This is a genomic window from Serratia sp. JSRIV006 (genome assembly GCF_019968685.1).
Lineage (GTDB): Bacteria > Pseudomonadota > Gammaproteobacteria > Enterobacterales > Enterobacteriaceae > Chania > Chania fonticola_B.
In genome coordinates this window covers 4078433-4136103 of the sequence record NZ_CP074137.1, presented here as the reverse complement: position 1 = coordinate 4136103, position 57671 = coordinate 4078433, and the positions used below count along the sequence as shown (strand labels likewise).

53 protein-coding genes (1 of these 53 cut by a window edge) are annotated in these 57671 nt (G+C 54.5%); 36 read left to right on the top strand and 17 right to left on the bottom strand.

Going from position 1 to position 57671, the window contains the following annotated elements:
- The 3 genes in view from KGP16_RS19200 to KGP16_RS19190 are tightly spaced (at most 51 nt apart) and all read left to right on the top strand, a layout consistent with a single transcriptional unit that may run on beyond the window.
- Window positions 1-463, top strand: partial view of an amidase gene (locus KGP16_RS19200; protein WP_094982747.1) — the end only. Its footprint begins 887 nt before the window's first position; only the last 463 of its 1350 coding nucleotides appear in the window; its start codon lies off the left edge, out of view; it ends in the stop codon at window positions 461-463.
- Between the two features lie 51 nt (window positions 464-514).
- On the top strand, window positions 515-1168 hold the full coding sequence (locus KGP16_RS19195) for a DUF4286 family protein (RefSeq protein WP_094982746.1): 654 nt from the start codon (window positions 515-517) through the stop codon (window positions 1166-1168).
- Entirely contained in the window at window positions 1165-2490 is a 1326-nt protein-coding gene (locus tag KGP16_RS19190; RefSeq protein WP_094982745.1) for an MFS transporter, read from the top strand. The genes KGP16_RS19195 and KGP16_RS19190 overlap by 4 nt, the downstream gene beginning before the upstream one ends.
- A gap of 44 nt (window positions 2491-2534) precedes the next feature.
- On the opposite strand, the gene arsC is transcribed toward KGP16_RS19190, so the two are convergent.
- Both arsC and KGP16_RS19180 read right to left on the bottom strand, forming a co-directional pair.
- Window positions 2535-2888 carry an arsenate reductase (glutaredoxin) gene (gene arsC, locus KGP16_RS19185; protein ID WP_223500202.1) on the bottom strand — a complete coding sequence of 118 codons (354 nt, stop codon included), beginning with the start codon at window positions 2886-2888 and terminating at the stop codon, window positions 2535-2537.
- A 21-nt stretch (window positions 2889-2909) separates the two neighbouring features.
- A complete protein-coding gene (locus KGP16_RS19180) occupies window positions 2910-4379 on the bottom strand; it encodes a M48 family metallopeptidase (protein ID WP_021178754.1) in 1470 nt (489 codons plus the stop codon).
- A gap of 303 nt (window positions 4380-4682) precedes the next feature.
- On the opposite strand from KGP16_RS19180, the gene KGP16_RS19175 reads away from it, so the two are divergent.
- On the top strand, window positions 4683-5759 hold the full coding sequence (locus KGP16_RS19175; RefSeq protein WP_021807113.1) for an AI-2E family transporter: 1077 nt from the start codon (window positions 4683-4685) through the stop codon (window positions 5757-5759).
- 42 nt (window positions 5760-5801) lie between these two features.
- Here KGP16_RS19175 and bcp read toward each other — a convergent pair whose 3' ends face one another.
- Complete coding sequence (gene bcp / locus KGP16_RS19170) at window positions 5802-6266, bottom strand: thioredoxin-dependent thiol peroxidase (RefSeq protein WP_021178751.1); 465 nt, start codon at window positions 6264-6266, stop codon at window positions 5802-5804.
- Between the two features lie 2 nt (window positions 6267-6268).
- Window positions 6269-6883: a glycine cleavage system transcriptional repressor gene (locus KGP16_RS19165; protein WP_021807112.1), complete on the bottom strand. Its 615-nt coding sequence runs from the start codon at window positions 6881-6883 to the stop codon at window positions 6269-6271.
- 99 nt (window positions 6884-6982) lie between these two features.
- On the opposite strand from KGP16_RS19165, the gene dapA reads away from it, so the two are divergent.
- From dapA to ypfH, 6 genes are all read left to right on the top strand, one after another.
- The gene (dapA, locus tag KGP16_RS19160) at window positions 6983-7864 is read left to right on the top strand and encodes a 4-hydroxy-tetrahydrodipicolinate synthase (RefSeq protein ID WP_021807111.1); all 882 of its coding nucleotides are present in this window, start codon (window positions 6983-6985) and stop codon (window positions 7862-7864) included.
- 16 nt (window positions 7865-7880) lie between these two features.
- The gene (gene bamC / locus KGP16_RS19155; protein WP_021178748.1) at window positions 7881-8933 is read left to right on the top strand and encodes an outer membrane protein assembly factor BamC; all 1053 of its coding nucleotides are present in this window, start codon (window positions 7881-7883) and stop codon (window positions 8931-8933) included.
- A gap of 166 nt (window positions 8934-9099) precedes the next feature.
- Window positions 9100-9813, top strand: coding sequence for a phosphoribosylaminoimidazolesuccinocarboxamide synthase (gene purC, locus KGP16_RS19150; RefSeq protein WP_021178747.1), 714 nt, complete (start codon window positions 9100-9102; stop codon window positions 9811-9813).
- Between the two features lie 199 nt (window positions 9814-10012).
- Complete coding sequence (locus tag KGP16_RS19145; RefSeq protein WP_021807109.1) at window positions 10013-10882, top strand: neutral zinc metallopeptidase; 870 nt, start codon at window positions 10013-10015, stop codon at window positions 10880-10882.
- A 56-nt stretch (window positions 10883-10938) separates the two neighbouring features.
- The gene (locus KGP16_RS19140; protein ID WP_223500201.1) at window positions 10939-12948 is read left to right on the top strand and encodes a tRNA(Met) cytidine acetyltransferase TmcA; all 2010 of its coding nucleotides are present in this window, start codon (window positions 10939-10941) and stop codon (window positions 12946-12948) included.
- A 107-nt stretch (window positions 12949-13055) separates the two neighbouring features.
- Window positions 13056-13745 carry an esterase gene (gene ypfH / locus KGP16_RS19135; protein ID WP_094982742.1) on the top strand — a complete coding sequence of 230 codons (690 nt, stop codon included), beginning with the start codon at window positions 13056-13058 and terminating at the stop codon, window positions 13743-13745.
- A gap of 28 nt (window positions 13746-13773) precedes the next feature.
- Here ypfH and KGP16_RS19130 read toward each other — a convergent pair whose 3' ends face one another.
- From KGP16_RS19130 to KGP16_RS19105, 6 genes are all read right to left on the bottom strand, one after another.
- Window positions 13774-13959, bottom strand: coding sequence for a YpfN family protein (locus KGP16_RS19130; protein ID WP_021178743.1), 186 nt, complete (start codon window positions 13957-13959; stop codon window positions 13774-13776).
- A 2-nt stretch (window positions 13960-13961) separates the two neighbouring features.
- Complete coding sequence (locus tag KGP16_RS19125; protein WP_223500200.1) at window positions 13962-14636, bottom strand: M15 family metallopeptidase; 675 nt, start codon at window positions 14634-14636, stop codon at window positions 13962-13964.
- Complete coding sequence (gene dapE, locus KGP16_RS19120; RefSeq protein WP_179247676.1) at window positions 14633-15760, bottom strand: succinyl-diaminopimelate desuccinylase; 1128 nt, start codon at window positions 15758-15760, stop codon at window positions 14633-14635. Before dapE ends, KGP16_RS19125 begins: the two co-directional genes overlap by 4 nt.
- On the bottom strand, window positions 15757-16143 hold the full coding sequence (locus KGP16_RS19115; protein ID WP_121607502.1) for an ArsC family reductase: 387 nt from the start codon (window positions 16141-16143) through the stop codon (window positions 15757-15759). Before KGP16_RS19115 ends, dapE begins: the two co-directional genes overlap by 4 nt.
- Window positions 16144-17098: 955 nt before the next feature.
- Window positions 17099-17530, bottom strand: coding sequence for a GNAT family N-acetyltransferase (locus tag KGP16_RS19110; protein ID WP_094982798.1), 432 nt, complete (start codon window positions 17528-17530; stop codon window positions 17099-17101).
- A gap of 10 nt (window positions 17531-17540) precedes the next feature.
- On the bottom strand, window positions 17541-18020 hold the full coding sequence (locus KGP16_RS19105; RefSeq protein WP_115159520.1) for a tetratricopeptide repeat protein: 480 nt from the start codon (window positions 18018-18020) through the stop codon (window positions 17541-17543).
- 221 nt (window positions 18021-18241) lie between these two features.
- On the opposite strand from KGP16_RS19105, the gene KGP16_RS19100 reads away from it, so the two are divergent.
- The 3 genes from KGP16_RS19100 to ypfM all read left to right on the top strand — a co-directional run bounded on the left by KGP16_RS19100 (window position 18242) and on the right by ypfM (window position 21172).
- The gene (locus KGP16_RS19100; protein WP_223500199.1) at window positions 18242-19507 is read left to right on the top strand and encodes an MASE1 domain-containing protein; all 1266 of its coding nucleotides are present in this window, start codon (window positions 18242-18244) and stop codon (window positions 19505-19507) included.
- Window positions 19508-19545: 38 nt separating this feature from the next.
- Complete coding sequence (locus tag KGP16_RS19095; RefSeq protein ID WP_094982735.1) at window positions 19546-20865, top strand: HdeD family acid-resistance protein; 1320 nt, start codon at window positions 19546-19548, stop codon at window positions 20863-20865.
- Window positions 20866-21112: 247 nt separating this feature from the next.
- A complete protein-coding gene (gene ypfM, locus KGP16_RS27710) occupies window positions 21113-21172 on the top strand; it encodes a protein YpfM (RefSeq protein ID WP_138106377.1) in 60 nt (19 codons plus the stop codon).
- Between the two features lie 126 nt (window positions 21173-21298).
- On the opposite strand, the gene acrD is transcribed toward ypfM, so the two are convergent.
- Window positions 21299-24427: a multidrug efflux RND transporter permease AcrD gene (acrD, locus tag KGP16_RS19085; protein WP_223500198.1), complete on the bottom strand. Its 3129-nt coding sequence runs from the start codon at window positions 24425-24427 to the stop codon at window positions 21299-21301.
- Window positions 24428-24714: 287 nt separating this feature from the next.
- Between acrD and KGP16_RS19080 the strand changes: the two genes are divergently transcribed.
- Window positions 24715-24993: a helix-turn-helix domain-containing protein gene (locus KGP16_RS19080; RefSeq protein WP_021807096.1), complete on the top strand. Its 279-nt coding sequence runs from the start codon at window positions 24715-24717 to the stop codon at window positions 24991-24993.
- A 26-nt stretch (window positions 24994-25019) separates the two neighbouring features.
- Here the strand turns inward: KGP16_RS19080 and narP are convergent, their stop codons facing one another.
- On the bottom strand, window positions 25020-25652 hold the full coding sequence (gene narP / locus KGP16_RS19075) for a nitrate/nitrite response regulator protein NarP (protein WP_059201467.1): 633 nt from the start codon (window positions 25650-25652) through the stop codon (window positions 25020-25022).
- A gap of 125 nt (window positions 25653-25777) precedes the next feature.
- The gene (narQ, locus tag KGP16_RS19070) at window positions 25778-27460 is read right to left on the bottom strand and encodes a nitrate/nitrite two-component system sensor histidine kinase NarQ (RefSeq protein WP_021807094.1); all 1683 of its coding nucleotides are present in this window, start codon (window positions 27458-27460) and stop codon (window positions 25778-25780) included.
- Between the two features lie 362 nt (window positions 27461-27822).
- On the opposite strand from narQ, the gene napF reads away from it, so the two are divergent.
- The 10 genes from napF (at window position 27823) to KGP16_RS19020 (ending at window position 36629) form a co-directional block, all read left to right on the top strand.
- Window positions 27823-28320: a ferredoxin-type protein NapF gene (gene napF / locus KGP16_RS19065; protein WP_021807093.1), complete on the top strand. Its 498-nt coding sequence runs from the start codon at window positions 27823-27825 to the stop codon at window positions 28318-28320.
- On the top strand, window positions 28307-28573 hold the full coding sequence (napD, locus tag KGP16_RS19060) for a chaperone NapD (protein ID WP_166735081.1): 267 nt from the start codon (window positions 28307-28309) through the stop codon (window positions 28571-28573). The genes napF and napD overlap by 14 nt, the downstream gene beginning before the upstream one ends.
- Window positions 28570-31056 (top strand): nitrate reductase catalytic subunit NapA, encoded by a 2487-nt coding sequence (napA, locus tag KGP16_RS19055; protein WP_024527084.1) that lies wholly within the window; start codon window positions 28570-28572, stop codon window positions 31054-31056. The genes napD and napA overlap by 4 nt, the downstream gene beginning before the upstream one ends.
- Window positions 31057-31066: 10 nt before the next feature.
- On the top strand, window positions 31067-31819 hold the full coding sequence (gene napG, locus KGP16_RS19050; protein ID WP_021807091.1) for a ferredoxin-type protein NapG: 753 nt from the start codon (window positions 31067-31069) through the stop codon (window positions 31817-31819).
- Entirely contained in the window at window positions 31819-32730 is a 912-nt protein-coding gene (napH, locus tag KGP16_RS19045) for a quinol dehydrogenase ferredoxin subunit NapH (RefSeq protein WP_094982733.1), read from the top strand. Before napG ends, napH begins: the two co-directional genes overlap by 1 nt.
- A complete protein-coding gene (gene napB / locus KGP16_RS19040) occupies window positions 32727-33176 on the top strand; it encodes a nitrate reductase cytochrome c-type subunit (RefSeq protein ID WP_021178725.1) in 450 nt (149 codons plus the stop codon). The genes napH and napB overlap by 4 nt, the downstream gene beginning before the upstream one ends.
- A gap of 11 nt (window positions 33177-33187) precedes the next feature.
- Window positions 33188-33805, top strand: coding sequence for a cytochrome c-type protein NapC (gene napC / locus KGP16_RS19035; RefSeq protein WP_021178724.1), 618 nt, complete (start codon window positions 33188-33190; stop codon window positions 33803-33805).
- A 237-nt stretch (window positions 33806-34042) separates the two neighbouring features.
- Complete coding sequence (locus tag KGP16_RS19030) at window positions 34043-34540, top strand: hypothetical protein (protein WP_059201465.1); 498 nt, start codon at window positions 34043-34045, stop codon at window positions 34538-34540.
- Window positions 34541-34797: 257 nt separating this feature from the next.
- A complete protein-coding gene (gene nudK, locus KGP16_RS19025; protein ID WP_037376378.1) occupies window positions 34798-35373 on the top strand; it encodes a GDP-mannose pyrophosphatase NudK in 576 nt (191 codons plus the stop codon).
- A gap of 101 nt (window positions 35374-35474) precedes the next feature.
- On the top strand, window positions 35475-36629 hold the full coding sequence (locus KGP16_RS19020; RefSeq protein ID WP_371822128.1) for an IS481 family transposase: 1155 nt from the start codon (window positions 35475-35477) through the stop codon (window positions 36627-36629).
- A gap of 533 nt (window positions 36630-37162) precedes the next feature.
- On the opposite strand, the gene tal is transcribed toward KGP16_RS19020, so the two are convergent.
- Window positions 37163-38113 carry a transaldolase gene (tal, locus tag KGP16_RS19015; RefSeq protein WP_024484505.1) on the bottom strand — a complete coding sequence of 317 codons (951 nt, stop codon included), beginning with the start codon at window positions 38111-38113 and terminating at the stop codon, window positions 37163-37165.
- Window positions 38114-38294: 181 nt separating this feature from the next.
- Window positions 38295-38753 carry a ribose 5-phosphate isomerase B gene (rpiB, locus tag KGP16_RS19010; protein WP_021178721.1) on the bottom strand — a complete coding sequence of 153 codons (459 nt, stop codon included), beginning with the start codon at window positions 38751-38753 and terminating at the stop codon, window positions 38295-38297.
- 320 nt (window positions 38754-39073) lie between these two features.
- Between rpiB and KGP16_RS19005 the strand changes: the two genes are divergently transcribed.
- The 7 genes from KGP16_RS19005 (at window position 39074) to maeB (ending at window position 47600) form a co-directional block, all read left to right on the top strand.
- Complete coding sequence (locus KGP16_RS19005) at window positions 39074-40186, top strand: alcohol dehydrogenase catalytic domain-containing protein (protein WP_021807087.1); 1113 nt, start codon at window positions 39074-39076, stop codon at window positions 40184-40186.
- Window positions 40187-40252: 66 nt separating this feature from the next.
- Window positions 40253-41512 (top strand): MFS transporter, encoded by a 1260-nt coding sequence (locus KGP16_RS19000; RefSeq protein ID WP_021178719.1) that lies wholly within the window; start codon window positions 40253-40255, stop codon window positions 41510-41512.
- Window positions 41513-41535: 23 nt separating this feature from the next.
- Window positions 41536-42294: an SDR family oxidoreductase gene (locus KGP16_RS18995; protein WP_094982050.1), complete on the top strand. Its 759-nt coding sequence runs from the start codon at window positions 41536-41538 to the stop codon at window positions 42292-42294.
- A 29-nt stretch (window positions 42295-42323) separates the two neighbouring features.
- A complete protein-coding gene (locus tag KGP16_RS18990) occupies window positions 42324-43325 on the top strand; it encodes a dihydroxyacetone kinase subunit DhaK (protein ID WP_094982062.1) in 1002 nt (333 codons plus the stop codon).
- A gap of 3 nt (window positions 43326-43328) precedes the next feature.
- Entirely contained in the window at window positions 43329-43985 is a 657-nt protein-coding gene (gene dhaL, locus KGP16_RS18985; RefSeq protein ID WP_059201461.1) for a dihydroxyacetone kinase subunit DhaL, read from the top strand.
- Window positions 43986-44084: 99 nt separating this feature from the next.
- A complete protein-coding gene (locus KGP16_RS18980) occupies window positions 44085-45047 on the top strand; it encodes a sugar-binding transcriptional regulator (RefSeq protein ID WP_021178715.1) in 963 nt (320 codons plus the stop codon).
- A gap of 273 nt (window positions 45048-45320) precedes the next feature.
- Window positions 45321-47600 carry an NADP-dependent oxaloacetate-decarboxylating malate dehydrogenase gene (maeB, locus tag KGP16_RS18975; RefSeq protein WP_021807083.1) on the top strand — a complete coding sequence of 760 codons (2280 nt, stop codon included), beginning with the start codon at window positions 45321-45323 and terminating at the stop codon, window positions 47598-47600.
- A 45-nt stretch (window positions 47601-47645) separates the two neighbouring features.
- Here maeB and mmuM read toward each other — a convergent pair whose 3' ends face one another.
- Together mmuM and mmuP are read right to left on the bottom strand one after the other, a co-directional pair.
- Window positions 47646-48584: a homocysteine S-methyltransferase gene (mmuM, locus tag KGP16_RS18970; RefSeq protein WP_223498177.1), complete on the bottom strand. Its 939-nt coding sequence runs from the start codon at window positions 48582-48584 to the stop codon at window positions 47646-47648.
- The gene (gene mmuP / locus KGP16_RS18965; protein WP_021807081.1) at window positions 48574-49983 is read right to left on the bottom strand and encodes an S-methylmethionine permease; all 1410 of its coding nucleotides are present in this window, start codon (window positions 49981-49983) and stop codon (window positions 48574-48576) included. Before mmuP ends, mmuM begins: the two co-directional genes overlap by 11 nt.
- Window positions 49984-50166: 183 nt before the next feature.
- Here mmuP and KGP16_RS18960 point away from each other — a divergent pair, with 183 nt between their 5' ends.
- The 5 genes from KGP16_RS18960 (at window position 50167) to KGP16_RS18940 (ending at window position 57671) form a co-directional block, all read left to right on the top strand.
- Window positions 50167-51006, top strand: a complete 840-nt coding sequence (locus KGP16_RS18960; RefSeq protein ID WP_059201459.1) for a ChaN family lipoprotein — start codon at window positions 50167-50169, stop codon at window positions 51004-51006.
- 102 nt (window positions 51007-51108) lie between these two features.
- On the top strand, window positions 51109-51909 hold the full coding sequence (locus KGP16_RS18955) for an energy transducer TonB (RefSeq protein WP_223500197.1): 801 nt from the start codon (window positions 51109-51111) through the stop codon (window positions 51907-51909).
- A gap of 154 nt (window positions 51910-52063) precedes the next feature.
- Window positions 52064-54136 (top strand): S9 family peptidase, encoded by a 2073-nt coding sequence (locus KGP16_RS18950; protein ID WP_223501550.1) that lies wholly within the window; start codon window positions 52064-52066, stop codon window positions 54134-54136.
- Window positions 54137-54265: 129 nt separating this feature from the next.
- A complete protein-coding gene (locus KGP16_RS18945; RefSeq protein ID WP_223500195.1) occupies window positions 54266-56506 on the top strand; it encodes a TonB-dependent receptor domain-containing protein in 2241 nt (746 codons plus the stop codon).
- A 268-nt stretch (window positions 56507-56774) separates the two neighbouring features.
- On the top strand, window positions 56775-57671 hold the full coding sequence (locus tag KGP16_RS18940) for an Rpn family recombination-promoting nuclease/putative transposase (RefSeq protein WP_021807076.1): 897 nt from the start codon (window positions 56775-56777) through the stop codon (window positions 57669-57671).

Genomic DNA, 57671 nt, shown 5'->3' with positions numbered 1-57671 from the left:
CAATGGTGCCGGTGGCTTTACGGCACTGGAGTCTTGGCATTGGCACCAGCCGTTGATTGCCGAATATGCCGAGGGTTATGACCCCCGGGTGCTGTCACGCATTCGCCGTGGCCAGCCGTTGGGCGAGAGCGATCTTCAGCAGCTACGGCAGCTGCGTGCCAGTTGGCAACAACGGGTGACAGCCAAGGTGCAGGGTTTTGACGCCTTGTTGATGCCAACCGCGCCGTTGATAGCACCAACCCTTGCCGAACTGGCAGAGGACGACGAAGCCTACTTCCGTGCCAACGGTGCCGCACTGCGTAATCCTTCCGTCATCAACTTCCTCGACGGCTGTGCGTTATCACTACCCTGCCAACGGCCAGGTGAGGCCCCCGTCGGCCTGATGGTGGCCGGGTTACCCATGAATGACCAGGCGCTGCTGGGCTGGGCGCTGACGATCGAACGTTGCCTTGCCGGCGCGTAATTTTTCGGCAGGGTGCCACCTTGCCTTACTGACTCTACCAGGAGAATACCCATGACCGGTTCCCCGAACGGAATGCTGTTTGTTGCAACGGATGTCGCCGTGCAGGATGAGGCGGATTTCAATCAGTGGTACGACCGTGAACATGTAGAGGAGCGGGTGCGTGTTCCCGGTTTTCTCTCCGGTACGCGCTATCAGGCGCTACAGGGTGGGCGTAAATACCTCGGGCTGTATAAAACCGCCTCTCTGGCCAGTTTTACCTCCCAGGCCTATCGCAACGCCTTTACCCAACAGACGCCGTGGTCGGTTGCCTGCCTTGGCAAGATGCGCGATCCCATGCGCCGGGTTTGCACGGTTGAAGCCGTCACCGGCCAGGGCAGCGGTAGCCATCTGAGCATCATCACTCTGGCACTGAGTGAGCAGGACGCTCTGAAAGATGATGTTGAGCGCCTGGGTTCCGTGCTGGCTGAACAGCCGGGTTTTGTGCGCAGCAGCCTGCTGTTGCCAAACGCCGAGCTCAGTTCACCGCTTCCGCAAGAGTCGCGGGAAAATCGTCAGCTGTTACCTATGGTGTTGATCGAAAGCAGTAGCGCAGAGGCGGGGCAGCGCTTGAGTGAGCTGGCTTACCACACGTTGAAAATCCCTGCTGGCGAGGCGGTGCATTACGCACTTGGCTGGCAGTTGACCTCACAGGAGCTGGCATCATGAATACGTCCACCACTGAAACGCCGATTGTGGACTTATCGGTGAAAGATCACGCCGTCGATCCTCCTAAAACCGGCAGGCTGGCGGCAGCCAGTTCGATAGGCACCGCGCTGGAGTGGTATGACTTCACCGTTTACAACATCATGGCTGCCTTGATTTTCAACCATGTTTTCTTCCCGTCATTCGATCCGCTGGTCGGCACCATTCTGGCGTTTTCTACTTATGCGGTCGGCTATGTTTCACGGCCCATCGGCGGCATCGTCTTCGGGCATCTTGGTGACGTGCTGGGACGACGCTTTGTGCTGGTCGCCACGCTGGTGATCATGGGCGTGACCACTACGCTGATGGGGTTACTGCCCGGCTATGCGAGTTGGGGGATTTGGAGCCCGATATTGCTGGTGGCACTGCGCTTTATCCAAGGAATTGCGCTGGGTGGGGAATGGGCTGGAGCCGTGCTGCTTTCGATGGAACACGGTAAGCCACATCAGCGTGGGCGTAACGCCTCATTTGCGCAGGTCGGTCCCTCCTGTGGTTCGCTGATTGGCACCGGGCTGATCGCGTTGGTGACCATGGCGATGTCGGCAGACGATTTCCAACAGTGGGGATGGCGCATTCCGTTCCTGTTGAGCCTGGTGTTGGTGATCTTTGGCCTGTGGCTGCGCCGTGGGGTGGGGGAAACACCGGCATTCCTGAAGTTGGAAGCGTCGAGGGATGTTACCCATTCGCCGATCCGCGAGGTTTTCACCCAACATCCACGCTCGCTGCTGATCGCCGGTGGTTCGCGCATTGGCTCCGACGTGTTGTACGCCTTGGTGGTGGTGTTTACCCTGACTTACGTGACCACGGTGCTGAACCTGCCACGGCCACTGGCGCTGACTGCCACCATGCTGGGGGCGATCGGCAACGCGATTACCGTACCGATGTTTGGCGCCTTATCCGATCGCTTAGGCCGCCGACCAGTGTATATCGGCGGGGCACTGGCGGGGATAGTCTGGGCTTTTGCCTTCTTCGTGTTGCTCGATAGCAGTCAGCCGGTGTTGATTTGTACCGCAGTAGTGATTGGCTTGCTGATCCATGCGGCGATGTTCGGCCCGCAGGCGGCCTTCATCACCGAACAGTTCCCGACCAGGGTGCGCTATGCTGGTTCTTCGCTGGCTTATACTCTGGCGGGGATCGTGGGAGGTGGCTTTGCGCCGTTGATCATTGCTTCGTTATTCACTTCTTTTGACAGCACGCTGGCGATTTCGGCTTACGTTGTGCTGGCACTGCTAATTACCTTGTGGGCCTTGCTCGCCGCCCGGGAAACAGCGCATAAACCGTTGTAAATACAGCAGCCGGGCGGATTAACGCCCGGTTTGCCGTCACGGGATCACAAGATCTCCAGTACCTGCTCTGGTGGCCTGCCAATACGGGCTTTGCCTCCTTTCACCACGATTGGGCGTTCGATCAGTTTCGGATTGCTCACCATCGCTTGCAGCAGTTGTTCTTCACTCAGGGTTTCATCCGCCAGCCCCAGCTCCTTGTAGAGATCTTCTTTCTTACGCATCAGTTCACGTGCTGAAGCGAAACCGAGCTCTTGCAACAGCTTTTTCAGCTCGGCGACGGAAGGCGGCGTATCCAGATACAGCACCACCTGCGGTTCGACGCCATGCTGTGCCAGTAGTGCCAGCGTTTCCCGGCTTTTCGAGCAGCGTGGGTTGTGATAAATAGTGACGTTTTTCATCTTTCTCTTTCCTTGTTCAAATCAAGTGCGTTGGAACTTGCTGAAGGTTCTTTGCAACTGACGCAGTTGGTCAATCCGCGCATCATAGCGAGCCTGTTTCAGGCTGCCCAGCTTTTGCAATGAGCTGGCGTTACTGAGCAAACCTATTGCCTGATCCAGACGGCCTGCCAGTGCCAGGCTTTCTGCCCGGGCGGAGAGTTCTTCATCGCGTAACCCTTGAGCAGCACTGGCCTGAGCCAACAGATCCCAGCCGTTCGGATCGTCCGGATGGGCAAAGGTATAACGGTTGAGGATTTTTGACGCTTGAGCGGGTTGATTGCCCTCAACGTAGGCGTTCGCCAGGTTGAGCAGCAACACCGGGTTATTGCTTTGCGCCGCATTGACCGCCTCAAGGCGAGCAATAGCCTGAGCGGCTTTATTCTGACCCAGATCGATGTCGGTCAGCAGATCCAGCATCCAGACGTTTTTCGGATCTTTTGCCAGTAGGGGCTGAATAAGATTGCGCGCTTCGTCGTATTTCTTGGCTTCATAGAACAGGATCGCCCGGCCATATTTGGCGGCTATTTGCTCGCGAATGTTGCCTTTGCTGTAAGTGTTCAGCAGGTCTTCGCTCAGACCATAGCCTTCCGAGCTGTACATGCCCAGCGTACGTACCCTTGCTAGCAGATAGTCTTGGCTGGATTGCACCAGATGGCGCGGCATTTGGTTGGCGCGGTTGCGGGCGTCCGAAAGCCGGCTGTCTGGCAATGGGTGCGTCAGCAGCATTTCCGGTGGTTTTGAGGCATAGCGGGACTGATCGGCCAGCCTTTGCAAGAAATCTGGCATCGCTTCGGGATCGAACCCGGCGCGCTGCAATACCTGAATACCGATACGGTCGGCCTCTTGTTCATTTGCCTGGGTGAAGCTGATCATCCCCTGCTGCGTTCCCGCCAGCGTACCGCTCAGCGCCGCCATGCCCATGGTTGGGTTGGCCATCGCCAGCAGGATAGAGCCCAGTGCGCCCACCCAGGTCAGTGGTGCGTTGCGTTGCTGGTCTTCCATTGCGCGGGCCAGATGGCGCTGGGTCACGTGTGAGATTTCGTGCGCCAGGACCGAGGCCAGTTGGCTCTCGTTGTCGGTTTCACGGAACAGGGCCGAGTGCAGCACCACGTTGCCGCCGAAGAAGGCAAAGGCGTTGATCTCGTCGTTACGGACTAGAAAGAAGTGGAACGGGGTGCGCACCGAATAGGCGCTGGCGACCAGCCGGTTACCCAACTGGTTGATATATTGGGTCAATAGCGGATCGTTGATCAACGGGGCGCTTGCGCGTAGCTGCCGCACGTAAAAATCGCCCATGGTCAGTTCCTGGCCGATGCTCAACGTCCCCCCCGCGGAAGTCCCCATATCCGGCAGTTGGTCTTGCGTTTGGGCGTTAACCGGCGCCAACGCAGAGGTGCAAAGTGAGCCGAGCAGCAGGACTGTTAACGCTGTTTTAGTCAACCGGATGGTCATAGTCAGGTCATTCCCTCAATAAAGTCATCAAGTAAGACGTCAGTATCAGATAAGAGTTCTTCTTCCGTGCCAGACTCTCCAGTACAATCAGCGCGAAAGTGCGTTGGCTCACAAAAATGCATTTTCAGGGGATCGTGCGCCTGAGCGGCAAACGTTATCACATCATAGCCAGCCACAACCCACATTGAAACGTCTGCACGGTGATAACCGGGCTAAAATTATCTAAAAATCATGTCATATCTGCTCGGCCGCATAGGGACTGGCGAGCCTCACCCCCATTGATGGAATAAGGAGCAATCTCTGATGTTGGAGTTGTTATTACAGTGGTACCGACGTCGTTTCACCGATCCACAAGCTATTGCGTTGCTGGTGATCCTGGTTGCCGGGTTCTGCATCCTTTATTTTTTTCACGGTATCTTGACCCCCTTGCTGGTGGCGCTAGTGCTTGCTTACCTGCTGGAGTGGCCTACCGCTCGCCTTCAGCGTCTGGGATGTTCGCGCACCTGGGCGGCAAGTATCATGCTGATCGTGTTTGGCGGTATTGCCATGCTGTTGGTCTTCGTGGTCGCGCCAACCGCCTGGCAGCAGGGCATCAACCTGATGACCGATTTACCGGGCATGCTCAATCAGTTCTACAACTATGCGGCGACCTTGCCGACACGCTACCCGGCGCTGGTGGATGCAGGTATCATTGATATGATGGCGCAGAACCTGCGTGAGCGTCTGTCGGGCATGGGTGAGTCGGTGGTGAAATTCTCGCTGGCCTCACTGGTTGGGCTGCTGACGCTGGCCATCTATCTGATCCTGGTCCCGTTGATGGCGTTCTTCCTGCTGAAGGACAAAGAGCAGATGATCAATGCGGTGCGCCGCGTGCTGCCGCGCAACCGTGGGTTGGCAGGGCAGGTATGGGTCGAGATGAACCAACAGATCACCAACTATATTCGCGGCAAGGTGCTGGAGATGGTGATCGTCGGGGTGGCGACCTATCTGGTGTTCTTCATCCTGGATATGCGTTATTCCCTGTTATTGGCGGTGTTGGTCGGCCTTTCGGTGCTGATCCCTTACATCGGCGCGGTGCTGGTGACGATCCCGGTGGTGGTGGTGGCGATGTTCCAGTGGGGCATTGGTGCCGACTTCTGGACGCTGATTATCGCTTATCTGGTGGTGCAAGGGTTGGATGGCAACCTGCTGGTGCCGATCTTGTTCTCCGAGGCGGTCAACCTGCATCCGCTGGTGATCATACTCTCGGTGATTATCTTCGGCGGCCTGTGGGGGTTCTGGGGCGTATTCTTCGCCATCCCGTTAGCGACGCTGGTGAAAGCCGTGATCCACGCCTGGCCGGATGACATGCTGGTGGATGTGGGGGATGAGGTGAAGTGAGAAAAATAAAGCGCAGCAACTCATGTTGCTGCGCTTTACCCTTTACTGCTGCAGGTAGTTCAGAACGATTTCGTGGTGATTGGTGGTCTTGAAATCATCGAACACTTTTTCAACCTTGCCGTCGGTGCCGATCAGGAAACTGATACGGTGAATGCCGTCATAGGTTTTGCCCATGAAGGTTTTCTCGCCCCAAACGCCAAACTGCTGAGCTACCTGATGATCTTCGTCGGATAGCAGCGTGAAATTGAGCAGTTCTTTCTCAACAAAACGCGAGAGCTTTTCGGGTTTATCGGTGCTGATACCCAGCACTTCGACGCCCGCTTTTTTCAATTCATCCATGTTGTCCCGTAACCCACAGGCTTGCACGGTGCAACCTGGCGTCATGGCTTTGGGATAAAAATAAACCAGTACTCGTTGTCCCTGGAAGTCGGCCAAATTAATTTCCTCGCCATCCTGGTCGAGTAAACTAAATTTCGGCGCTGTATCACCGGCTTTCAATGGGCTCATAACTACTCTCCATCTCTCTCATCATGCTGTGGATAGTTCACCACGCTAATACTGCCTTGCGCATTCAATTCTGTACATAGGCGATAAAAGGCTTGTTCAATATTTGTTGCATCCTGGCCACCTGAACTGTGGGCGGTGATCTGGATATAGAGCTGGGAGGGCTGATCCCCCTGTGCTGGCTGAGTCCGTGACACCAGCTCGGCAATGTTCATCTGGCTCGAATCAAACAGGCCGGTAAACCGCTCGATGATATGCGGGGAGTCTTTTACCTCAACCTGTACCCACACTGTAGCTGGCATTGGCGGTCTTTCTTGCGAGTTTGTGCGTTTCATCACGATCAGTAAATCCAGCTCGGCGCCTTTTTGCGGCAAAGTGGATTCGATCAGGGTAATCGCGTTCCAGCTACCTGAAAGCAGCATGATGAAGGTGAACTCTTCACCCAGCATGGCCAGACGGCTATCTTCGATATTGCACCCGCAGCTACTGACGTGGCGGGTGATGGCGTTGACGATACCGGGGCGATCGGCGCCCAGTGCGGTGATCACCAGATAGTGTTCATCAGGCTTAGGCAAAATGCAGCTTCCTGTCGTGCTGAATGGGGTTACCAAGGTAAACATAAAAAAAACCGCCTGCCAAGCGCTTAGACACGTTGTTTGCTTGCTTTTGGATAGGTGACAAAAGTACCATGGGTGACTTGTTTGTGAAGGGGACGGCCAATGTTTACGGGAAGTATTGTTGCACTGGTTACGCCGATGGACACCAAAGGTGCTGTCGATCGTGCGAGCCTAAAAAAACTGATTGATTATCATGTAGCCAGTGGGACTGCGGCGATCGTTTCCGTAGGAACTACCGGCGAGTCCGCCACGCTGCCCCATGACGAACATGTGGATGTGGTCTTGCAGACGCTGGAACTGGCCGCAGGCCGTATTCCGGTGATCGCCGGTACCGGTGCCAACGCCACCAGCGAGGCTATCTCACTGACGCAGCGTTTCAGCAATACCGGTGTCGTGGGCTGCCTGTCGGTCACGCCTTACTACAACAGACCGACCCAGGAAGGCCTGTACCAGCATTTCAAAGCCATTGCCGAAAGCACCGATCTGCCGCAGATCCTCTATAACGTGCCTTCACGTACCGGTTGTGACATGCTGCCGCCAACCATCGCTCGTTTGGCCAAAATTAAGAATATTGTTGCCGTTAAAGAGGCAACAGGGAACTTAAGTCGTGTTAGTCAGATCCAAGTGCTGGTTGATGATGAAGACTTCATTTTGCTGAGCGGCGACGACGCCAGCGGTCTGGACTTCATGCAACTGGGTGGCAAAGGGGTGATTTCCGTGACGGCCAACGTGGCTGCGCGTGAAATGGTCGAACTTTGCCGCCTGGCGGCGCAAGGCAATTTTGCCGAAGCCCGCCGTTTGAATCAGCGCTTGATGCCTTTGCATCAGGATTTGTTCGTAGAAGCAAACCCAATTCCGGTGAAATGGGCCTGTAAGGCATTGGGATTGATGGCAACCGATACGATGCGTCTGCCTATGACGCCGTTGACCGACGCTGCCCGTCCTGTCGTGGAGCGTGCGTTGAAAAGCGCCGGTTTGCTGTAACTCTTAGGGAGATTTGATGGCTTATTCATTGCAAAAGTCGACGCTAGCAACGGTCGTGGGATTAGCGCTGGTGATGACGCTGGCGGCATGTTCTACCGATCAGCGCTACAAACGCCAGGTTAGCGGCGATGAGGCCTATCTTGACGCCGCACCGCTCAAACCGCTGAGCGCGCCGTCCGGCCTGATCCTGCCGGTACAAACTGGTAATTATGAAGTTCCGGCAAACGCGCAGAAAGGCGCTGTTGGCAAGCAACTGGATATCCGGCCACCGGTACAGCCGCTGGCACTGCTGAGCGGTTCCCGCGGTCAATATGCCGGTGACAGCGGCACGCTGCTGCTGGAAAGCAGCCCGCAGAACGATAACCTGTGGTCCCGCGTAGCCAGCCTGTTGCAGAGCAAAAACATTCCGATCGCCTCACGTACGGATGCCAGCCAAACGCTGACTACCGACTGGGTGAAGTGGAACCGTCTGGATGAAGACAACCAGTACGAAGGCCGCTACCAGATCACGGTACAGAAACAGGGCTACCAACAAGCGTTGGTGGTGAAAACCCTCGAACTGCGTCAGCAGGGGCAAACCGACAAGGTTACCGACCCTTCTGAAGTTCAGCGCTACAACGGTATGATGATGAACACCATCGTTGAGGGCCTGGACAAGCAGGACAACCTGTCGAGCAGCCAGTCCGCCAACCGTGTTGGTGTGTTGGACGTGCAGAGCGGTGCGGATGACACCGGCCTGCCAACGCTGATCGTGCGTGCGCCGTACACGGTAGTGTGGGATCGTTTGCCACCGGCACTGGAAAAACTGGGGATGAAAGTGGGTGACCGCAGCCGTCCGCAGGGTAGCGTCGCCGTAACCTACAAATCCCTGAGCAGCAGTGATTGGGATGCGTTGGGCGCCAAAGATCCTGAACTGAAAGAAGGTGATTACAAACTGCAGGTCGGTGATTTGAATAACCGTACCAGTTTGCAATTTATCGATTCCAAAGGTAAGCCGTTGACCCAGTCGCAGAACGATGCGCTGGTAGCGGTGCTCCAGACGGCTTTCAGTAAAACCAGCGTGAAATAACTACATCTAGGGGCTGCGGCCCCTTTTTGTTTTGCTGATACGGTATCGTTTGCGTCGCAGATTTGGCACAATAGTTATCAGCAAACCAAAGAACTTATCAGGTCAATTTTGTGCCCAGTAGGCTGCCAGGCAGCCGGAAGGTACCATCTCATTGGAGTAAGTTAAGATGCAAAAGCTAGCTGAACTGTATCGCGGCAAGGCAAAAACCGTCTACACCACCGAAAACCCGGATCTGCTGGTGTTGGAATTCCGTAACGATACGTCAGCACTGGATGGTCAGCGCATTGAGCAGTTCGATCGTAAAGGGATGGTGAACAACAAGTTCAACCATTTCATTATGAGCAAGCTGGAAGAGGCCGGAATCCCAACGCAGATGGAACGCCTGCTGTCAGACAACGAAGTGCTGGTGAAAAAGCTGGAGATGGTACCGGTTGAGTGCGTGATCCGTAACCGTGCCGCAGGCTCTTTGGTCAAGCGCTTGGGGATCGAAGAAGGTTTGCCGCTGAACCCGCCGCTGTTTGATCTGTTCCTGAAGAACGACGCGATGCACGACCCAATGGTGAACGAATCCTATTGCGAAACCTTCGGCTGGGTGAGCAAAGAGCATCTGGCGCGCATGCGCGAGCTGAGCTACATGGCTAACGACGTGCTGAGCAAGCTGTTTGACGATGCGGGTCTGATCCTGGTCGATTTCAAACTGGAGTTCGGCCTGTTCAACGGCGAAGTGGTGCTGGGCGATGAGTTCTCCCCGGACGGTAGCCGCCTGTGGGACAAGAATACCCTGGCCAAGATGGACAAGGATCGCTTCCGCCAGAGCCTGGGTGGCCTGATTGAAGCCTACGAAGAAGTCGCTCGCCGTATCGGCGTGAAGTTGGACTAATCGTTAAATCATGCCCCTCACTTTAGCACTCTCTTACAGGGGAAGGGCTAGAGTGAGGGGCAAAGCATCGAACTGAGCCTCCCACCCCTCATTCACCACTTTCCAGAAAATTACTGCATTCGCTGCGCCACGAACGCCTTATAATAGTAACCAGGGCTAGTTTCCTACGATTATTAAAAATCATCTCTGGAGTTTATTTATGCGTTGGCAAGGGCGTCGAGAAAGTGACAATGTCGAGGATCGCCGTGGGCAGTCTTCAGGTCTGGGCGGCGGCGGTGGCGGCCCCCGGATACCTATCGGCGGCAAAGGTGGCCTGATCATTCTGGTCGTGGTGCTGGTTGCCGGTTACTACGGGGTAGACCTGACTCCTCTGCTGAATGGCGGAGATGTCTCCCCGCAGTCTCAGCAGCAAAGCGCCAGCATCAGCCCGCAAGACGATCAATTAGCCAAGTTTACCTCGGTGGTGCTGGCCTCTACCGAAGATAACTGGCAGGGCATCTTCAAGCAGATGGGGAAAAACTATCAGGATCCGAAACTGGTAATGTACCGGGGCGCGACGCGTACCGGCTGCGGCACCGGTCAATCGGTGATGGGGCCGTTCTATTGCCCTGCGGACGATACGGTCTATATCGATCTCTCGTTCTACCAGGATATGAAAACCAAGCTGGGTGCTGGCGGTGATTTTGCCCAAGCTTATGTGGTTGCGCATGAAGTGGGCCACCACGTGCAGAATCTCTTGGGGATTGAGCGCAAGGTTCGCCAGATGCAGCAAGGGGCTAGCCAGGCAGAGGTTAACCGCCTGTCGGTGAAAATGGAGCTTCAGGCCGACTGCTTTGCTGGCGTTTGGGGCCATTACGCCGAGAAACAGCAGATGCTGGAAGCAGGCGATCTGCAATCCGCATTGAATGCCGCGCAGGCGATTGGTGACGACCGTTTGCAGCAGCAAAGCCAAGGGAGAGTGGTGCCAGACAGCTTTACGCATGGCACTTCGCAGCAGCGTTATACCTGGTTCAAGCAAGGGTTCGATAGCGGCGACCCTAATACCTGCAACACCTTCGCCTCCCGTTGATATTACTCAGTGCCAGTGCCTAGAGCCCGGCACTCTGCTTTCAGGTCTCAATATTCATGTTTCAGGTAATGCAACAACGCATGCAGCAGCAGGGTATTCGGCGGTTGTTGGTGATCAGCGGCGAATCGCAATGGTGCCGAGATCAGGCGCAGCAACTGGCGGCACAGGTGCCGGGTGACTGGCCTTGGGTCGGTAATGACGTGCCCGCAGGAATCGATGCGTTGGCGAGTCACGCGGTCAAAACCTTGTTGGGGCAAGAGCGGTTGCATGCGGTATTTGATGCGTTAGCGGGGCTGGACGTTGAAGCGCTGGCCCAGCTCTGCGGGACATTACAAGCCGGTAGCTGGTTACTGTTGCTGGTTCCACCTTGGCAAAGTTGGCCGCAGCAGCCAGATAGCGACAGCCTGCGCTGGAGCGATTGCCCACAGCCGATCGCCACGCCCCATTTTATCCACCATCTGCAACAACGGTTGCTGGCCGATAGCGAAGTGTCTATCTGGCGGCAAGGTGAACCGTTGTGCCTGGCTCCCTTACCATTACGGCCAGCTTGGCAGGCTCCCCAGGGTAATCCGAGTGAGGAACAGCAGGCCATTTTGGCCCGCTTGTTGGCGGCCGAGTCTGGGATCTGGGTATTAACCGCTGCGCGTGGCCGGGGGAAATCAACGGTGGCGGGGATGTTGATGGCCAGCAGCCCATTAACCTGTTGGATCACCGGCCCGAGCCGCGCCGCTACCGACGTTGCCAGCGAGTGGGCCGCAGGACGGGCCAAGTTTTGGGCACCGGATGCTTTGCTACAGCATTGTTCTGAACAGGGGGCAGAGGGTGTTGGCTGGCTGCTGGTGGATGAGGCTGCAGCGATCCCTGGACCTTTACTGCAACAGTTAATGGACTATTTCCCGCGCGTATTGCTGACAACTACGGTGCAGGGATATGAAGGAACGGGGCGCGGATTTTTACTGAAGTTCTGCGCCTCCTTACCGCAGTGGCAGCCGTTAAGCTTGCAGCAACCGATGCGTTGGGCGCTGGGCGATGCCCTGGAGCGGATTATCGATCACGCCTTGCTGTTCAACGAGGAACCGGTATGGGCAGTGGCCGGGCAGTCACCCACTTTGGGTGCTATTGAACAGGCTGAACTGTGCGCCGATCCGCAACGGTTACGGCGTTTCTATGCGTTGCTCTGTAGCGCACACTATAAAACCTCACCGCTGGATTTACGCCGTCTGATGGATGCGCCCGGGATGCACTTCAGTGCGGCGTTGTTGGGGGATGAGGTGGTCGGGGCGCTATGGTTGGTAGATGAGGGCGGCTTATCGGTTGAACTGGCCCACGAGGTGTGGGCGGGCCGCAGAAGGCCGCGTGGCAATCTGGTCGTTCAATCTTTGGCGGCACATAGCGGCCAATGGTGGGCACCTACGTTGCGTTCCCGTCGCATTACCCGTATCGCCGTGTTGCCGGAGTTACGCCAGCAAGGGATCGCCAGCCGGTTGGTGAAACAGCAAAAACGTGACTCTCAGGGGGTGGATTTTCTTTCCGTTAGCTTCGGCTATACCGAGCCGCTGTGGCGGTTTTGGCAATCTTGTGGCTTCACTCTGGTGCGGATTGGCAACAAACGGGAGGCCAGCAGTGGCTGTTACACCGCCATGGCGGTGCTGGCCATTAGCGAGCAAGGGGAGGAGCTGTGCCATGCGGCGCATAAGCACTTGGCTCGGGATTGGCGCTGGTTGCGGCAACATAGCGACCTGTTGCTGGAGCTCGACGATGATACCGATCCGCTATTAAATGAAGAAGACTGGCGCGAGCTGGCCGGTTTTGCCTTTGCCCATCGCCCCTTGGAGGCTAGCCTGGGGGCACTACAACGTCTGTTGTTGAACAGCTCATTGCCCTGTGCGGCATTACGTGCGCATTTGCAGCAACAACAAACCGTGGCCCAGTGCGCTGCCCAATATGGCCTGAGTGGCCAAAAAGCCTTGCTGCGGCTTTGGCGGCAAGAGGCAGGGCAGGCGTTGCAACAGCTTAATGCGCAACATTGCCGCTACTGGCAGGAGTGGGCGCAGTCGTTGCAATAAATGGAAAGAGTTGTTCAATAAAACCCGATTTTCCTGATTTCTCCGCGGCGTATAGTAAGGGCAGTTGCCGGGTCTGTCCCGGATGTCTCTAACCTGAGGAGTCCCCTATGAAACACTCGCATTTCGTTGTCCAAAGCCCCGCAACACCGGCAGAGCAACTGATACTGTTGTTTCATGGCGTGGGGGATAACCCGGTGGCGATGGGGGAGATCGGCAGTTACTTCGCCAAAGATTTCCCACAGGCCTTGGTGGTGAGTATTGGTGGCCCATTCGCTTTTGGCAACGGTGAGGGTCGCCAATGGTTCTCGGTTCAGGGGATCACCGAACACAACCGCACGCAACGCATTGCCGAAGTGATGCCAACCTTTGTTGAAACCGTGCGCTACTGGCAGCAACACAGCGGCGTGGGCTACGCGGGCACCGCGCTGGTTGGTTTTTCGCAGGGTTCGATCATGGCGCTGGAAGGGCTAAAAGCCGAAGCCAAACTGGCCGGGCGGGTAGTGGCCTTCAGCGGCCGTTTTGCCCAGTTACCGCAAGCCGATTTTGGTGACAGCGTGGTACACCTGATCCATGGTGAGACGGACGGCGTTATTGCTGCGGAACATGCGCAAGCGGCTGAGGCTCAGTTGCAGGCCGTTGGCGCAGATGTGACGTTGGATATTGAACCAGGCGTCGGGCACGCAATCAGTTCGGGCATGATGAATGCTGCTCTGGAGCGTTTGCATTACTATGTGCCGCAGCGCTATTGGGAAGAGGCGATGTTTGGTAAACGGGGCGATCTGATCGCCTTTAAATAAACAGCAGGGCGCTATGTGCGCCCTGAGGTTATGGCTTTTTCGGCCAGTCGTCTTCGTCGTCCCACTTGGCGTTGTTATCGCGGTGGGGCGGCAATTCAGGCTTGTTGGCCAGGAATTTTCGATGATCCAGGCGGCGTAATTCCTTGATCCCGCTAATGATAATACCTGCCAATATCACCAGGATTATCCACCAGTAGTCAGCTAACCAATGCATGTTTACACCTTTCCTTCAGGGCGAATAAAACGCGAGAATATCGCGGGCAGATGGCTTGCGAGCCAAGCTGCACCAGCAACGTCCTTATCTCGCCAGGCCGCCAGCAGCAGCTCGGGCGTCAGTAAATGCTCGGCCTCTTGCGCCAGCGGGCGATAACTTAAATGCCAGGGTTCCACCGCCACCCCACCTTGATCGGCGGTAAACGGGCGATAGAAGCCAAACTCGGCCATATGTGCAGTCAGCCAAAGATTTAGCGGATGGAAATAACCACCGGCTTCATATTCCCACGGCTCTAACTGCAACTTTTGCCCAACGGGCAGCAGCGACGGATCGTAAACATCCAGATCGCTGCCCCAGTGGTGACGGCTGGCACCCGGTAGGGCCGACCAACGCAAAATGGCTTCACAACGCTCGGCGGCAGATAGTGGCTGGATATCCATCGGTTGGCTATTGTGATCCAATACTGGCCGCTCTCCGCAGAACTTACCATTCCAGATCGCCAGCTGCCGGTCAAAATCGCGAAAGGTGCTGGCCGGTTGCAGATCAAAGCCTGCCGTTTTAGCCGCCTGTTGCATGGCCTGACAGGCCACCACCGCAGCGGGTTGCAGCCGGTGATTGCCGCTCAGTACGGTAAGGTGCTCCGTTGAGCGCCCGGTGAGCATTTCTGCGCTGATCATGCGACCAGTTGCTCCATGATACGCTGATACATGCGGCTCAGTAACTGCAGATCGGCCGCATGTACGCATTCATTCACTTTATGGATGGTGGCGTTGACCGGCCCCAGCTCAACCACCTGTGCTCCCATCTGAGCGATAAAGCGGCCATCAGAAGTACCGCCGGTAGTCAGTAGTTGCGGGGTGAGCTCGGCATAGTGTTCTACCGCATTCACCACGGCATCGACCAAATCGCCTCGAGCGGTCAGGAAAGGCTGGCCAGACAGCCACCAGTCGATGCTGTAGTTCAAGTTATGGCGATCCAACAGTTCCTGCACCCGCTGCTTGATCAGGGTGTCGGTAAGCTCGGTGCTGAAGCGGAAGTTGAACTGCACGAACATTTCACCGGGGATCACGTTGTTGCTGCCGGTCCCGGCCTGCACATTGGCAATTTGCATGCTGGTTGGCGGGAAGAATTCGTTGCCCTGATCCCACTCAATGGCGACTAGTTCGTTTAACGCAGGCATAGCCCGGTGAACCGGATTATCGGCCAGATGTGGATAGGCGACGTGCCCCTGAACGCCATGTATACGCAGATTGGCGGTGATCGAGCCACGGCGGCCATTTTTCACCACGTCTCCGACCCGTTCGGTGCTTGAAGGTTCGCCGACCAGGCAATAATCAAGGCGCTCGTTGCGAGCCATCAAGGCTTCCACTACCTTCACGGTACCATGAGTGGCGCTGGCCTCTTCGTCTGAGGTGATCAGAAACGCCAAGCGGCCCTGATGGTTGGGGTTGGCGGCAACGAAGCGTTCTGCGGCTACCACCATGGCGGCCAGGGAGCCTTTCATATCGGCGGCTCCGCGCCCATAAAGCATGCCGTCGCGGATGACGGGCTCAAACGGTGGGTTATCCCAATTTTTCTCGTCGCCGGTTGGCACCACATCGGTGTGGCCAGCAAACGCCAGCGTGCTGCCCTGACCGCGCCAGGCCCAGAAGTTTTGCGTATCGCCAAAGTTCATTGGTTCGACGGTAAAACCGATCGCTTTCAGGCGGGCGATCATCAACTCCTGACAACCTTCGTCATGTGGGCTGAGGGAAGGGCGCTTGATAAGCTGTTGCGCCAGTTCGATAACAGGGCAGATCATGAGTTAACCTCGGTAATAAATTGCTGATAGCTTTCGCTGCTGAAGCCTAGCAGGGCATGTCCTTTACCATCATCCAGCAAAGGGCGTTTGATCATGGCCGGTTGCTCCAGCATAAGGGCGATGGCGGCATCGGCATTGTCGCAGGCATTGCGCTGGGCTTCATCCAGTTTACGCCACGTAGTGCCACGAGTATTCAACAATGGTTCCCAACCCAGACGCGCGACAAAATCACGCAACAACTGCTCGTCGAGCCCGTCTGCGCGATAGTCGTGGAATTGATAAGCCACACCCTGTTCTTCCAGCCAGCGGCGGGCTTTTTTGATGGTGTCACAATTTTTGATGCCGAACATGGTCAGCGAGGCGTGCTGCGGTTTGTCTGTCATGGCGTAAAAGCTACCTTTTAATCGTCAAAATCTGTACTGAGTGGCAGACTGGGTCACAATGTTATACCACTCGGTTATAGAACAGATAATGCGGGAAAATGGAGTTTAAATCCAGACAACGATGTGTTCATCATTGACAGGGAGATACCTGTATTTTCAGGTCCGCAGATGAGTAACACATTTGGTTTTGACCTTCTCTGTAAAGCGACGAGATACTGCCCCACTCAGTACTAATTGTTTGTCACAGACGGGGGAAAGTAATTATGCTGCGAATATTAATTTACCAAGACAACCTCCAACAATTTTTGATAATATCATCTGGGAATAGATGATGTAGTTTCGTATGACTTGTGCAACATATTATTCTTTATTTTATATTACAACATGGAAGTGAAAATGAATGCGAGAAAACTAATCCTAACAAGTTGCTTTTCATATAGGGATCTATTAGAAATAAAACGCTCGTATGCTAAAACCGTGCGTAAGGTTTATGGTGGAGAGGGTAGGGTTTCGAGTGAAGAGATATTTGAGAATTATATTTTTGTTCTTGCCGATATTGTAAGTAGCACTGTTTTCATCTTCTCGGCTTTAGGTATTTTAAATACAGGGATTCTTATATGCCTCCATGGCTTAACTAGAGGGCCATTTGTCATGTTTATTATAAGCATAGCATTCGTGGCTTGTGTGGTAATTAGGAATGGTAAAGCAAGTAAGTTACAGATAAAAACCACAATAAAGTTAATTAACTTAAGGTTGAGGGTTTTTATTTTTAGGCTCAGCCTACCGTAGCACACAAATGAATATTGTTTTTTTGTTATTATGAATTATTCACTATCATGATATTTGTAGTCATTGTCATAAAGTGTGGCTTTAAGTGTATTAAGGGATACGCCTGCTTGAAATGTCCTCATAGCAGTATTTTTATTTTCTCACTTAATAATTAGCAGTTTGATGTTCAACGCACATACCCGCTATTTTGTAACCTTTCCAGCGCGCTCCCATCGGCGTACACCATGCCGGTAGTCAGATCGTGGAAGCCATATCGCTTATAAAATGCCAATTTGTCCGGCACCGAGTAAATAAACACTTTACCTAATGGGGCCAGATCATGCATGACGCGATCCATCAACTGCTGACCATAACCTTGCCCCTGGAAGCGCGGATGGATGGCGACATCGGCCAGATAAGCTACCGAGGTCATGTCACTGATGGCATGGGCGGTGGCCATCAACTCACCCTCAATAAAGCCCCAATAGCAGAATTGGCTATTTTGGTATACCTTCTGTAAGACCTGTGGATCACGCTCGCCCAGTCCGGCAGCGGCCAGCAATTCGCCCAACTGTTGCCAGTCGATATTACAGTTACGCAGATCGGTGATGAGCTCCATCATTCTCCCCTTAACCAATACGATCCAAATCCGCAGCATATTGCTGGATCGCACGCTGGTAGCTGCTGATCTCCGTATGTGCCGAGGTCTCTGCCAACAGGATCAGCAGGTCCGATACCGCCTGTTTGGTTTCCCCCAGATTGTAGAGCGTCATGGCGCGGAACAGCGTGATCTCCTTGGCCTGCGGGAACTCGTTTAGCCCGTCGTCGAAAGCGGTTAGCGATTTCTGGTATTCCCCCAATGCGCGATAGGTGCTACCCAGGCCCAGCCAGGCTTCCTGGCGTAACTGTGCAGGCAGGCCGTGCTGCAAGGCGGCGAGATAGCAGGGGATCGCCTGCTGTTCAAAGCCCTGCACATCGTAAAGGCACGCCAGCTGGTAATGTAGCGAGCCATCCAACGGTGCCTGTTGCAGCATCTGTTGGGCCAGCTCGGTGGCTTCCGGATAGCGACCTTGTTGTTTCAACTGCTCGATGGTGATACTCGAAGACATGATTTTCCCTTTCAACGGTGTTTCGCTAACTCCTGTAGCAACGTTACTCCTTCACTATTCATCCGCAAAGAAATATATGCCTGGATAGATCTCTGATAAGTTTGAAATAGTAGGTTCACATCATGCTGATGTAGAATATCCTATAGTTAATCAGGCTTTTCTTGACGGCAACCCGTGATATTTTTCACCAAAATGCCTGCGTGCATACCAGTGAGTAAAAAATGACACCCCACGTTCCATCATATGTTCGACAACTTGTCACCCTGCTGCTATGGGGGATCATCTATTACCTCGCCGGATTGATCTCATTAAAATTTGACGATCCCGATTCGCCGATCGCTATCGTGTGGTTTCCCTCCGGTGTTGCGGTTGCCGCCTTTCTTTTGACTCGCTGGCGCAGTTATTTATCCCTGTTCATCATTTTGACGTTGGCGGACTTGTTGTTGACGGAAGGCTGGCAGAATAATCCACTGATATCGCTGATCTATACCCTGCTATCCATGCCAGCCAACGTCGCGATCGCCTGGGCCGTTCGCCGCTTTGCACGGCTTAATGACGATCTCCATACAATCTTAATTTGTATCACCGCAACCGTGGTCTTCAGCGGTCTGGATGCGCTAATTATCGGTGGGGGTTATGCACTAATCCACCAGCAGCCTTTGTTCAGCTTGTTCTGGCAGAATTTTATCGCTGATGTTACCGGTATTATCTTTGCCACAGCCGTTATCATGGGGGTTGTCAATCGGCGTTTGGTTGCTGCCAGTTGCAATCTGCAAATGGGTCTTCTGGGAGGGGCACTTTGGCTGCTGCTGTGTGCTTCGATCTGGTTTATCTTCGGCTACCCACTTCTCTGGCTGCAACACAACGCCGCTGCGCTCTACTTTGCCTTGGCATGCCTCCCCATTATTCTGGCTACTATGCTGTCTGTGGCCTGGGGGAATCGTGGGGGATCTCTAGCGCTTCTCACTCTTGGGTTGGGAGTGATTTATTATACCGATAATCAGCATGGACCATTTTTTATCAAGGGGTTACATCTCAATGAGTCTCTGTTATTAGCCTTGAGCTACCTTTCCGCGACGGCGTTGTTGATCGTGTTTATCAGGGTGTTGAAGCACTCTACCAACAGTTTTAACCCAGACACTGGCCGGATAACCGGCAAGGGGGTGATTTATAGCCTCAATCCGCGGACCGGGGTTTTGCACTGGGAGGATGAGCTCGGCAGTTTGTATGAGCAGAAGGTTCCCAGCAAGCTAGACACCGTAGATGACGTGATGCAATGGGTTCACCCGCATGATCAAGGCAAACTGCGTGACCATTGGCTCCTCAATGATAGTCCTCAACCCCGTGCCCCGTTGATATTCCGTTTCCAGATGCCACAGGGAGAGTGGTTGACGTTGGTGGATAACAGCTGTGTTCTGCTGGATGAGGAAGAACAGAGCATTATTGTCGGCAATTGGCAAGCAAGCCACTATCACCAGGACAGTTAAATGAACCTATTATTTGCGTATTGTGGAGAGTTGCAGCAGTGATCCAGATTGCCTTGTTATTATTCGGCGTTGATTTTGTGCGCTCCAAAGCCAAATTTTTGGGGGTAATCGGGATTATCTGGGGGCTTATGGGGATCGGTATCTTTATCGATGGCCTTGATGGTGTGCTCTATTTTCCCTTACAGGTTTTTGGTGCCCTGATGCTTCTGGAGAGCCTGGTCACGTTGAGTATTGCCTCCAGCGGGGTTGGGGCGCAGAAAGCCGTGCTCTACTTCAAGGGGGGGATCTTTTGTGTTGTCGCACTGTTGATTCTGGCGAACAAACCCTACAGTAATCTGCTCCTGGCAATTCTATTTGGTTTCTCCTATTTCGTTATCGGCTTGTTTATGGTCGCTTCTGCCTGGATCGTCCGGTTTCCACGTTGGAGGAATGCGCTGGTCAGCGGCATTGCTCAAATACTGTTCGCCATGCTCTTATTTAGCCCTTATCCGGCGCACTATAAGGCCACCATATCGTTTTTCCTGGGCACATTGATGGTTTTCAGTGGCATCAATATCCTGAAATTAGCCAGGCGGGCCAACCTGTTAAGGGAAGGCACCTCGGTGTTTGAATTGTTGGCACCCACCGAGATGTTATATGCCTTTGGAAAGAAATCGGCGGCTCGGCCAGCCGAGGTGGTTGCTCCCAGCATTGATTTTAAACAGCCTTTAACCGTCCATATCTGGACTCCGGAAGGAACGGCGAGTGCGGCCCCAATCCCCCGGCCAGTCATTAATCGCTATATCGCGGCAGTAGATGCTCAAGGGGTTATCTCTACCGGGCATGCTGCATTGGAACTGGTACCGAGCATCTACATCAGTCTGTATCCAGCGGCAGATATCGATCGTTCTCCTTCAGAGTTTCTCAATGTGTTGAAGGCGACGCGAGAAAATGACGTGCCCGGCACCTTCCAGCCGGACTATGTTACCGAGGCGACCAACTGGTGCGATTCGAATCGGCAGATCCAGTTTCACCGTTATAACAGCTCGGCACTGCTACGTTTTTGGAGCGGCTATCAGCAGACAAAAGTCTACAACCTGACGTCGCGTAACTGCTCCAGTAGTGTTGCCTATGCCTTGGAAGCCTCACTGGATGGCGTGCTTGCCAAACAGAGTAAAAGCTGGCTGGGTACCTTACGTATTTTGACCATGCCGGAACTGTGGATTGCCGCGCAGGTACGCAGACGGGCACTCTCAATGGCCTGGACGCCGGGGCTGGTGATGGATTACGCCCGAGCGCTGCGACATATTGTTCACCCCGTGCCTCAGCCATGGTATCAGCGTATTCTCAAGCGCAGGCAGCCGGAAAAAGAGGGATAGCGACGCGTCATGATTATTTTACAACAATAATCAGCCACACAATTGTTTTGGCTAAGGCAGACCGCGGATCATCCAAATTATTCGGCGGGTTTCGTTAAAAAAGTAACATCCGGGTAGGTTTTTGATTAATCTGAAAATATGCTCCGCTCCTGGGTTTTGTTAACTGGCATCGTTCCCAAAAGGCTTCACTTGGTCAAAAAACAGGCGTAGAATCCCTGCGTCCAATAACTGGAGGTTATGAAGTATCATGGTTGATCGAGAGTTAACAAATTGGAAAGACTTTATTGATGAGATGTTAGGTAACTAACACCATATAGGGTTTAAAGCTTGAATAAGGCTATTGGGTTTGTTTTTATTTAAAGCACCTAGGGTAACAATATTAAGTCTTTAGCAAAGCAGCCTCGGTTTCCCGAAGCTGCTTTTTTTACGCCTGCTATTGGCTATCGTGATGGTGAGGCAGCGCCTTACCAGGGAACCGGCGGCGTACCAATACGAAGAACAGCGGCACAAAGAAAATTGCCAGAACGGTGGCTGAAATCATACCGCCCATCACTCCGGTACCTACTGCATGCTGGCTGCCAGAACCCGCACCGGAACTGATGGCCATTGGCAGAACGCCGAAGATAAACGCCAGTGAGGTCATCAGGATAGGGCGCAAACGCTGGCGCGAGGCTTCCAGCGTTGCCTCCAGCAACTCCTGGCCTTTATTGTTCAGTTCGTTGGCAAATTCCACGATCAGAATGGCGTTCTTGGCCGACAGCCCGATAATCGTCAATAGTCCCACCTGAAAGTACACATCGTTTTCCAGCCCGCGCAGCCAGGTGGCCGTGACGGCACCGATCACCCCCAGCGGTACCACCAACATGACCGAGAACGGGATCGACCAGCTTTCATACAGGGCCGCCAGACACAGGAATACCACTAACAGCGAGATGGCATACAGCGCCGGTGCCTGGGAACCGGACAGGCGTTCCTGGTAGGACATTGCGGTCCATTCCAGACCGAAACCGGTCGGTAGCTGGCTGACGAGTTTTTCCATTTCATCCATCGCGGTACCGGTACTGACGCCCGGGGCAGCCTCGCCCACGATTTCTACCGTGGAGTTACCGTTGTAGCGTTCCAGACGCGGTGAACCATATTCCCAATGGGAGGTAGCAAAGGCGGAGAAGGGCACCATCCCACCGCTGTTGTTACGTACATACCACTTGTTGATGTCCTCCGGCAGCATGCGGAAGGGCGCTCCGGCCTGGACGTACACTTTCTTCACTCGCCCGCGGTCTAAAAAGTCGTTGACGTAGGTGGAGCCCCAGGCGGTTGACAAGGTGCTGTTGATATCGTCAATCGACACGCCCAGCGCCTGCGCCTTGCGTTGGTCGATATCGATCTGCAACTGCGGGCTGTCATCAAGACCATTATGGCGCACGCGCGATAGCTGCGGGTTTTGCCCAGCCAACTGCAGTAATTGATCGCGAGCCTCCATCAGCTTGACGTGCCCCAGCCCGGCGTGGTCTTCCAACTGCATATCGAAGCCCGAAGAGTTCCCCAGCCCGGTGATTGCTGGCGGGCTGCTGGCAATAACGCGCGCTTCGTTAATATTGCTAAAGGCTTTGGTAGCTCGCTCGATGATATCGAACGAACTATTGGCTCCCGAACTGCGTAGATCCCAGTCCTTCAGGCGCAAGAACAGGCGTGCGACGTTCTGGCCGTTGCCGCCTGGCCCGGCACCGATGGTGGAGAACACCGACAGCACGTCAGCTTTCTCTTCGGTCAGAAAGTAGTGCTCAACCTTTTCCACCACCTTGGTGGTTTGTTGCAGGGTGGAACCTACTGGCAACTGCACCTGTACGGTGAACACGCCACGGTCTTCCTGCGGCAGGAATGAGGTCGGCAGTTTGATAAACAGAACCGCCATACCGGCCAACAGCAGCAGGTAGATCACCATGTAGCGGGCACTGTGGTGCAGCACGCGCGCTACACCACGTTCATAGCGTTCGGTGTTGCGATTGAACATGCGGTTAAACCAGCCGAAGAAACCGCGCTTGCCGTGATGATGGCCTTTGGCGATCGGCTGGAGAATAGTGGCGCACAGGGCCGGGGTGAGGATCATGGCGACCAGCACCGAAAGCACCATTGCGGAAACGATAGTGATCGAGAACTGGCGATAAATGGCGCCGGTGGTGCCGCCGAAGAAGGCCATGGGAATAAATACCGCCGAAAGCACCATGGCAATCCCCACCAGCGCGCCCTGGATCTGCCCCATGGATTTACGGGTTGCGTCCCTGGGTGAGAGACCTTCCTCGCTCATCACGCGTTCCACGTTTTCCACCACCACGATGGCGTCATCCACCAATAGGCCGATCGCCAGCACCATGGCAAACATCGTCAGGGTGTTGATGCTGTAGCCGAAGGCCGAAAGGATGGCAAAGGTGCCCAACAGCACCACTGGAACGGCGATAGTGGGAATTAGCGTGGCACGGAAGTTCTGCAAGAACAGGTACATGACTAAAAACACCAGCAAAATGGCTTCCAGCAGGGTTTTTACCACATCATGGATCGACGCCTGGACGAACGGCGTTGTCTCATAGGCGATCTTGGCTTCCAGCCCGTGAGGGAAATAGTGTGAAAGCTCGGCGATCTTGGCTTTCACCAACTGGTCGGTTTGCAATTCGTTGGCACCGGAAGCCAGCTTGATGTTCATCCCGGCGGCCTGCAATCCGTTGTAACGGCTGAGGTAGTTATAGTTTTCCCCGCCCAATTCCACCGTGGCAACGTCACCCAGGGTGACCAGCGAACCGTCCCGATTGACGCGCAGCGTGATCTGGCGGAACTGCTCCGGCGTTTGCAACTGGGATTGAGCGTTGATGGTGGCGTTTAGCGCCTGCTGATCCACGGAAGGGGATCCGCCCAACTGGCCCACCGCGACCTGGGTGTTCTGCGAACTGATGGCGCTGACTACATCCTGAGTGGTGAGCTGATAGCTGGTGAGCTTGTTCGGATCCAGCCAGATACGCATGGCGTATTGTGAACCGTAAACGTCCATGCTGCCCACGCCGTTAATGCGGCTGAGGGGGTCTTGCAGGTTGGAGACGATGTAGTCCGCGATGTCCTGCTTATCCATGCTGCCATCGTTGGAGACAAAGGCCACCATCATCAGCGTGGTATCGCCCGATTTTGACACCGTTACGCCTTGTTGCTGTACCGCCTGTGGCAACCGCTTGATGGCGGCTTGCAGCTTGTTTTGTACTTGTTGCATTGCCTCGTTGGGATCGGTGCCGGCATCAAAGGTCAGCGTAACCGAGGCCTGGCCGGTATTGGTGCTCTGGGACGACATATACATCATGTTGTCGAGGCCGGTCATGTTCTGTTCGATAATCTGGGTAACGGTATTTTCCAGCGTCTGTGCCGATGCGCCTGGATAGGAGGCGCTGATACGCACGTTTGGCGGAGCGAGGTTCGGATATTGTTCGACAGGCAGAGAAAAAATCGCCAACGTCCCCGTCAGGCAAAGAATAATTGCCAGAACCCAGGCAAAAATCGGGCGATCAATAAAAAAATTGGCCATGCGGCATGAACCTCGTTGTGACTTATTCTATTTTTGACTGCATCAGTTATGCTTACGCCTGGCACTGACTGGTGGCCGGGCTGTCGCAGGATTTGATTGTACCCAAAGGTGCTACTGCACTTTACTCGTCGAGCGCAGATAAAGCGTGGAGAAAAAAAGGAGATAATGTAAATAACAGTAGTAGAAATCTACAGTTACACATTGCATCGCCACGAAACGCGCCATTATGGCGATTTTATTGCGTTACGGTGAAATAATCAGGATGTTTTCCTCAGCAGGAGTTAAGCATGGAAATTAACCCGGTATTTGCTCGTCGTCTTTATCTGTGTTGGCTGATCAGCAGCAATGAACGCCCTAACGTTCCGCGCCTGATGGAACTGACCGGTTGGCCGCGCCGTACGTTGCAGGATGTACTCAAAGCTTTGCCAGGCCTGGGCCTGGAGTTGCAGTTTGTGCAGCAGGGGAAGCGTAATAATGATGGCTATTACCAGTTGGTAAACTGGGGCCCGTTAAGCCAAAGCTGGGTTAATCAGCATCATGAGATGCTGCTGGCGGCCATTGGTTGAATGTTCCCCGGCGTGCCGGGGAAGCATTACTGGCTTTTCGCTTCCAGATACATCACGGTTGCTGCCACGCGTGAGCGCACGTTGAGCTTGCGCAGCATATTGCGGATGTGCACTTTCACCGTCTCTTCAGAAATATGCAACTGCGCCGCGACCTGCTTGTTTGACATGCCACGCGCCACTTCCTGCAACACATCCAGTTCACGCTCGGTGAGAGCGGCAAAGGGATCGTGTTGCTCGCTGCGTGACGAAAGATAGTCCGCTACCGCATCGCTAATCACGTTCTGGCCCTCGGCAGCCTGGCGAATATGCTCCAGCAACTGTTCTGGCTCGCTGTCTTTCAGCAGGTAGCCATCGGCGCCCGCATCGATCAGCGCATAGACGTCGCTGCGGGAATCGGAAACGGTCAGCACGATAATGCGTGCATCTACCCCTTCATCGCGCAGTGCTTTCAGCGTATCCAGCCCGGAAAGCCCCTTCATGTTCAGATCGAGCAGGATCACGTCTGGCGTGAACTGCGCGGCCAGGGCGATCGCCTCAGCACCGCCGCTGGCTTCTGCCACCACGGTGAAAGTGGGATCTAGCCCCAGCAACTGTTTGATACCACGGCGCATCAATGGGTGATCGTCCACGATCATTACTCGGTAATTATTCATCACAATAAAACGTGCTCCCTGTAGCGAGTAAAGCCACTGCCTACTGCCGGCAGTAAAGCTGACTCTTAAAATATAGTAGTAATTAGCATTGTCGCTCGGCTCGAATGGCCGCCGTGCAATGCTGTTAGCCCTTATGGCGGGAAGCTAAGACAGACCTCCGTGCCCCCGGCATTGCCACGCCTGATATGTAACGTCCCGTTCAGGCGCGATGCGCGTTCGCTCATAATGGTTAGCCCGTAATGGCCTTCCGGTTCATCCAGGCTGTCGATGCCGCAGCCGTCGTCACAAATGGTGATCTCGTTGTCGCCGCTGGGGGAGACTTCGCAATGGATCACAATTTCCTGTGCATCGGCGTGTTTGATGGCATTAAGCACGGCTTCACGCACGATCTGTAGCGCATGAACCTGTTGTTGGGCATTCAACGCCTGTGAGGCTAACCGACAGTGTAACTGAATCCGCGCGCTGGTCAGCAGTTTTAATGGTTCCAATACCTGCTGCAACGCGGCGTTCAGATCGGCATCCTGAATGCTCAACCGGAAGGTGGCCAGTAGTTCGCGCAATTGGCGATAGGCATCCGCCAGCGCCCGATCAAAATCATCAATGATCTCATCCGCCTGCGATGAATGGCCTGTCAGGGTACGTTTGAGCAAGGTAAGCTGGATGCGCAGGAAAGTGAGGGCCTGGGCTAACGAATCGTGTAGTTCACGGGCAATGGTGGCGCGTTCCTCCATCAGTAGGAACTGCATATGCTGCTTTTGTGCGCGGTTAAAGTAAACCCCGCGGCTGAGCATATTGGTCACGCTTTGCATCAGGTGCGGGTGGGGCGGCTGTTGCTCATGTTGCCAGCTCAGGCTACCCAAGGGTTTGTTGTCTTGCATGATCACCTGTGAATGCCAGGCCAGTTCCGCCACGGGTTCACCACTGCTGACCTGCCATTGGCTTAGGCTGTCTTCCACATTGAGCCGGATACAATGTAATTGTTCGCTTAGCTTGATGATATGCAAGACCTTCTCAAACGCCCGCTGATCCAACTGCCCAACGCTCAGCGCCTGGGAGCAGCTGTAGAGCACCTCCAGCGTGCGGTTGGCCTGCTGTAGGCGCTCGGTTTTTTCCTGCACCTTTTGTTCCAGTGACTGGTAGAGCTTCGCCAATTCGCCAGACATGGTGGTGAAGGTTTGCGACAGGACGCCCAGTTCGTTTGGCAATGAAACGTCGAGCGGCGGATGATTAAAGTCACGTTGTTGCATACGCAGGCTGGCGTCCACCAGGCGTTTGAGCGGGGTGACCACTTGGCGGCGCATAAAGCGGATGCAGAACAGCACCAGGGCAATGATGGCGATGTAGCCCATCACGCTGATCGTCGCTACGATGGTCAGTTTTTGTTCGGAGTAGCGCTGCAAAGCCAAGACAAAATGGTCGATCTGGTTAACATAGCTGGCCACGTTGGCCTGATAGTTTTCCGGGTTCCCGGCCAGGATCTGTTTTTCCAGTACCAGCCAGGCCTGGCGCAGCGTCAGGTATTTTTGCCGCACATCGTCAGGCACATAAAATCGATCGAGTTTAAGCAAGGCCGGAGCCATCAGCGACTGCTGATACTGCACCAGGTGCTGCTGCACTTCAGCGGAACCGTTAGTGAGCTCATACGCCAACCGGTAGCTCTGCATGCGCAACGATCCCGCGATATTGATCGCTTCGGCATCTTGCAGGCTGCCGGCCACGGTAGTCAGTGCCAGTCCGGTGGACAGCACGGAAAGGATCACGATACTTATCAGCGCCTTCGCCAGGCTGCCGGTCACTGAGCGTTTTACGAGCAATTAAGCGTCCTTCTGGTTATAGGCCTGAGTGTTATGCGCCGTCAAATTATAACTTTTGCTGGCAAAAAGCATGGCGATTTTGAGCAAACGGCCGATTTAGCGCCAAAAAAAATCTTCGCTATATAATCAATTAAATAGCGATTTGGCGGTCTACCGTTGGCAAAATGCCCTATATCGGCTATCAGTGATTGATCTGGCGCAAGTAATACCTACTTTTACCTATTTAGGGTGATTATCTACCCCCTCCGATAAGCCTATTTTATCCTTGCCTCTTACCCGAGGTGCGAGACAAACAATAATAAAGTCACACTATAATAATTTTTTACACGCGCGCGTGTTGCCAACTTTGAAGGATAACCCGAATGGCCGAATTGTCGCGACGCAGATTGCTCAGCGGACAATGGCGTCATCAAACTGATGCGATCCGTCCCCCGTGGTCGCGTGAAGCCCCTCTCTTCCTTGCGGGTTGTACCCGGTGCCAGGCCTGCGTTAATGCCTGCGAAACCGGCGTATTGATCAGTGGCAGTGGCGGTTATCCCGAAATCGATTTCCAACGCGCGGAATGTACCTTTTGCCGACAATGCGCAGATGCCTGCGAAGCCCCACTGTTTTACCCACCCCAGCACCAACCCTGGCAACAAGTGGCCTCGTTTTCGGCCGTTTGCCTGGCGATGCAGGGGGTAGAGTGTCGCAGCTGTCAGGACAGTTGTGAAACGCAGGCAATCCGTTTTCGGCCACGGTTAGGCGGCATAGCCCAACCGGCGCTCGAGGCGGCGGCGTGCAATGGTTGCGGTGCCTGCGTTGCCGGTTGCCCGACCTCGGCGATTGCAATAACCCGGAGTGAAAATAATGAGCAGTGAATGGCACGTAAGCGGGTTGATGGTGCAGGCTCGGCCTGACAAATTCCCGGCGCTGATCTCGGCGCTGCTGGCAATCCCTGATACGGAAATTCCGGCACAGGATCAACAGCAGGGCAAACTGGTCGTCGTTATGCAAGCAGCACGCTCCCAGGCGTTGCTGGAAAAAATTGAGTCGGCGCGCAATCTGGAAGGCGTGTTGGCAGTGTCGCTGGTTTATCACCAGCAGGATGAGCAAGGTGAGGTAATGCCATGAAACTCAGTCGTCGAGACTTCATGAAAGCGAACGCTGCCGCGGCTGCTGCCGCAGCTGCCGGGCTGACGATCCCAACGGTCGCCCAGGCCGTGGTCGGCAGCGGTGACGAAATCAAATGGGATAAAGCACCTTGCCGTTTCTGCGGCACCGGGTGTGGCGTTCTGGTCGGCACCCAAAATGGCCGCATCGTGGCTTCGCAGGGCGATCCGGATGCTCCGGTTAACCGGGGCCTGAACTGTATCAAAGGCTACTTCCTGCCCAAGATCATGTACGGCAAGGATCGACTGACACAGCCAATGCTGCGCATGAAGAACGGGCAGTATGACAAAGAAGGTGAATTTACTCCCATCACTTGGGAAAAAGCCTTCGATGTTATGGAAGAAAAATTCAAAGGGGCCCTGAAAGAAAAAGGGCCAGAGGCGGTAGGCATGTTCGGCTCCGGCCAGTGGACGGTATGGGAAGGCTATGCGGCCTCCAAACTGTTCAAAGCGGGTCTGCGTTCCAACAACCTCGATCCAAACGCTCGCCACTGTATGGCTTCTGCCGTGGTCGGCTTTATGCGCACCTTTGGCATGGATGAACCGATGGGCTGCTACGATGATATCGAGCAGGCCGACGCCTTCGTGCTGTGGGGCTCCAATATGGCGGAAATGCACCCGATCCTGTGGTCGCGCATTACCAACCGCCGCCTGGGCAACGATAAGGTCAACGTCTCGGTACTTTCCACCTTTGAACACCGCAGCTTCGAGCTGGCGGATAACGGCATGGTGTTCACCCCGCAGACCGATCTGGCGATCATGAACTACATCGCCAACTACATTATTCAGAACAATGCGGTTGACCAGGATTTCCTCAAGCAGCACGTCAATATCCGCAAAGGGGCGACCGATATCGGTTACGGCCTGCGCCCAACCCACCCGTTGGAGAAAGCGGCCAAGAACCCAGGGAGCGATGCTTCGGAGCCGATGAGCTTCGAAGATTACAAGGCCTTTGTGGCGGAGTACACGCTGGATAAAACCGCTGAGTTAAGCGGTGTGCCGAAAGACCAACTGGAAGCCTTGGCCAAACTGTATGCCGACCCGAATGTGAAAGTCGTCTCTTACTGGACGATGGGCTTCAACCAGCATACCCGCGGCGTCTGGGCCAATAACCTGTGCTACAACCTGCACCTGCTGACCGGCAAGATCTCCAAGCCGGGCTGTGGGCCGTTCTCACTCACTGGCCAGCCTTCTGCCTGTGGTACTGCGCGTGAAGTGGGGACGTTCTCCCACCGCCTGCCAGCGGACATGGTCGTGACCAACGAGAAGCATCGCCAGATTGCCGAACAGAAATGGCAACTGCCAGCTGGCACCATCCCGGAAAAAGTCGGGCTGCATGCGGTTGCACAGGACCGTGCGTTGAAAGACGGCAAGCTGAACGCCTACTGGGTGATGTGTAACAACAACATGCAGGCCGGGCCAAACATTAACGAAGATCGTATGCCGGGCTGGCGCGATCCGCGCAACTTTATCGTGGTTTCCGATCCGTACCCAACGGTGAGCGCATTGGCCGCCGACCTGATCCTGCCTACTGCGATGTGGGTAGAGAAAGAAGGGGCTTACGGTAACGCCGAGCGCCGTACTCAGTTCTGGCATCAGCAGGTGAAAGCGCCTGGCGAGGCCAAGTCTGACCTGTGGCAGTTGGTGGAATTTGCCAAACGCTTCAAGGTGGAAGAAGTGTGGCCTGCGGAGCTGATTAACCAGAAGCCGGAATACCGGGGTAAAACCTTGTACGACGTCCTGTTCGTTAACGGTGAAGTGAACAAGTACAAGCTGGAAGAGATCCCGGCCGACCAGTTGAACGACGAGTCGCGCGACTTCGGTTTTTACATCCAGAAAGGGCTGTTTGAAGAGTATGCCGGGTTTGGCCGTGGCCATGGTCACGATCTGGCGGCCTTTGATATGTACCATAAGGCGCGCGGTTTACGCTGGCCGGTGGTGGATGGCAAGGAAACCCTGTGGCGTTACCGTGAAGGGACCGATCCTTATGTGAAGGCCGGTGAAAGCGTGCGCTTCTATGGCAAGCCAGACGGCAAAGCCGTGATCTTCGCACTGCCGTTCGAGCCAGCGGCGGAAAGCCCGGATCAGGAGTTCGATCTGTGGTTGTCCACTGGCCGCGTGCTGGAACATTGGCACACCGGTTCGATGACTCGCCGGGTGCCAGAATTGCACAGAGCCTTCCCAGAGGCGGTGCTGTTTATCCATCCGCTGGACGCCAAGAGCCGCAATCTGCGCCGTGGTGACAAGGTGAAGGTAGTGTCACGCCGTGGTGAAGTGGTGAGCATCGTCGAAACCCGTGGCCGTAACCGTGTGCCGAAAGGCCTGGTGTATATGCCGTTCTTTGATGCCGCGCAACTGGTCAATAATCTGACGCTGGACGCTACCGATCCGCTGTCGAAAGAGACCGACTTCAAGAAGTGTGCGGTAAAACTGGAGAAGGTATAAGGCCAACGGAATGAGCCAGCAACGAGATAAAACACCGGCCCGGCGGCGCTTCCTGCGGGATGCTGCGCGCAGCGTGGCCGGGTTGGCAGGGATAGGCGTACTGCTGGGGTTGCAACAAAAGCAGTCTCAGGCACGTGATGGCCTGGCCCTGCGGCCGCCGGGAGCACTGGCCGAAGGGGCGTTTGATAGCGCCTGCATTCGCTGCGGTCAGTGTGTGCAAGCCTGCCCGTACCAGACGCTGAAACTGGCGACGCTGCTGTCGCCGAGAGCGGCGGGAACGCCGTACTTTGTGGCGCGGGATATCCCTTGCGAGATGTGTGAAGACATCCCGTGTGTGGTGGCCTGCCCGAGCGGTGCGCTGGATCCAAACCTGACGGATATCGATCAGGCGCGGATGGGGCTGGCGGTGTTGCTGGATCATGAAAACTGTCTGAATTGGCAAGGGCTGCGTTGCGATGTGTGTTACCGGGTTTGCCCGCAGATCGACAAGGCCATCACCTTGGATCTGCAACACAACGAGCGTACCGGCAAGCACGCCATGTTTCTGCCGACCGTTCACAGCCAGGATTGTACCGGCTGTGGCAAGTGTGAGCAGGCTTGTGTACTTGAGCAGGCGGCGATCAAGGTGTTACCGATGGAACTGGCGCGTGGCCAATTGGGTGAACACTATCGCTGGGGCTGGCAGGAAAAGCAGCGTGCAGGGCATTCACTGGTGCCGGAAGGCCTCACATTGCCGGCACGCGGCGTAAAGGGAGGTGAATGATGGCTAATCCAGTCGCTGAAGCGGGGCGTGATGCCCGTTCGCGCCATGGCTGGTTGCGTAGCAACCGCTTCCTGATCCTGCGCCGTTGTAGCCAACTGTTGATCTTGTTGATGTTTCTCTCCGGGCCGCTGTGGGGCATCTGGATCCTGCGTGGCAATTACAGCGCCAGCCTATTGGCGGAGACGGTACCGTTAACGGATCCGTTGATGATGCTGCAAAGCCTGTTGGCCGGGCATTGGCCAGCTTGGTTGGTGTGGGTAGGCGCGGTAGTGGTGCTGATCTACGGCCTGATCGGTAATCGGGTGTTTTGTGGCTGGGTTTGCCCGGTCAACCCGGTGACCGATCTGGCGGCCTGGCTGCGGCGCAAGTTAGGTTTGCGTCAATCGGCCAGCCTGCCTCGTTCCCTGCGCTATGGCATCTTGCTTGTCGTACTGGTTGGCAGTGCCGTGAGTGGCACGCTGATCTGGGAATGGATTAATCCGGTGGCCCTGATGGGGCGCGGGCTGATCCATGGCAGCAGCGGGGAAGGGGTATTAGCCTGGCTGAAAGGGCTGGGTGCCGCATTTGGTGCTGGCATCTGGTTGATTGTGGCGTTGTTCCTGTTCGACCTGCTGGTGGTCGAACACGGCTGGTGTGGCCATCTTTGCCCAATGGGAGCGCTGTATGGCGCCATTGGTAGCCAGGGTGTGGTGCAGATCAGCGCGGAGCATCGTGATAACTGTACCCGCTGCATGGATTGTTTTCATGTTTGCCCAGAACCGCAGATCCTGCGTGAGCCGTTATTAGTAAAAAAAGGTACACCACGGGTTGCCAGTGATGCCTGTATTGCCTGCGGACGTTGTATCGACGTTTGTGCAGAAAACGTATTCGAAATTAAGAGCAAATTTCATTATTCGGGAGCCAAAAAATGACCAGCAATGTCCTGAAAAAGCAGCTTTCCCTGTGGGGCGCGCTGTTAACACTGGTAGTTGCCAGTGCCGCGTTTGCCGCCAGTGATGTCGATCTCAAGCAATCGCCAGAGGTTTCCGGCACGGCTGAAGGGCAGATCAAAATGCCCAAGCAGCAGGAAAAGATGGCGCTAAACTATGTCAACCAGCCGCCGATGATCCCACACAGCGTCGACGGCTACCAGATTAGCAAAAACACTAACCGCTGCTTGCAGTGCCACGGCGTGGAGCACTATCGCACCACCGGAGCACCGCGTATCAGCCCGACACACTTTATGGACAGCGATGGCAAGGTGCTGGGGGAAGTCGCTCCACGTCGTTATTTCTGTCTGCAATGCCACGTACCACAAACCGATGCGGCACCAATCATCGGCAATGATTTCAAGCCTATGCAGGGCTTTGGGCACTAAGCGGGGGAGCTATGGCCGAACGTAATACCACAACATCCGAGAAAAAGGCCGGACCGATCCGTCGTCTATGGCGCTGGTGGCGCAGGCCGAGCAGGCTGGCCCTGGGGACTTTGCTGCTGTTGGGCTTTGTCGCCGGGATTGTTTTCTGGGGCGGTTTCAACACCGGTATGGAAGCGGCCAACACCGAAAAATTCTGTATCAGCTGCCACGAGATGCGTGAAAACGTCTACGAAGAGTATATGGAGACGGTGCATTACAACAACCGCAGTGGCGTCCGTGCCACCTGCCCGGATTGCCACGTCCCGCATGAGTGGGGGCCGAAGATGCTGCGTAAGCTGAAGGCCAGCAAAGAGTTGTACGCCAAGGTGTTTGGCATCATCGACACGCCGCAGAAGTTCGAGGAGCATCGTCTGACCATGGCCAGCAACGAATGGGCGCGTATGAAAGCCAATAACTCGCAGGAGTGCCGTAACTGCCACAACTTCGAGTATATGGATTTCACCGCGCAGAAAACCGTGGCGGCCAAGATGCATGACAAAGCCATCACCGAAGGCAAAACCTGTATCGATTGCCATAAAGGGATCGCACATAAACTGCCGGACATGCACGGAGTCCCTACCGGATTCTAACTCTGGTAGATATCAACCCCGCAGCGCTGCAAGGCCTGCGGGGTTTTTTTCAATATGATGAGGTGTCGGATTATTCGCTACCCCGCCCTTCCGTGATCAAATGATGAGTGTTTGTTTCAGAGTCAGCACAACAGGACTGGATATCATCATTTACCCCAATTACATATATTATTTTTATCCAAGTAGGTGCTTGGGTTGGAAAACCAAACGACACACTGACTGAAGAGGATTGATAATATGGACGCTCATGAGTTTATTACTGATGCACGTATGCATGGTTGGGATAAAGAGGATAAGAGTAGCATTTATTCGATGCTGAGTTTTGAAGTTAATCCCAATGTGACAGAGGCCGATAAAAAAATAAAAGTTGGTATCTATTTGTTTAATGCCAGCTTTGATTCCGTAGCCGTCAGGGAGGCTATCGGCAATGAGAATTTTTCGGGATTTGCTAGCGGCTTTTATAACTGTTTTAATCAAGCGGCCTTAAATAGCGTCAGTACGGGGTATGCTCAAGTCGGTGGTGATACCGTCGGAGAGGTATTGGCACGGCAGCAGGAACTGATCGCTGCATATCAGGATATGATCGATAAAGGGATCTTGACGCCCAATTCAATGATGTTACCCGCTAATGGAGGGCAATTTACCAGTGCATGGCTCGGTGTTGATTTCTATGATGACGAGGGTAACGTGACCAGTGGAACAAGTTTCCAGTTGGATGCCATTCCTAAACCGTAAATATGTCAGGTTATTCTCAGGTTTTACAGCTGTCTTTTTGATAAAAACCTTTTGTTGTGAAATGAGAGGTTTTTATCTCATTGGTATATTTCAGCTGTGTGGCATTGGCTAGCCACTGTAATATCATCTCGCTGAAATTTTAGTCGCCCCAAGCCCCCATTTCTGTTCAGCCTGCGGTTTTTTGTTGCAAATCCGCCGTGGCTGCGCTTTGCTAGTGGCCAAAGGTTGCGGTGCGTTGGCTTACGGAAGAAGAGAATATGTCGTCAAAAATAGAAAATATCAGAAAGCAGCTGTTATCGGACAACTGGTACGTATTGAATAAATACACCTTTGAGTTAAAACGTAAAAACGGCGGAACCATCGAACAGGTGCGCGAGGTCTATGACCGCGGTAACGGGGCGACCATTTTGTTGTATAACCGCGCCAAGGGCACCGTGGTGCTGACCAACCAATTCCGTATGCCAACCTACGTCAACGGCAATGCCACAGGCATGTTGTTGGAAGCCTGCGCCGGGCTGCTGGATGACGATCAGCCCGAACAGTGCGCTCGCCGTGAAGCGGTAGAAGAAACCGGTTTTCAGGTTTCGAAGGTGCAAAAGATCTTTGAGGCCTACATGTCACCGGGCGGCGTGACGGAAATACTCCACTTCTTTATTGCTGAGTACCAGGATAACGAACGCCAAACCAGCGGGGGTGGCATTGAGGATGAAGATATTGAAGTGGTGGAATTGCCCTTTGGTGAGGCAATCGCGATGATCGCCGACGGCCGCATTAAGGATGGTAAAACCATCATGCTGTTGCAGTATTTGCAGATCCACCGGGTGATGGAGTAGTTTCCCTCACCCCAACCCTCTCCCTGTACAGACCGGGGACATCATGAACACTTGTTCGGGGACATGGTAGACACTTACAACATAGGTATGAGTACTTCTGAGTGGAGTTGCTTATGCCGTGGGATGAGAGATCTGCCATGTCATTACGTACCGAGTTTGTGCTTTTCGCCTCGCAAGAAGGCGCTAATATCCGTGCGCTATGCCGCCAGTTCGGCATAGCGCCTGCTACCGCATACAAGTGGTTACATCGCTGGCAGTCTGATGGGAGGGCCGGTCTGAACGAACGTTCTCGAGTGCCACACCATTCCCCCAGCAGAACCTCTGACACCGTTGTCCAACATCTCCGCGCTGCGCACCTGACCCATCCGATGTGGGGCGCGCGCAAGCTCAAGCGGTGGCTCGAGATGCAGGGGCATACGTTACCGGCCGCCAGCACCGTGCATAACCTCATGCGCCGCCATGACCTGCTACCGGGCGGTCCGTCACCGACGCCCACCGTCGGACGCTTTGAACATGACGCACCGAACCGACTCTGGCAGATGGACTTTAAAGGCCACTTCCCCTTCGCCGAAGGGCGTTGTCATCCGCTGACCTTGCTGGATGACCATTCGCGCTTCTCGCTCTGTCTGGCGCACTGCCCGGACGAGCGACGTGTCACCGTGCAGTCACAGTTGATAGCGGTGTTCGAACGTTATGGCTTGCCGGAGAGAATGACCATGGATAATGGTGCCCCCTGGGGCGACACGACGGGCAGTTGGACCGCGCTGGAACTGTGGCTGATGCGTCAGGGTATCCGGGTGGGTCACTCTCGGCCTTATCATCCTCAGACTCAGGGTAAGCTGGAGCGCTTCCACCGCAGCCTGAAGGCAGAGCTCCTGCAGGGACGGTGGTTTACCCATGCCGCGCAGTTGCAGGAGGTGTTCGACGCCTGGCGAAATACCTACAACCTGGAGCGTCCACACGAAGCCCTGTCAATGGCGGTACCGGCGTCCCGTTATCAGCCTTCATCGCGACAGTACAATGGCAATCCGGCGGCAGCCGAGTATGACGAGGGGGTTTTGGTCAGGAAAGTGGATGTCAGTGGAAAACTGAGCCTGAAAGGGATGGGTCTGAAAGTGGGCAAGGCCTTTATCGGTGAATATGTCGGACTGAAGGAAAGTGAGAGAGAGGGCTACTACGAGGTATGGTGGTACAGCACGAAAGTGGGGACGATCGACCTGAGAAATAGGTCGATCATCATGGGTAAAGGATGTTAAAAAGTGTTCACCATGTCCTTGAACACCTGTCTACCATGTCCCCGGTCTGTACACTCCCACAGGGAGAGGGAGCTGTTAGCCCCTACTCGTTTGAAAATAAAGAAGTCATTTTAGCTAGCGTGATCGCCCTTAGCCAAAGTGAGTCACTACATTTAAAACACACTCGATCGGTCCCCTCTCCCACAGAGAGAGGGAGCTGTTAGCCCCTACTCGTTTGAAAATAAAGAAGTCATTTTAGCTGGCTTGATCGCCTTTGGCCAAAGTGAGTCACTGCATTTAAAACACACTCGATCGGTCCTGAAAATAAAGCAGTCATTTTAGCTGGCTTGATCGCCTTTGGCCAAAGTGAGTCACTGCATTTAAAACACACTCGATCGGTCCTGAAAATAAAGCAGTCATTTTAGCTAGCTTGATCGTCCTTAGCCAAAGTGAGTCACTATCTTTAAAACACACTCGATCGGTCCCCTCTCCCTGTGGGAGAGGGTTAGGGTGAGGGGCAATTGCTTTGCCGATCTCACTTTTCTATCATCGTTTTACAGCTGTGCGATCAGCATGTCTTCCAGCTTCTGCTGGTCGACGGCGAACAGGCGAATGCCTTCGGCCAACTTCTCAACCGCCATGGCATCCTGGTTATGCAGCCAGCGGAACTCCGCCTCGGCCAGTGGTGCTGGCTGATAAAACCCTTCGGTAGACGGCGTCAGTTTACGTTCGATAGGCTGATTGCTTTGCTTCAACTCTTCCAACAGGTTTGGCGCAATGGTCAAACGGTCACAACCCGCCAACGCCAGGATCTGCTCAACCTTACGGAAGCTGGCGCCCATGATCACGGTCTGATAGCGGTGCTGTTTATAGTATTCATAAATGGTACGAACGGACTTCACGCCCGGATCCTGCTCGGCATCGTAATCGGTCATCGGCTGTCTGGCCTGATACCAATCGTAGATACGGCCAACGAACGGCGAAATCAGATAAACACCGGCCTCGGCGCAGGCACGGGCCTGAGCAAAGGAGAACAGCAGCGTCAGGTTGGTGTTGATGCCTTCTTTTTCCAGCTCTTCGGCCGCCTTGATCCCTTCCCAGGTAGCCGCCAGCTTGATCAGAATGCGGGATTTATCGATCCCCTGGTTTTGATACATGCCGATCAGCTTGCGTGCTTTAGCCACGCACATACCGCGATCGAAGGATAGACGGGCATCCACCTCGGTGGAGATTCGCCCTGGTACGCTTTTTAGAATTTCGACCCCAATATTCACCGCCAGTCTGTCACTGGCGTTAATCAGTTGGGTTTCTTTGCTGCCGCCTTGCTGGCGGGCGTACTCCAGCGCTTCGGTGATCAGTGACTTATACTGCGGCAGCGCCGCGGCCTTGAGGATCAACGAAGGGTTGGTGGTGGCATCCTGCGGTTCGAACTGGCGGATGGATTCGATATCACCGCTGTCGGCAACAACCACGGTCAACTGTTTGAGTGCGTCTAACTGGTTCATTTATAAGCTCCTTGCCCAAAGTCATAACAGTAAATGAGAACGTATTTCATTATGGTTAACACCATGCATCATATGGCTGATGAATGAAATACGCTTTTTCTGATTGTTGCGATGGATAGAAACAATGGGGGCAGAAATACCACATGGGCCCCCCAAGCCGTGACCCTCTGTCGACGTTGGTTCAGCGTTGGCCAACAACCTGTTCGTAATAGCCGATCCTTGCCACCTTAGGCGCCGATCCCCCTCCTTCAAATTCAGAGCTCAACCAGGCTTCGACGATCGATTTTGCCAGTTCCGGGCCAATGACGCGTGCGCCAAGCGTGATGATTTGTGCATCGTTGCTTTTACGTGCGCGCTGTGCCGAATAGGTATCATGGCACTGTGCTGCGCGGATCCCCGGGACCTTGTTGGCCACAATGCTCATGCCAATACCGGTGCCACACAGCAAAATGCCACGTTGGTGTTTCCCATCCTTAATGCCTTGCGCCACCTGAAAGGCGATATCGGGATAGCCGATGGGGGGCGTATCGCTTCCCGGTGAGTAGTCGGTAACCTGAATATCGCGCTGTTGCAGAAACGCAACGATCACATTCTTCAGTTCAATGGCGGCATCATCGGCGCCAATCGCAATAGGCTGCATAACACATCTCCTGTTGATCAAGGGTAAGGCTGACGATCCCCGCTGGCGCGTCATGGCGAATACCATAACCATGATTTATCAAATGTTCAATTGGTGTTCATTTGTTTTTATTTTGACTAAGGGATTATGGCCGATAAAGGTGATGAACATCACGAATAAATCGACTTTATGGCCTATTAGGTGACTTTAAGGGGGCTTCTTGAGCAGGATCACAATTTCAAAGGTTGGTGGTGGGCAAACATGTTGAGAGTATGTAGTGTTTATTTGTTCTTTGTGTGTACTTATGATCATAAAAATAAACCCTACCCGAGGATAGAATTATGTGTCAGAACTGCGTAACAGCGGCAACCATGGCCGAAGGCATTCCTGAAACCATGAAAGCGGTGGTGGCTTATGCCCCGCAGGATTACCGCCTGGAGCTTGTGGAGGTACCGAAAATTGGCCCGCACGAGATCCTGGTGAAAGTTGAAGCCTGTGGCATCTGCGCCGGTGATGTTAAAGCGTTTGAAGGAGCGGCCAGTTTTTGGGGAGATGAAAAACAGCCGGCTTACATCAAAGCGCCGATGATCCCAGGCCACGAATTTATCGGCCACGTGGTGGGCTATGGGGAGGGCGTTGAAGGATTCAAGTTGGGCGATCGGGTGATTTCAGAACAGATCGTTCCCTGCTGGCAATGCCGTTTCTGTAACCGGGGCCAGTATTGGATGTGTGAGAAACACGATCTGTACGGCTTCCAGAATAACGTTAATGGTGGTATGGCGGAATACATGAAGTTCACCAAAGAGGCCATCAACTATCACGTTCCTGCGGATATGCCGATCGAAGACGCCATTCTGATCGAACCCTATGCCTGTTCTTTCCATGCGGTACAGCGCGCCAACATCAAGCTGGGGGACGTGGTGGTACTGGCCGGTGCCGGAACGCTGGGCTTGGGGATGATCGGTGCGATTAAAAAATCCGGTCCATCGAAGCTGGTGGTGCTCGACCTGTCAGACGAACGCCTGGCGCTGGCGAAAGAATTTGGTGCTGACGTTGTGCTGAACCCACTGCGCGATGATGTGATGGCGATCGTTAAGGACATGACCGAAGGCTACGGCTGCGATATCTACATTGAAGCCACCGGCGCCCAGCAATCTGTCGAACAGGGGCTGATGCTGATCCGTAAGTTGGGCACCTTTGTCGAGTTCTCGGTATTTAAAGATCCGGTGACCGTCGATTGGAGCATTATCAGCGATCGTAAGGAGTTGGATGTGCTGGGATCGCACCTGGGTCCTTATTGTTATCCGTTGGTGATTGAAGGGATACGCAATGGCGATCTGCCCACCAAAGGTGTCGTCACCCAAACGTTGCCGCTCGAGCAGTTTGCTGAAGGCTTCGCCATGATGAAACGGGGCATCGGCTCAATCAAAGTGGTGCTCAATCCAAATCTGTAATGCCTGCATCATTCTTCGGGTGCGGGCTAGCCTGCACCTCCACAATTCAATGTGCTGGGGTGTTTTATGCTGAATGGACTGATTCATCGCATTGGTCTGTCACCAAAATTAATGCTCGGTTATGCCGGTGTGTTGGTCTTTATGATGGGGGAGGGGTTGGAACAAGGCTGGCTTTCACCTTATTTGATCGGCAAAGGCTTAACCATTCAGGAATCTGCGCTGCTGTTTAGCGTTTACGGTTTTGCTGCGGCAATCTCCGCCTGGTTTTCCGGCGTTTTGGCAGAAATCTTTACCGCTCGCCGCGTCATGCTGGCTGGATTGTTGCTATTCCTGCTGGGCTCGGTGTGTTTTCTGGTGTGGGGATTACCCAGTAATAACTTGTCGGTGATGATACCGACCTATGCGCTGCGCGGGCTGGGCTATCCCCTGTTTGCCTATGGTTTTCTGGTATGGGTCGCCTATGAGGCTCCGCCGGAAAGGCTGGGTTCCGCCGTGGGGATTTTCTGGTTTGTCTATAGCGGTGGGTTGAGCGTACTGGGCGTGCTCTATTCCAGCATCATGCTGCCGTTCCTGGGGGAAATTCACACCTTATGGAGCGCATTAATCTTTGTGGTGCTCGGGGCGATGATCGCACTGATGCTTAACCGCACTCCTGGCCATAGCGACGTGGGGGACAGGCAAAAAGCCTCCCTCAGCTATGTGCTAAAGGGGATCACCATTGCGTTTGAGAACCCGAAAATCGGCCTGGGTGGCATTGTCCGCACCATCAATACCTCTGCGGCGTATGGCTTCGTGGTGTTTATGCCGATGTACATGATGGATATCGGGTTTAGCCGCACTGACTGGCTACAGATGTATGCGGCACTGTGGACGGTGAACATTATCTTCAACCTGATCTTTGGGGTGATCAGCGACGGCTTGGGCTGGCGTAACGTCGTCATGTGGTTCGGTTGCGTCGGCTGCGCTATCACCACGCTGATGTTCTATTACGTGCCTTACTTCCTCGGTCCCAATTATCTGCTGACCGTCGTGGCCGCCGGGCTATTCGGTGCTTGCCTGGCGGCCTTCGTGCCTCTTTCGGCCATTATGCCAACGTTGGCCCCGGAGAATAAAGGTGCCGCCATGTCGATCCTGAATCTTGGCGCGGGGTTGAGCACTTTCGTTGGCCCGGCAGTGGTAGGGTTATTTATCGGCAGCTTGGGGAGCAGCGGGGTGATTTGGATTTTCACCGGCCTGTATTTGTTCAGCGGCGTCTTGATGAAATATGTCACCTTGCCTAAAGCCGTGCCTGCCGCCGTGGAAGAAAATCATCACAGCTTGGCGTAACTAACCGTTTGAGGGAGTTTTCTATGATTACTGGTCAAAGCAAGGGAGCCTTGCAAGGGAAAGTGGCGTTGATAACCGGCGGCGCGGCGGGAATAGGTCTGGCTATTGCCAAATGCTATCTGCAAAACGGCGCGCAGGTCGTACTGTTGGATCGTGCTCCACAGGTGGTGCAGATTGCTCAGCAGCTGGATCAGCGACAGGCGTTAGGCATCGTGATGGACGTCACCGACAAAGCCTCTGTAGAACAGGCGGTTGCGCAGGCCAATGCCCATTTCGGGCGGCTGGATGTGCTGGTCAATAGCGCTGGGATCGTCGCGCTGTATCCGGCGGAAGAACTGCCCGAAGACGCTTGGGATAACACCATGGCGGTGAACCTGAAAGGGGTGTTTCTTACCAGCCAGGTCGTGGGCCACTATCTGATCCGTCAGGGCAGTGGCAGCATTATCAACCTGGCCTCGCAGGCCGGCGTGGTCGCCTTGCCCAATCATCTGGCTTACTGCGCCAGCAAAGCCGGCGTAATTGGCTTGACCCAGGTTCTGGCACTGGAATGGGGGCCGCACAACGTGCGGGTAAACGCCATTTCGCCCACGGTGGTGCTGACCGAGTTGGGGCGCAAAGCATGGTCTGGCGAGGTTGCAGAACAAATGAAGCAGAAAATCCCCCTGAGGCGCTTTGCCGAACCCGAGGATATTGCCGCCAGCGCGCTGTTCCTGGCGAGCGATGCGGCCAGCATGATCACCGGCAGCAATCTGGTGGTTGACGGCGGTTACACCATTCAATAACTCGATACTCAGGCAAAAGAGAGGCCATGATGAACAGAATCATTAACGATCCCGATCGCGTCGTGGAAGATGCCATTCAGGGCTATCTGAAGGCTCATCCGGAATATTTCACCGCGACCGATAATGCACGAGTCCTCAAATACCCTGCCGCACCGATCAAAGGCAAGGTGGGTATTGTTACCGGTGGGGGCTCGGGGCATGAGCCTGCGTTTCTGGGCTATGTTGGCAAGAACATGCTCGATGCTGTGGCCATCGGTGAGATTTTCTCTTCGCCAACGGCGGGGGCATTTCTGGATGCGTTCAAGGCAGCGGACAGCGGGGCGGGGGTCGCCTGCCTGTATGGCAACTATGCTGGCGATAATATGAACGTCAAAATGGCGATGAAGAAGGCCAGCGCCGCCGGTATCACGGTAAAAACCGTGGTGGCAAATGATGATGTTGCTTCTGCGCCCGCCAGTGAAATTGAAAAACGTCGTGGCGTTGCCGGTGAGATTCTGATGTGGAAAATCGGGGCTGCTGCCGCAGCGCTGGGTTACGATCTTGACGGGGTGATCGCTGCTGCGCAAAAGGCGATTGGCAATTGCCGCTCGATCGGCGTCGGGCTCAGTTCTTGCACCATCCCGGCGGTAGGTAAGCCCAACTTCCATATCGCCGATGGCCACATGGAGATCGGGATTGGGCATCACGGTGAGCCTGGGATTGAGGTATCCCCGATCCAGTCGGCGTCCGCGATGGCTGGCACCATGCTCGACTTTGTGCTCAATGATATGCCGTTGAACAAGGGGCAGGAAGTTGCCCTGTTGATTTCCGGCCTGGGGGCCACGCCGGTGATGGAGCTCTACATCTATTATGCCGAGATTGAAAAGCGGCTGACGGAGCGCGGTATCAAGGTTCACCGTCGCTATGTGGGTAACTATTTTACCTCGCTGGAAATGATGGGGGTGACGTTAACCTTGATGAAGCTCGACGACCAATTGAAAACGTTGCTCGATATGCCCGCTCATTCATTGGGCCTAACTCAGGTGGAGTGAATCATGACCACACAAATTTCTACGCAGTATGGCAATGAGATCGTCGCGGCGCTGATTGGCGTGATTGTCAGCAATCGCGAGTATCTCAGTGAAATAGATGGTGCGATTGGCGACGGCGATCACGGCATTAATATGTCAAAAGGCTTCACCTTATGTGGTGAGGCCATCAAGGGCCAAAAACTGACGTTGGCGCAGGCTTTTGACGCGGTCGCGGACGCATTGATGGAAGGGATTGGTGGATCGATGGGGCCGCTGTATGGCAGCCTGTTCATGGGCATGGCCGACAGCGTGCGTGATAAAATGGCGCTGGATAAACAGGTTTTTCTGGCCATGTTGCGCAATGGGCTCACTGAACTGCAGGACATCAGCAGCGCTGGCGTAGGCGACAAGTGCCTGATGGATACGCTGATCCCTGCTATCGAAGGGTTTGAGCAGGCGGTTCGGCGTGGCGATAGCTTCAGTGAGTCGCTGGAGCAGTTGAAACGGGCTGCCGTTGCCGGGCGTGATTCAACCCGCGATCTGGTTGCCAAGATTGGTCGCGCGAGCCGATTGGGGGAACGTTCGCGCGGCGTGCTGGATGCCGGTGCGGTATCCTGTTGTCTACTTTTATGCCAACTGGCTGATGCGGTGGAACAACGCTTGAATACCGTTGCCGCCTGAACAGGTTATACTAGCGGGCAATGCGATAAGATGGGTTCGGCATGCTGAACCCATCTTCTATTGAAAAAGACCAATCTGCCGTGGGGAAACGTGTAACGGATGGAAAAAAAAACAGGATCCCAGGATAACGAACTGCTGACTGAAATTGCCGTGGCGTATTATCAGGATGAAATCACTCAGGAAGAGATTGCAAAAAAGTTCGGTATTTCGCGGATTAAGGTCGGGCGTTTACTCAAGCGGGCCAAAGAAGAAGGCATTGTTGAGATCACCGTCCGCTATCATCCGGTATTCAGTACCCGGCTGGAGCAGCAAATGCTGGAGCGTTTCTCCCTCAGCCGTGCATTAATCGCGCTGGATCATCAGGATGAGGAAGAACAGCGGCGTCAGGTAGCAGCATTGGTTTCCGGTTATCTGGCCATGTCCCTGAAAGACGATATGGTGCTGGCGGTTGGCCAAGGGCGTAACGTGGCCGCGATCGCCGATCATGTGGGCAGCGTGGCCCCCAAAAATTGTAAGTTTATCTGTGGCATTGGGGGAACACATCGCCCCGGTGACGCCATCAATGCTGACCACATCAGCCGCCGTCTGGCGAAGAAGTTTGGTGGTAGCAGCGAGACGCTGTATGCCCCGGCATATGTAGAAAACCGGGCGCTGAAAGAAGCGTTTATGCAAAACGGCACCATCAAGGAAACCCTGGATCGGGCGCGCAAGGCCGATGTGGCCCTGGTGGGCATCGGTGATATGAATGAAAACAGCTATATGGTCAAGCTTGGCTGGTTTACTCCCCACGAGATCATTGATGCCAGTCTGAATCAGGGGGTGATCGGTGATATCGCCGGTTATGACTTTTTCAACGCGCAGGGGATGCATGTAGATACGGTGATGAACGATCGCGTCATTGGCCTGAGTATTGATGAGCTGCGGAAAATCCCTTGTGTGATCGCCATTGCTTCTGAGAATACCAAAGCGTTGGCTATTCTGGGCGCGCTGCGTACCGGGGCGATCGATATCATCGCGACTAGCGCCCTCAATATCCGCACCATTCTTAATATGTCACAGTAATCGCTGTGGTAAAAAAGGGTTTAACTGCGTCAGGTTGAGCCCTTTGCCATTTCCCCTCTCACTCACATACACCTACGAACCTTCGTGGTAAACGGTTGACGCAGGCATAATAAAACTGCTGCTTTTCTGTTCGTTTAACTTCCTTTTAACTTTTATTTACGAATTTTACCCAAGGTTATGGCACGCTTCAAAGTTTGTGACGATTCTCTCACTATACTGGTTCAGCGATAAAGCCTTACCTCAACATAAAAGAAGAAAGCAAAGGAACCCATAATGGACGAACAGCTCAAACAGAGTGCCCTTGATTTCCATCAGTTTCCGGTCCCAGGGAAGATCCAGGTATCGCCGACTAAACCGCTAGCGACACAGCGCGATCTGGCCTTGGCCTATTCGCCGGGTGTGGCTGCCCCCTGCCTGGAAATTGCCGCCGATCCGCTGGCCGCTTATAAATATACCGCCAAGGGTAACCTGGTGGCGGTGATCTCCAACGGCACCGCGGTGCTGGGATTGGGGAATATCGGGGCGCTAGCCGGTAAACCGGTCATGGAAGGTAAAGGGGTTCTGTTTAAGAAGTTTTCCGGTATTGACGTGTTCGATATCGAAGTCGATGAACTCGATCCTGACAAGCTGATTGACGTGATCGCCGCGCTGGAACCGACCTTCGGCGGCATTAACCTGGAAGATATCAAAGCGCCCGAGTGCTTCTATATTGAGAAGAAACTGCGTGAGCGCATGAAGATCCCGGTGTTCCATGACGATCAGCACGGCACGGCGATTATTACCACCGCTGCGGTGCTCAACGGCCTGCGGGTGGTGAAGAAAAATATCTCCGACGTACGCCTGGTGGTATCGGGAGCCGGTGCGGCCTCCATTGCCTGTTTGAACCTGCTGGTCGCGTTGGGTCTGAGCAAGCAGAATATCACCGTTTGCGACTCCAAAGGCGTGATCTATCAGGGCCGCGATGCCAAGATGGAAGAAACCAAGGCGGCGTATGCCATTGCGGATAACGGCCAGCGTACGCTAGGGGATGCCATTCCCAATGCCGATATTTTCCTGGGTTGCTCCGGCCCTGGCGTGCTGACGCAGGACATGGTGAAAACCATGGCCAGAGATCCGCTGATCATGGCGCTGGCTAACCCGGAACCGGAAATTCTGCCGCCGTTGGCGAAAGCGGTGCGCCCAGATGCGATCATCTGTACCGGCCGTTCTGATTACCCCAATCAGGTGAACAACGTGCTGTGCTTCCCGTTCATCTTCCGTGGCGCGCTGGATGTGGGGGCCACGACCATCAACGAAGAGATGAAGCTGGCCTGCGTGCACGCCATTGCCGATCTGGCGCTGGCAGAGCAGAGCGACGTGGTGGCTTCGGCGTATGGCGATCAGGACCTTTCCTTTGGCCCGGAATACATCATTCCCAAACCGTTCGATCCGCGCCTGATTGTCAAAATCGCCCCGGCGGTAGCCAAGGCAGCCATGGATTCTGGCGTGGCGATGCGCCCGATCGAAGACTTCGATGCCTACGTGGAGAAACTGACCGAGTTCGTTTACAAAACCAACCTGTTTATGAAGCCGATCTTCTCCCAGGCGAAGAAAGAAGTGAAACGCGTGGTAATGGCCGAAGGTGAAGAAGAGCGCGTCCTGCATGCTACCCAAGAGCTGGTATCGCAGGGGCTGGCTTACCCGATCCTGGTGGGTCGCCCAAGCGTGATTGAAATGCGCCTGAAGAAACTTGGCCTGCAGCTGACGCCGGGTAAAGACTTTGAAGTGGTGAATAACGAGTCCGATCCGCGTTTCAATGAATACTGGGGTGAGTATTACCAGATCATGAAGCGCCGTGGCGTCTCCCAGGAGCAGGCTCGCCGTGCGGTGATCGGTAACCCAACGCTGATTGCTGCCATCATGCTGCACCGTGGGGAAGCCGACGCCATGATCTGTGGCACCATCGGCAGCTACCACGAGCATTATGACGTGGTGGAAAAGGTATTCGGGTTCCGTGAAGGGGTACATGTGGCAGGAGCAATGAACGCCTTACTGCTGCCGAGCGGTAACACCTTCATCGCCGATACCTACGTCAACGATGATCCAACGCCGGAACAGCTGGCGGAAATCACCCTGATGGCGGCAGACACGGTACGGCGCTTCGGGATTGAACCGAAGGTGGCGTTGTTGTCCCACTCCAGCTTTGGTTCTTCCAACTGCCCGTCGGCGAGCAAAATGCGTAAAACGCTGGAGCTGGTCAATCAGATGGCACCAGGATTGGAGATCGACGGTGAGATGCACGGTGACGCCGCGCTGGTAGAAAGTATCCGCCACGATTTGATGCCGGACAGCCCGCTGAAAGGCTCGGCCAACATCCTGATCATGCCAAGTATGGAAGCGGCGCGGATCAGCTACAACCTGCTGCGTGTCTCCTCTTCCGAAGGGGTGACGGTAGGGCCGGTATTGATGGGCGTGTCCAAGCCGGTACATATCCTGACGCCGATCGCTTCGGTGCGCCGTATCGTCAACATGGTGGCATTGGCCGTAGTGGAAGCACAAACCCAACCGCTGTAATAGCGTGAAAGTGACCCCCTGCGGCTTCGGCCACAGGGGGTTTTTTTATGCGTGGCAGAGTTCGGCAATCGCCTGAATGTCGGCAGGCGTGGTTCGGCAGCAGCCGCCAATCAAGCGGGCACCGGCATGCTGCCAATCGGCCAACTGATTGATCAGATGCTGCTGGTGGTTACCGCAACTGTGCCAGGTTTTGCTCACCGCGTCGTAGTGTTCGCCGGAGTTAGGGTAAACCAGTAACGGTTTATTGCTCAGCGCGGCAAGCTGCTGCAACGCCGGCGTGACGTTTTCCAACGCGATACAATTGACGCCTACTGCCAGTACCTGCGGGTTATCGTTAAGCTCAGCCATGACGACGGCCAGTGGTGTACCATCGCTTAGATGTTGGCTATCGCGCAGAGTGAAAGAGAACCACCCACCCAGCGCTGGGAATTCCTCCAGCAGCGCCAGCAGGGCCTGTAATTCGGCGAACGAAGGCAGCGTTTCACATGCCAGGAGATCCACTCCAGCATTGGCCAGAGCAGTGATACGCGGACGATGGAACGCGATCATCTCTGCTTGCGGCAGATGGTAGTCGCCACGGTATTCAGAGCCGTCCGCCAGATAGGCACCATAAGGGCCGACCGAACCGGCCACCAGCAAAGGCAATCGTTGTGGGTGCTGGGCCAGATAATCGGCGCGCGCCTGCTGCGCCAGGTGGACGCTTTGGGCGATCAGTGCCAACGATTGCGGCTCATCCAGACCCCGGCGTAAAAAACCTTGGGGCGTGGCCTGATAGCTGGCGGTAATAGCGCACTGTGCTCCTGCTTTGAAGTAATCCAGATGCACCTGATAAATCAGCTCCGGGTTTTCAATCAGCACCTTTGCCGACCATAGCGGATCGGTGAGATCGCAACCTCGGGCCTCCAGTTCGGTGGCCATTGCCCCGTCCAAAATCAACGTGCGGTTATCGGCCAGCAAGGCGGCCAGAGGGTTGTTAACCGACATGTTCTTCTCCGGTGTTCAGTAGATTTTTCTGCCCGGAACGCCGGGTCAGGTAATAGGCCAGATAGCAGATCGCCACAAACGGCAGGCCGCAATATAGCGCTACGCGTTGCTCTGGGTCGAATGCCAGACCGATACAGGCCAATAAACACAGCGCAAAGCCGACAATAGGCGTCAGCGGATAGCCTGGTGCTCGGTATTTCAGCCCTTCAATCGGTTGACCGCTGCGCAGGTAGCGGCGGCGAAAAACGTAGTGGGCGGCACAGATGCTCAGCCAGACGGCAACGACCGCAAAGCCGGAAATGGCAGACAGTGCCACAAACACCGTATCGGGCGCGATCACGCTGGTCAACAGGGCCAGCACGCCGCCGAGCATGCTGAACGTCAATGCATTCATCGGGATCCCGCGCGCATTCACCCGTGAAAAATAGGCAGGCAGGGTGCGCTGATTGGCCAGCGACCACAGCATGCGTCCCGAGGCATACAGCCCGGAGTTGGCGGCCGAGAGAATGGCGGTCAGGATCACGAAGTTGAAAATATCGGCGGCATAAGGCACTCCAATGCGTTCAAAGACCAGGACAAACGGACTTTTCACAATCCCGGCCTGCTCCATAGGGATCAACGCTGCCAGGATAAATACCGTTCCGATAAAGAATACCATCAGGCGGATCACCGTGGTGCGGATGGCCCAGGGCACCACTTTTTCCGGATTTTCGGTTTCGCCCGCCGCAATGCCGATCAGCTCAGTACCGGAGAAGGCGAAATTGACCGCAACCATGGTCATCAGGATCGGTAACGTTCCATTGGGCAGCCAACCCGATGAGGTCAGGTTACTCAGGAAGGGCGCTGGCGTGCCGTCTTTCATCGGGATCAGGCCAAACATGGCCGCACCGCCCAGCACGATGAATGCCAGAATAGTGATCACCTTGATCAGCGAGAACCAGAATTCACTTTCGGCAAAGAAGCGGGTGGTAATGACGTTGAGCAGAAAAATGGCCAGACAGAAAATCAGACACCACAACCAGACCGGTGATTGTGGAAACCAGTATTGCATACAGAAACCGGCGGCGGTCAGGCTGGAGCCCAACGCAACGGTCCAGGTCAGCCAATACAGCCAGGCAACGGTATAGCCGGTTGCCGGGCCAAGATAGCGTGCCGCATAGACGTGAAATGCGCCGGTTTCCGGCATGGCAACGGCAAGTTCCCCCAGACACAGCATGACCAGATAGACCACGACAGCGCCAATCAAGTAGGCCAGCAGGGTGCCTAGTGCACCGGTCGTGGAGATGATATAGCCGGTGTTGAAAAACAGACCGGTACCGATCACGCCGCCCAGCGACAGCATCACCAAATGCCGGGCTTTCATGGTGCGTTTGAATTGCCCTTCAGCGGCAGGTTGCATAACAATCTATCCATATGGACGTCTAAATGGCTATCAGTTATACCGGTTCCATTACGCGAAATCAACGTAACTCAAAACAAGGTAACGAAAAAACAGCTGTCAGCCACCAGTTGCTGCCAATTTCTATATGCAAATGATAATTATTCTCTATAATGTCGCCACTTTTGTGTAAGGAAAGACGACATGAAATTTCTGATAGTGTTTGCAACGCTGGTGCTTACAGCCTGTAGCCAGGGGCCTGTCTCCCCCCCGAAAAGCGACATTACCACGCTAGGCAAGATTGTTGATTTACGCAGTGGCGAGACGTTGACGCCGCAGCAGTTACTGACGCGCCTGGCAGAACAGCCACGGGTGATCGTGGGTGAAAAACACGACAATCCTTATCACCACCAGATCGAACTGTGGCTGGTAGAGCAATTACCGCAACAGCGGCCACAGGGCAGCGTGCTGATGGAGATGATCACGCCCAGCCAGCAAGGCAAAGTGGATGAAGTAAAACAATGGCTGCAAACCGAACCGACGGTGCGTGATAGCCGCGTAGCTGAACTGACCGCCTGGCAAGCCAGTTGGAAGTGGTCACTGTATGGCGAGGTGGTAATGGCGGCGATGCGCGCACCTTATCCTCTGTTGTCTGCCAACCTCGATCGCAGCGAAATCATGGCGTTTTATCAACGGCCCGAATTCCCCAAAGGCCAGCTTTCGGTGCGGCCAGAAGTCCAGCAGGCGCTCGCTGCCACCATCCGTGATTCCCATGACGGCAAAATTGATGCGGTGCAGCTGCATGCCATGCTGGCTATTCAGCAGCAACGCGATCGCCGTATGGCCGAAAGTTTACTGGCTGCACCCACCCCGGCACTGCTGATGGTGGGCGGTTATCACGCCTCCAGAACGGTCGGTGTGCCACTGCACATCCAGGATCTGCAGCCCGGTGCCAAATTTACGGTGCTGATGTTGGCAGAGCAGGGCGTGGCCATCGATCGGCCTATGGCGGATTACCTTTGGGTCACGCCAACCGCAAAATGATTACGTCAAGATAGCGAAAAGATCTGTCATTAACATTTGCAAATGATTATTATTAGCAAATGTGATCTGCAATCATTCGCGATTAGGTAATCTACTATCCCTATGTTTAGTCAGCCTTATGGCCCTCAGGCGGCAACTCTGCCGCAGCCGCGCTGGGGGCGTGGTTTACTGTATGCGCTAGGCATTCATCTGGCGCTGGTATGGCTGTTTTACTGGCCGCAAACTTCGCTGCCGCCGGTGCTGATGCCACCACCGGCGATCATGCTCAGTTGGGCGGCGCAGATCGAAGCGCCAAGCCAGCCCAAGCCGTTGCCGCTGGGGTTGCAGCAACAGGCGGATAGTTCGGCGGCACAGCCTGTGCAACAGCAGAGGGAGCCAGAGATGCCCGAACTGGCACGTGCCGAAGCGGCAAAAATTGTGGTGGCCGAGCGCAGTAAAAATGCGCATAAGCAACAGCGTAAAGCACCGCCAAAGCCGCCAACGCCTATGGAGAAAGAGCAAGACGTCACGCATTCCGCAGCGGCCAGCACGGCGGCACCCAAGGCGCAAAACCTGGCACAGCGGGTGGCGGCACCGTTAAACAGCGATTCTACCACGCAGGCACAGGCCAAGCTTTCCTGGGAGAGTCAGGTTAAAGGGATGCTCAACCGCGTGAAGCGTTATCCGGCAGACGCCAAACGGCGTCAGCGTTCGGGGGCACCGGTGGTGAGTTTCGTGGTGGATGCTCAGGGGCGAGTGGCCAATGTCGTACTGAAAACGCCCTCAGCTACCGCGTCGTTAGATCGTGAAGCGCTGGCGGTGATATTGCGTGCGCAGCCGTTACCTACGCCACCGGCGGAGATGCTACGCCAAGGCAAGGTTGCCGTGACCATGGCAGTAGATTTTAACCTGGCGCTGTTGTAAGCCAGCCAAAACGTATTTACCCATCAGGCTTTATCTCTTGTTGTGCGCAACAGGAGAGGGGCAAGCTATGCTCAAATTATCGTGAGGGGTTATGACATTACCTGTTCAATCGGCTCGCTGCTGCAGGCCTTTGGTGACTTATTTACTGATTTTTATGGGGTTATTAATCTTTACCACCAAGGCGGCCGTACAGCCGCCCCAGGCTGAAATTATTCCGCATAAATTAACCGCCCAGGGCGAAACGCGAATCGATAATTATTATTGGCTGCGCGATGATGGCCGCCAGAATAAACAGGTGTTGGCTTATCTGACGGCGGAAAACCGTTATACCGAACAGGTGATGCAGCCATATCAGACGCTGCGCGAGCGCTTGTATCACGAGATGCTGGGCCGCATGAGTCCGGAAGATCGCTCGGTTCCCTATCAGCTCAACGGCTACCGCTATCAAGAACGCATTGATGCGGGTAAAGAGTTTGCCGTCTACCAGCGGCAGGCCGTGGCAGATGGCTCCGCCTGGCAGACGCTGCTGGATGGCAATCAGCGTGCCCAAGGCCAAGATTATTACCGCGTGGGGGGATTGGCAGTCAGTGAAGATAACCGCCGCCTGGCCGTCGCGGAGGATACTCAAGGACGCAGGCAATACCGCATTTCCCTGCGCGATCTGGCTAGCGGCGCTTGGGCCAAAGAGGTGATTGAAAACACCTCGGGCAATATGGTGTGGGCCAACGACGGCAACAGCTTGTTCTACGTGCGCAATCATCCCCAAACGCTGTCACCCTATCAGGTCTATCGCCATCAATTCGGTACGCCGGTGGCTGCCGATAAGTTGGTATATCAGGAAAACGATGGGGCCTTTTACCTGAGCCTGGATCGCTCCTCTTCGCGGGATTACGTGATTGTCACCATCAGCGGGAATACCACTTCCGAAGTGCGCCTGATCGACGCCAACCGGCAGCAAACTCCGGTGCAACTCTTTGCCCCGCGTCAGGCCGGGCGCGAATATTATCTCGACCATTATCGCGGTGAGTTTTATCTGCGTTCCAATCATCAAAGCCCGCACTTTGGTTTGTACCAGACGGCATCCGCGAACCTGCCTTGGAAGCCGCTGATCGGTCCTCAGGAAAACAGTGAGTTGGAAAGTTTTGCCCTGTTTCGTGACTGGCTGGTGGTGAAAGAGCGCAGCGAAGGCTTGGTGCATTTACGGCAGATTGCCTGGCAAGGGGGCGAGCAACGCAGCATTCCGTTTGATGATGCCAGCTATATGGCCTGGCTGGGCTACAACCCGGACCCGGAAAGTGACCGCCTGCGCTATGGCTATTCGGCCATGACCACGCCAACCAGCACCTATGAATGGGATCTCAACAGCGGTAAACGCGAGTTGCTGAAACGGCAGGAGGTGAAGGGCGTAGAACCAGGCTTGTATCACAGTGAGCGCTTGTGGATCACCGCCCGCGACGGGGTAAAGGTGCCGGTCTCGCTGGTATACAACAGTGCCAAATTCAAACCAGGCAAAAGTCCGCTGGTGGTGTACGGCTATGGTGCCTACGGCATGAGCATGGACCCGGCGTTCAGCGCCAACCGCATTAGCCTGTTGGATCGCGGTTTCGTCTATGCGCTCATCCACGTACGCGGCGGCGGTGAGCTTGGTCAAAACTGGTATCAGCAGGGAAAATTGGCGAACAAGCCAAACACCTTCAATGACTTTATCGATGCCACTCAGGCGCTGATCGATAAGGGATACGGGCAGCCGGGGCGCGTTTACGCGATGGGAGGCAGTGCCGGAGGCTTGCTGGTAGGGGCGGTGATCAATCAGGCTCCCCGCCTATACAACGCTGTGGTGGCACAGGTGCCTTTTGTCGATGTGCTGACAACGATGCTGGATGACAGCATTCCGTTGACCGTCGGCGAATACGAAGAGTGGGGCAATCCCAATCAGCCGCAGCCCTATGCGCTGATCAAGTCCTACAGTCCGTACGATAATGTGCGCGCGCAGCACTACCCGAATCTGTTGGTCACCAGCGGGCTCTATGATTCACAGGTACAGTATTGGGAACCCGCCAAATGGGTGGCGAAACTGCGCCAATTCCAGCAGGGGGATGCGGTGTTATTGCTGTCCACGGATATGTCGGCGGGCCACGGGGGGAAATCGGGCCGCTTGAGTCGGTTGGAAAATAGCGCACTGGAATACAGCTTTATTTTAGCAATGGACGCAAAAACACAAAAATAAGGATCTTGGCCGCGCGGCTTAATGGCTGCGCGGCAGATAATAACCATAATTAATTTCCGCCTTCCTAGCGGTATTTTCTGCTGAGCATTGATCACTCACTGATTTTGATAGCAATACTTTAGGGGATATATGAAATTTAAACTGCTTATTGGTGCGGTTGGCACCGGTATGGTTTTGGCTGGCCCGCTGTTGGCTGCAGAAAATAAAGGCCAGGCGGTATTCAGCCCGCTGAACGTTTCGGCGGCGGCTAATAACAGCGAACAGGAGGCATTGGAAAAGCCTGGGGCATTCAGTTCGCGCGATGAAAATAAAAATCTACAGTCGATAGATAATATCCTGCGCAGCATGCCCGGCACTTTTACTCAAATCGATCCCAGCCAGGGGGCGGTCAGCGTCAATATCCGTGGGATGAGCGGTTTTGGCCGGGTAAATACCATGGTTGATGGCATTACCCAGAGCTATTTTGGCACCTCGACCTCTGGCGTGATGTCCCATGGTTCCACCAACAATCAATCCGGCGTGCTGATCGATCCGAATTTTATTGTTGGGGTCGATGTGGCGCGTGGTGAGAACAGCGGCGCATCTGGGGTGAACGCATTGGCGGGCAGCGCCAACTTCCGCACTATCGGCGTGGATGATGTGGTGTTTGCCGATAATCCGTTTGGCGTGCGCACCAAGTTCTCCGTGGGCAGTAACGGCATTGGCCGCAGCGGTATGATCGCCGTTGGGGCCAAAGGGGCGGCGTTCACCGATAGCGGCAGTTTGGGCGTGATGGCTGCCATTAGCGGCAGCTCCATCTATTCCAACTTTAACAACGGCGACGGCGTGAGCAGTGAGGACTTCGGCTACGACGAGTTTATGAAGCAAAACCCCAAATCGCAGCTGTTCAAGGTGGATATCAAGCCCAACGAATATCACAGCATTGAATTATCTGCCCGGACTTACCAGAATAAATTCTCGCGTCGCGATATCGACAGCAACGATTTTTATCTCAAATATCACTATGCGCCATTTTCCGAGCTGGTGGATCTGAATATGACCGCCAGCCACAGCAAGGGTAATCAGAAGTATGACAGCGATTCACTGTTCACTTTCTTTAATACCAATGCGGAAAACCGCTCCGACGCGCTGGATATCAATAATACCAGCCGTTTCAGCCTGTGGCAGACCGACGTAGCGTTCACCTACGGCGGTAAACTGATGCGCAACCAGTACGACAAGCACGTTGAATCACAGATTGAGGATCCGCAGACGGCGCATGAGGCGATCGAGAACAACACCTTTGCCCCGTCGGGTGACCAGCGTATCGCCAGCCTGTACACCGGTTTGCAACTCAACCGTGATATCTACCAGCTCGATCTCAATCTCAATTATGCCAACAACAAGCTCACCGGCTTTAAACCGGCCTGTGATTTGCGGGTGGAGTGTTTTCCGCAGGGCAGTGCCAATATCGATCTGAAGGAGCACGGATTTAACCCGTCAGTGATGCTGTCTGCACAGGTCACACCTTGGCTGCAACCTTTTGCCAGCTACAGCAAATCGATGCGTGCCCCCAACATCCAAGAGGTGTTTTTCTCTAATTGCGGCGGCGCTTCGATGAACCCGTTCCTGAAAGGCGAACGTTCAGAAACCTGGCAAGCGGGCTTTAACCTCAGCGGCAACGATCTGCTGTTCAAGCAGGACACACTGCGCTTTAAGGCGGTGGTTTACACCAGCAAAATCAAAAACTATATCTTCAGCGAGTCTTACATGGTGTGCCGAAATGGCCGTAAGTGTAGTTTGGGTGAGAACTTGCAGAATGACTGGAGCGATGCCAGCGAAGCGTTCTCGGATAACATGTATATCTACGTCAACTCCCTGACGCCGGTGCGTACCCACGGGGTGGAGCTGGAAGCCAACTATGATGCTGGCCGCGGTTTTGCCCGTGCCTCATTTAGCAAGCAGCACACCGACCAGCCTACCTCTATCGCCAGTAGTTACTTTGGCGCAGGAGATATCAACGAACTGCCGGATATGTACTTCACGCTGGATAGCGGGTTACGTTTCTTTGACGAAGCGTTGACCGTGGGGAGCATCATCAAGTATACCGGCAAGGCTCGCCGCCTTTCTCCAGACTATGAAACCAGTGAGCAAACCGGGAAGCTGATGAAACAGGAGATGCCAAATATTCCCACCGTTATCGATCTGTACAGCACCTATCAGATCAACCGTAATGTTTTGCTGAAATTCAGCGTGCAAAACGTGATGGATAAAAGCTATTCCGACGCGCTTAACAAGCTGAATATGCTGCCGATCCAGGGAGATGAGGCAACTGCGGCCAACACCGCCCGCGGGCGGACTTATCTGTTTGGCGGCGAGGTACGCTTCTAAGCTGGTGGAGGTTCCTCTCACACTAGCTCACCTTTACAGTGTGAGGGGGCTGAAAGTGCCACAAATTAACGCCCAGCTTCGAGAGGTGGGACGTGCTCCAAATTAGCTCTCGTTGCTGATTCCAACACTGAATCAGCAACGGGCTATCTCTTGTTTTGAAGTTATGAGTAGCAGTCTTTGCGAGTCAGATTCAGGATCAATGAGGCCATAAGGTGTAAAGAGGGGAGCTTGTGGTAGGTTTTTTTATGTTAAGTCCAGGATGACCAACATGAAAAAGACCACCCTCACTTTGCATGATGCATTATTCAAACAGTTTCTTACCCACCCAGACACGGCTCGAGACTTTCTGGAATCGCATTTGCCTCCAGACTTGCTGCAACTTTGCGACCTGGATACGTTAAAACTGGAATCCGGTAGTTTTATCGAAGACGACCTGCGTGCGTATTACTCTGACGTGCTTTACTCGCTGAGCACCGGTCAGGGTGAAGGTTACGTCTATGCCCTTATTGAGCACCAAAGTGTTCCCGACAAACATATGGCATTTCGGCTAGTACGCTATGCGATCGCTGCTATGCAACGCCATCTTCAGGCCGGGCATGATCAACTTCCATTAGTGATCCCAATCCTCTTTTACCACGGCCTGACAACCCCTTATCCTTATTCCCTGAGCTGGCTGGAAGGATTCACTGAACCCGATTCGGCCAGGCAACTTTATACGGGGCATTTTCCGCTGGTTGACGTTACCGTTATCCCAGACGATGAGATCATGAAACATCGCCGCATGGCCATTCTGGAACTGTTGCAAAAGCACGTACGCCAGCGAGACCTGGCTGAACTGCTAGAACAACTAGTCACATTATTGTTGGCCGGATACACTACTAAAGAGCAGCTCATATCGTTGGTGAACTATATGCTGCAGGTGGGGAAAGCAACCGAACCGGAGAAACTGCTGCGTGAATTGGCCAGACGTGCGCCGCGGCATGAGGAGGAATTGATGACTATTGCAGAATATCTCGAGCAAAAAGGTTTTGAGAAAGGCCTTGAGAAAGAGCGGGAAACCGTGCTGAAAATAGCGAGCTCCATGCTGGCCGAAGGCTTTGATCGTGCGATGGTGATGAAATTGACCGGTCTTTCCGCAGATGATTTGGCAGTGATCCACCGCTAA

What these genes read in the sequence shown, in the direction of transcription:
- KGP16_RS19195 (WP_094982746.1), top strand. Translation starts at nt 515, where the DNA reads ATGACCGGTTCCCCGAACGGAATGCTGTTTGTTGCAACGGATGTCGCC.
- KGP16_RS19190 (WP_094982745.1), top strand. Translation starts at nt 1,165, where the DNA reads ATGAATACGTCCACCACTGAAACGCCGATTGTGGACTTATCGGTGAAA.
- arsC (WP_223500202.1), bottom strand. Translation starts at nt 2,888, where the DNA reads ATGAAAAACGTCACTATTTATCACAACCCACGCTGCTCGAAAAGCCGG.
- KGP16_RS19180 (WP_021178754.1), bottom strand. Translation starts at nt 4,379, where the DNA reads ATGACCATCCGGTTGACTAAAACAGCGTTAACAGTCCTGCTGCTCGGC.
- KGP16_RS19175 (WP_021807113.1), top strand. Translation starts at nt 4,683, where the DNA reads ATGTTGGAGTTGTTATTACAGTGGTACCGACGTCGTTTCACCGATCCA.
- bcp (WP_021178751.1), bottom strand. Translation starts at nt 6,266, where the DNA reads ATGAGCCCATTGAAAGCCGGTGATACAGCGCCGAAATTTAGTTTACTC.
- KGP16_RS19165 (WP_021807112.1), bottom strand. Translation starts at nt 6,883, where the DNA reads ATGTTTACCTTGGTAACCCCATTCAGCACGACAGGAAGCTGCATTTTG.
- dapA (WP_021807111.1), top strand. Translation starts at nt 6,983, where the DNA reads ATGTTTACGGGAAGTATTGTTGCACTGGTTACGCCGATGGACACCAAA.
- bamC (WP_021178748.1), top strand. Translation starts at nt 7,881, where the DNA reads ATGGCTTATTCATTGCAAAAGTCGACGCTAGCAACGGTCGTGGGATTA.
- purC (WP_021178747.1), top strand. Translation starts at nt 9,100, where the DNA reads ATGCAAAAGCTAGCTGAACTGTATCGCGGCAAGGCAAAAACCGTCTAC.
- KGP16_RS19145 (WP_021807109.1), top strand. Translation starts at nt 10,013, where the DNA reads ATGCGTTGGCAAGGGCGTCGAGAAAGTGACAATGTCGAGGATCGCCGT.
- KGP16_RS19140 (WP_223500201.1), top strand. Translation starts at nt 10,939, where the DNA reads ATGTTTCAGGTAATGCAACAACGCATGCAGCAGCAGGGTATTCGGCGG.
- ypfH (WP_094982742.1), top strand. Translation starts at nt 13,056, where the DNA reads ATGAAACACTCGCATTTCGTTGTCCAAAGCCCCGCAACACCGGCAGAG.
- KGP16_RS19130 (WP_021178743.1), bottom strand. Translation starts at nt 13,959, where the DNA reads ATGCATTGGTTAGCTGACTACTGGTGGATAATCCTGGTGATATTGGCA.
- KGP16_RS19125 (WP_223500200.1), bottom strand. Translation starts at nt 14,636, where the DNA reads ATGATCAGCGCAGAAATGCTCACCGGGCGCTCAACGGAGCACCTTACC.
- dapE (WP_179247676.1), bottom strand. Translation starts at nt 15,760, where the DNA reads ATGATCTGCCCTGTTATCGAACTGGCGCAACAGCTTATCAAGCGCCCT.
- KGP16_RS19115 (WP_121607502.1), bottom strand. Translation starts at nt 16,143, where the DNA reads ATGACAGACAAACCGCAGCACGCCTCGCTGACCATGTTCGGCATCAAA.
- KGP16_RS19110 (WP_094982798.1), bottom strand. Translation starts at nt 17,530, where the DNA reads ATGGAGCTCATCACCGATCTGCGTAACTGTAATATCGACTGGCAACAG.
- KGP16_RS19105 (WP_115159520.1), bottom strand. Translation starts at nt 18,020, where the DNA reads ATGTCTTCGAGTATCACCATCGAGCAGTTGAAACAACAAGGTCGCTAT.
- KGP16_RS19100 (WP_223500199.1), top strand. Translation starts at nt 18,242, where the DNA reads ATGACACCCCACGTTCCATCATATGTTCGACAACTTGTCACCCTGCTG.
- acrD (WP_223500198.1), bottom strand. Translation starts at nt 24,427, where the DNA reads ATGGCCAATTTTTTTATTGATCGCCCGATTTTTGCCTGGGTTCTGGCA.
- KGP16_RS19080 (WP_021807096.1), top strand. Translation starts at nt 24,715, where the DNA reads ATGGAAATTAACCCGGTATTTGCTCGTCGTCTTTATCTGTGTTGGCTG.
- napF (WP_021807093.1), top strand. Translation starts at nt 27,823, where the DNA reads ATGGCCGAATTGTCGCGACGCAGATTGCTCAGCGGACAATGGCGTCAT.
- napA (WP_024527084.1), top strand. Translation starts at nt 28,570, where the DNA reads ATGAAACTCAGTCGTCGAGACTTCATGAAAGCGAACGCTGCCGCGGCT.
- napG (WP_021807091.1), top strand. Translation starts at nt 31,067, where the DNA reads ATGAGCCAGCAACGAGATAAAACACCGGCCCGGCGGCGCTTCCTGCGG.
- napH (WP_094982733.1), top strand. Translation starts at nt 31,819, where the DNA reads ATGGCTAATCCAGTCGCTGAAGCGGGGCGTGATGCCCGTTCGCGCCAT.
- napB (WP_021178725.1), top strand. Translation starts at nt 32,727, where the DNA reads ATGACCAGCAATGTCCTGAAAAAGCAGCTTTCCCTGTGGGGCGCGCTG.
- napC (WP_021178724.1), top strand. Translation starts at nt 33,188, where the DNA reads ATGGCCGAACGTAATACCACAACATCCGAGAAAAAGGCCGGACCGATC.
- KGP16_RS19030 (WP_059201465.1), top strand. Translation starts at nt 34,043, where the DNA reads ATGGACGCTCATGAGTTTATTACTGATGCACGTATGCATGGTTGGGAT.
- nudK (WP_037376378.1), top strand. Translation starts at nt 34,798, where the DNA reads ATGTCGTCAAAAATAGAAAATATCAGAAAGCAGCTGTTATCGGACAAC.
- tal (WP_024484505.1), bottom strand. Translation starts at nt 38,113, where the DNA reads ATGAACCAGTTAGACGCACTCAAACAGTTGACCGTGGTTGTTGCCGAC.
- rpiB (WP_021178721.1), bottom strand. Translation starts at nt 38,753, where the DNA reads ATGCAGCCTATTGCGATTGGCGCCGATGATGCCGCCATTGAACTGAAG.
- KGP16_RS19005 (WP_021807087.1), top strand. Translation starts at nt 39,074, where the DNA reads ATGTGTCAGAACTGCGTAACAGCGGCAACCATGGCCGAAGGCATTCCT.
- KGP16_RS19000 (WP_021178719.1), top strand. Translation starts at nt 40,253, where the DNA reads ATGCTGAATGGACTGATTCATCGCATTGGTCTGTCACCAAAATTAATG.
- KGP16_RS18995 (WP_094982050.1), top strand. Translation starts at nt 41,536, where the DNA reads ATGATTACTGGTCAAAGCAAGGGAGCCTTGCAAGGGAAAGTGGCGTTG.
- KGP16_RS18990 (WP_094982062.1), top strand. Translation starts at nt 42,324, where the DNA reads ATGAACAGAATCATTAACGATCCCGATCGCGTCGTGGAAGATGCCATT.
- dhaL (WP_059201461.1), top strand. Translation starts at nt 43,329, where the DNA reads ATGACCACACAAATTTCTACGCAGTATGGCAATGAGATCGTCGCGGCG.
- KGP16_RS18980 (WP_021178715.1), top strand. Translation starts at nt 44,085, where the DNA reads ATGGAAAAAAAAACAGGATCCCAGGATAACGAACTGCTGACTGAAATT.
- maeB (WP_021807083.1), top strand. Translation starts at nt 45,321, where the DNA reads ATGGACGAACAGCTCAAACAGAGTGCCCTTGATTTCCATCAGTTTCCG.
- mmuM (WP_223498177.1), bottom strand. Translation starts at nt 48,584, where the DNA reads ATGTCGGTTAACAACCCTCTGGCCGCCTTGCTGGCCGATAACCGCACG.
- mmuP (WP_021807081.1), bottom strand. Translation starts at nt 49,983, where the DNA reads ATGCAACCTGCCGCTGAAGGGCAATTCAAACGCACCATGAAAGCCCGG.
- KGP16_RS18960 (WP_059201459.1), top strand. Translation starts at nt 50,167, where the DNA reads ATGAAATTTCTGATAGTGTTTGCAACGCTGGTGCTTACAGCCTGTAGC.
- KGP16_RS18955 (WP_223500197.1), top strand. Translation starts at nt 51,109, where the DNA reads ATGTTTAGTCAGCCTTATGGCCCTCAGGCGGCAACTCTGCCGCAGCCG.
- KGP16_RS18950 (WP_223501550.1), top strand. Translation starts at nt 52,064, where the DNA reads ATGGGGTTATTAATCTTTACCACCAAGGCGGCCGTACAGCCGCCCCAG.
- KGP16_RS18945 (WP_223500195.1), top strand. Translation starts at nt 54,266, where the DNA reads ATGAAATTTAAACTGCTTATTGGTGCGGTTGGCACCGGTATGGTTTTG.
- KGP16_RS18940 (WP_021807076.1), top strand. Translation starts at nt 56,775, where the DNA reads ATGAAAAAGACCACCCTCACTTTGCATGATGCATTATTCAAACAGTTT.